Origin of the sequence: Spiroplasma phoeniceum P40, assembly GCF_003339775.1 — a bacterium.
Taxonomy (GTDB): domain Bacteria; phylum Bacillota_I; class Bacilli_A; order Mycoplasmatales; family Mycoplasmataceae; genus Spiroplasma; species Spiroplasma phoeniceum.
The window spans coordinates 1,672,471-1,730,141 of record NZ_CP031088.1; the positions used below are offsets into that span (position 1 = coordinate 1,672,471).

83 protein-coding genes, 1 tRNA gene, 1 other RNA gene, 2 pseudogenes and 1 riboswitch (2 of these 88 only partly in view) are annotated in these 57,671 nt (G+C 25.6%); of the genes and pseudogenes, 31 read left to right on the forward strand and 56 right to left on the reverse strand.

What is annotated here, in order from left to right; all coding sequences use genetic code 4:
- The 8 genes and pseudogenes from SDAV_RS10210 to SDAV_RS10225 all read right to left on the reverse strand — a co-directional run.
- Positions 1–208: the 5' portion of a hypothetical protein gene (locus SDAV_RS10210; RefSeq protein WP_114564607.1), read on the reverse strand. The gene continues 41 nt to the left of window position 1, outside the view; only the first 208 of its 249 coding nucleotides appear in the window; the start codon lies at positions 206–208; its stop codon lies off the left edge, out of view.
- Positions 208–516: a pentapeptide repeat-containing protein gene (locus tag SDAV_RS10215; protein ID WP_114565474.1), complete on the reverse strand. Its 309-nt coding sequence runs from the start codon at positions 514–516 to the stop codon at positions 208–210. The genes SDAV_RS10210 and SDAV_RS10215 overlap by 1 nt, the downstream gene beginning before the upstream one ends.
- Position 517: 1 nt before the next feature.
- Positions 518–655: a hypothetical protein gene (locus SDAV_RS12330; protein ID WP_157092848.1), complete on the reverse strand. Its 138-nt coding sequence runs from the start codon at positions 653–655 to the stop codon at positions 518–520.
- A gap of 1 nt (position 656) precedes the next feature.
- Complete coding sequence (locus SDAV_RS10220) at positions 657–992, reverse strand: hypothetical protein (protein ID WP_114564119.1); 336 nt, start codon at positions 990–992, stop codon at positions 657–659.
- A gap of 1 nt (position 993) precedes the next feature.
- Complete coding sequence (locus SDAV_RS12335; RefSeq protein ID WP_186823384.1) at positions 994–1,164, reverse strand: hypothetical protein; 171 nt, start codon at positions 1,162–1,164, stop codon at positions 994–996.
- A gap of 291 nt (positions 1,165–1,455) precedes the next feature.
- Positions 1,456–1,596, reverse strand: coding sequence for a hypothetical protein (locus SDAV_RS12340; RefSeq protein WP_162302559.1), 141 nt, complete (start codon positions 1,594–1,596; stop codon positions 1,456–1,458).
- 11 nt (positions 1,597–1,607) lie between these two features.
- Entirely contained in the window at positions 1,608–1,736 is a 129-nt protein-coding gene (locus SDAV_RS14190; protein WP_281268804.1) for a hypothetical protein, read from the reverse strand.
- Between the two features lie 1,017 nt (positions 1,737–2,753).
- Positions 2,754–3,735 (reverse strand): annotated as a pseudogene (locus SDAV_RS10225) (IS30 family transposase).
- A 495-nt stretch (positions 3,736–4,230) separates the two neighbouring features.
- On the opposite strand from SDAV_RS10225, the gene SDAV_RS12345 reads away from it, so the two are divergent.
- The 15 genes from SDAV_RS12345 to SDAV_RS12365 all read left to right on the forward strand — a co-directional run bounded on the left by SDAV_RS12345 (position 4,231) and on the right by SDAV_RS12365 (position 10,340).
- Entirely contained in the window at positions 4,231–4,380 is a 150-nt protein-coding gene (locus tag SDAV_RS12345) for a hypothetical protein (RefSeq protein ID WP_186823387.1), read from the forward strand.
- A 57-nt stretch (positions 4,381–4,437) separates the two neighbouring features.
- A complete protein-coding gene (locus SDAV_RS10230; protein ID WP_151202535.1) occupies positions 4,438–4,653 on the forward strand; it encodes a hypothetical protein in 216 nt (71 codons plus the stop codon).
- Entirely contained in the window at positions 4,619–4,945 is a 327-nt protein-coding gene (locus tag SDAV_RS10235) for a PBSX family phage terminase large subunit (RefSeq protein ID WP_114565483.1), read from the forward strand. The genes SDAV_RS10230 and SDAV_RS10235 overlap by 35 nt, the downstream gene beginning before the upstream one ends.
- A gap of 77 nt (positions 4,946–5,022) precedes the next feature.
- Positions 5,023–5,331 carry a hypothetical protein gene (locus SDAV_RS10240; protein ID WP_114565484.1) on the forward strand — a complete coding sequence of 103 codons (309 nt, stop codon included), beginning with the start codon at positions 5,023–5,025 and terminating at the stop codon, positions 5,329–5,331.
- Between the two features lie 44 nt (positions 5,332–5,375).
- Entirely contained in the window at positions 5,376–5,666 is a 291-nt protein-coding gene (locus SDAV_RS10245; RefSeq protein WP_114565485.1) for a hypothetical protein, read from the forward strand.
- A 414-nt stretch (positions 5,667–6,080) separates the two neighbouring features.
- A complete protein-coding gene (locus tag SDAV_RS10250; protein ID WP_151202536.1) occupies positions 6,081–6,491 on the forward strand; it encodes a hypothetical protein in 411 nt (136 codons plus the stop codon).
- Positions 6,470–6,967 (forward strand): hypothetical protein, encoded by a 498-nt coding sequence (locus SDAV_RS10255; RefSeq protein ID WP_114565487.1) that lies wholly within the window; start codon positions 6,470–6,472, stop codon positions 6,965–6,967. Before SDAV_RS10250 ends, SDAV_RS10255 begins: the two co-directional genes overlap by 22 nt.
- A gap of 19 nt (positions 6,968–6,986) precedes the next feature.
- Positions 6,987–7,373 carry a hypothetical protein gene (locus SDAV_RS10260; protein WP_114565488.1) on the forward strand — a complete coding sequence of 129 codons (387 nt, stop codon included), beginning with the start codon at positions 6,987–6,989 and terminating at the stop codon, positions 7,371–7,373.
- A complete protein-coding gene (locus tag SDAV_RS12350; protein WP_186823388.1) occupies positions 7,354–7,509 on the forward strand; it encodes a hypothetical protein in 156 nt (51 codons plus the stop codon). The genes SDAV_RS10260 and SDAV_RS12350 overlap by 20 nt, the downstream gene beginning before the upstream one ends.
- 204 nt (positions 7,510–7,713) lie before the next feature.
- Positions 7,714–7,887 (forward strand): hypothetical protein, encoded by a 174-nt coding sequence (locus SDAV_RS12355; protein ID WP_186823389.1) that lies wholly within the window; start codon positions 7,714–7,716, stop codon positions 7,885–7,887.
- A 301-nt stretch (positions 7,888–8,188) separates the two neighbouring features.
- Entirely contained in the window at positions 8,189–8,599 is a 411-nt protein-coding gene (locus SDAV_RS10265) for a hypothetical protein (RefSeq protein ID WP_151202537.1), read from the forward strand.
- Positions 8,547–8,924, forward strand: coding sequence for a hypothetical protein (locus SDAV_RS10270; RefSeq protein ID WP_114565490.1), 378 nt, complete (start codon positions 8,547–8,549; stop codon positions 8,922–8,924). The genes SDAV_RS10265 and SDAV_RS10270 overlap by 53 nt, the downstream gene beginning before the upstream one ends.
- A 113-nt stretch (positions 8,925–9,037) precedes the next feature.
- Complete coding sequence (locus SDAV_RS10275; protein ID WP_114565491.1) at positions 9,038–9,313, forward strand: hypothetical protein; 276 nt, start codon at positions 9,038–9,040, stop codon at positions 9,311–9,313.
- A gap of 97 nt (positions 9,314–9,410) precedes the next feature.
- On the forward strand, positions 9,411–9,569 hold the full coding sequence (locus tag SDAV_RS12360) for a hypothetical protein (RefSeq protein WP_186823390.1): 159 nt from the start codon (positions 9,411–9,413) through the stop codon (positions 9,567–9,569).
- Positions 9,570–10,184: 615 nt separating this feature from the next.
- The gene (locus tag SDAV_RS12365) at positions 10,185–10,340 is read left to right on the forward strand and encodes a hypothetical protein (protein ID WP_186823386.1); all 156 of its coding nucleotides are present in this window, start codon (positions 10,185–10,187) and stop codon (positions 10,338–10,340) included.
- 1,183 nt (positions 10,341–11,523) lie between these two features.
- On the opposite strand, the gene SDAV_RS10285 is transcribed toward SDAV_RS12365, so the two are convergent.
- Positions 11,524–11,614: transfer RNA gene (locus SDAV_RS10285), tRNA-Ser, on the reverse strand.
- 216 nt (positions 11,615–11,830) lie between these two features.
- Here SDAV_RS10285 and SDAV_RS10290 point away from each other — a divergent pair.
- The 11 genes from SDAV_RS10290 (at position 11,831) to SDAV_RS10340 (ending at position 17,856) form a co-directional block, all read left to right on the forward strand.
- The gene (locus tag SDAV_RS10290; RefSeq protein WP_114565493.1) at positions 11,831–12,085 is read left to right on the forward strand and encodes a hypothetical protein; all 255 of its coding nucleotides are present in this window, start codon (positions 11,831–11,833) and stop codon (positions 12,083–12,085) included.
- An 18-nt stretch (positions 12,086–12,103) separates the two neighbouring features.
- Complete coding sequence (locus SDAV_RS10295) at positions 12,104–12,316, forward strand: hypothetical protein (RefSeq protein ID WP_114565494.1); 213 nt, start codon at positions 12,104–12,106, stop codon at positions 12,314–12,316.
- A gap of 165 nt (positions 12,317–12,481) precedes the next feature.
- On the forward strand, positions 12,482–12,721 hold the full coding sequence (locus SDAV_RS10300) for a hypothetical protein (protein WP_151202538.1): 240 nt from the start codon (positions 12,482–12,484) through the stop codon (positions 12,719–12,721).
- Between the two features lie 16 nt (positions 12,722–12,737).
- On the forward strand, positions 12,738–13,007 hold the full coding sequence (locus SDAV_RS10305) for a hypothetical protein (RefSeq protein ID WP_114565496.1): 270 nt from the start codon (positions 12,738–12,740) through the stop codon (positions 13,005–13,007).
- Positions 12,979–13,659, forward strand: coding sequence for a hypothetical protein (locus SDAV_RS10310; protein WP_114565497.1), 681 nt, complete (start codon positions 12,979–12,981; stop codon positions 13,657–13,659). The genes SDAV_RS10305 and SDAV_RS10310 overlap by 29 nt, the downstream gene beginning before the upstream one ends.
- 428 nt (positions 13,660–14,087) lie before the next feature.
- A complete protein-coding gene (locus SDAV_RS10315; protein WP_114565479.1) occupies positions 14,088–14,312 on the forward strand; it encodes a hypothetical protein in 225 nt (74 codons plus the stop codon).
- Between the two features lie 15 nt (positions 14,313–14,327).
- Entirely contained in the window at positions 14,328–14,516 is a 189-nt protein-coding gene (locus tag SDAV_RS10320; protein ID WP_114565468.1) for a hypothetical protein, read from the forward strand.
- A 32-nt stretch (positions 14,517–14,548) separates the two neighbouring features.
- Positions 14,549–15,418 (forward strand): hypothetical protein, encoded by an 870-nt coding sequence (locus SDAV_RS10325; protein ID WP_114565480.1) that lies wholly within the window; start codon positions 14,549–14,551, stop codon positions 15,416–15,418.
- The gene (locus tag SDAV_RS10330; RefSeq protein WP_114565470.1) at positions 15,418–16,764 is read left to right on the forward strand and encodes a hypothetical protein; all 1,347 of its coding nucleotides are present in this window, start codon (positions 15,418–15,420) and stop codon (positions 16,762–16,764) included. Before SDAV_RS10325 ends, SDAV_RS10330 begins: the two co-directional genes overlap by 1 nt.
- A 2-nt stretch (positions 16,765–16,766) precedes the next feature.
- Entirely contained in the window at positions 16,767–17,369 is a 603-nt protein-coding gene (locus SDAV_RS10335; RefSeq protein WP_114565481.1) for a hypothetical protein, read from the forward strand.
- A 67-nt stretch (positions 17,370–17,436) separates the two neighbouring features.
- Positions 17,437–17,856, forward strand: a complete 420-nt coding sequence (locus SDAV_RS10340) for a hypothetical protein (protein ID WP_114565472.1) — start codon at positions 17,437–17,439, stop codon at positions 17,854–17,856.
- A gap of 17 nt (positions 17,857–17,873) precedes the next feature.
- On the opposite strand, the gene SDAV_RS10345 is transcribed toward SDAV_RS10340, so the two are convergent.
- From SDAV_RS10345 to SDAV_RS11550, 19 genes are all read right to left on the reverse strand, one after another.
- Positions 17,874–18,074: a hypothetical protein gene (locus SDAV_RS10345; protein WP_114565473.1), complete on the reverse strand. Its 201-nt coding sequence runs from the start codon at positions 18,072–18,074 to the stop codon at positions 17,874–17,876.
- Positions 18,075–18,078: 4 nt separating this feature from the next.
- The gene (locus SDAV_RS10350) at positions 18,079–18,576 is read right to left on the reverse strand and encodes a hypothetical protein (RefSeq protein WP_114565056.1); all 498 of its coding nucleotides are present in this window, start codon (positions 18,574–18,576) and stop codon (positions 18,079–18,081) included.
- Positions 18,576–19,247 carry an ERF family protein gene (locus SDAV_RS10355; RefSeq protein WP_114564604.1) on the reverse strand — a complete coding sequence of 224 codons (672 nt, stop codon included), beginning with the start codon at positions 19,245–19,247 and terminating at the stop codon, positions 18,576–18,578. Before SDAV_RS10355 ends, SDAV_RS10350 begins: the two co-directional genes overlap by 1 nt.
- Positions 19,231–19,884 (reverse strand): hypothetical protein, encoded by a 654-nt coding sequence (locus tag SDAV_RS10360; RefSeq protein ID WP_114564605.1) that lies wholly within the window; start codon positions 19,882–19,884, stop codon positions 19,231–19,233. The genes SDAV_RS10355 and SDAV_RS10360 overlap by 17 nt, the downstream gene beginning before the upstream one ends.
- Entirely contained in the window at positions 19,875–20,300 is a 426-nt protein-coding gene (locus SDAV_RS10365) for a single-stranded DNA-binding protein (RefSeq protein WP_114564606.1), read from the reverse strand. Before SDAV_RS10365 ends, SDAV_RS10360 begins: the two co-directional genes overlap by 10 nt.
- Complete coding sequence (locus tag SDAV_RS10370; RefSeq protein ID WP_114564607.1) at positions 20,300–20,548, reverse strand: hypothetical protein; 249 nt, start codon at positions 20,546–20,548, stop codon at positions 20,300–20,302. Before SDAV_RS10370 ends, SDAV_RS10365 begins: the two co-directional genes overlap by 1 nt.
- Positions 20,548–20,856, reverse strand: a complete 309-nt coding sequence (locus tag SDAV_RS10375; protein ID WP_114565474.1) for a pentapeptide repeat-containing protein — start codon at positions 20,854–20,856, stop codon at positions 20,548–20,550. Before SDAV_RS10375 ends, SDAV_RS10370 begins: the two co-directional genes overlap by 1 nt.
- Before the next feature lies 1 nt (position 20,857).
- The gene (locus tag SDAV_RS12370) at positions 20,858–20,995 is read right to left on the reverse strand and encodes a hypothetical protein (RefSeq protein WP_157092848.1); all 138 of its coding nucleotides are present in this window, start codon (positions 20,993–20,995) and stop codon (positions 20,858–20,860) included.
- 1 nt (position 20,996) lies between these two features.
- Positions 20,997–21,332, reverse strand: coding sequence for a hypothetical protein (locus SDAV_RS10380; RefSeq protein ID WP_114564119.1), 336 nt, complete (start codon positions 21,330–21,332; stop codon positions 20,997–20,999).
- A gap of 1 nt (position 21,333) precedes the next feature.
- A complete protein-coding gene (locus SDAV_RS12375) occupies positions 21,334–21,504 on the reverse strand; it encodes a hypothetical protein (protein ID WP_186823384.1) in 171 nt (56 codons plus the stop codon).
- A 154-nt stretch (positions 21,505–21,658) separates the two neighbouring features.
- On the reverse strand, positions 21,659–21,787 hold the full coding sequence (locus tag SDAV_RS14195) for a hypothetical protein (RefSeq protein WP_281268803.1): 129 nt from the start codon (positions 21,785–21,787) through the stop codon (positions 21,659–21,661).
- Positions 21,788–21,796: 9 nt separating this feature from the next.
- Positions 21,797–22,078, reverse strand: coding sequence for a hypothetical protein (locus SDAV_RS10385; protein ID WP_114564609.1), 282 nt, complete (start codon positions 22,076–22,078; stop codon positions 21,797–21,799).
- Positions 22,079–22,594: 516 nt separating this feature from the next.
- The gene (locus SDAV_RS10390) at positions 22,595–22,831 is read right to left on the reverse strand and encodes a hypothetical protein (protein WP_114565475.1); all 237 of its coding nucleotides are present in this window, start codon (positions 22,829–22,831) and stop codon (positions 22,595–22,597) included.
- Positions 22,832–22,954: 123 nt separating this feature from the next.
- Positions 22,955–23,164, reverse strand: a complete 210-nt coding sequence (locus SDAV_RS10395; RefSeq protein WP_114565498.1) for a hypothetical protein — start codon at positions 23,162–23,164, stop codon at positions 22,955–22,957.
- A 241-nt stretch (positions 23,165–23,405) separates the two neighbouring features.
- Positions 23,406–23,624, reverse strand: coding sequence for a hypothetical protein (locus SDAV_RS10400; protein WP_114565499.1), 219 nt, complete (start codon positions 23,622–23,624; stop codon positions 23,406–23,408).
- A 1-nt stretch (position 23,625) separates the two neighbouring features.
- Positions 23,626–23,763 (reverse strand): hypothetical protein, encoded by a 138-nt coding sequence (locus SDAV_RS12380; RefSeq protein ID WP_186823391.1) that lies wholly within the window; start codon positions 23,761–23,763, stop codon positions 23,626–23,628.
- A gap of 1 nt (position 23,764) precedes the next feature.
- Positions 23,765–23,935 (reverse strand): hypothetical protein, encoded by a 171-nt coding sequence (locus tag SDAV_RS12385; RefSeq protein ID WP_186823392.1) that lies wholly within the window; start codon positions 23,933–23,935, stop codon positions 23,765–23,767.
- 13 nt (positions 23,936–23,948) lie between these two features.
- A complete protein-coding gene (locus SDAV_RS12390; protein ID WP_186823393.1) occupies positions 23,949–24,092 on the reverse strand; it encodes a hypothetical protein in 144 nt (47 codons plus the stop codon).
- Positions 24,093–24,203: 111 nt separating this feature from the next.
- Positions 24,204–24,392: a hypothetical protein gene (locus SDAV_RS11550; RefSeq protein ID WP_151202539.1), complete on the reverse strand. Its 189-nt coding sequence runs from the start codon at positions 24,390–24,392 to the stop codon at positions 24,204–24,206.
- Positions 24,393–24,891: 499 nt separating this feature from the next.
- Here SDAV_RS11550 and SDAV_RS10405 point away from each other — a divergent pair, with 499 nt between their 5' ends.
- On the forward strand, positions 24,892–25,233 hold the full coding sequence (locus SDAV_RS10405; protein ID WP_245938405.1) for a hypothetical protein: 342 nt from the start codon (positions 24,892–24,894) through the stop codon (positions 25,231–25,233).
- A gap of 105 nt (positions 25,234–25,338) precedes the next feature.
- Here SDAV_RS10405 and SDAV_RS10410 read toward each other — a convergent pair whose 3' ends face one another.
- The 13 genes from SDAV_RS10410 to sufC form a co-directional block, all read right to left on the reverse strand.
- Positions 25,339–25,659 carry a hypothetical protein gene (locus SDAV_RS10410; RefSeq protein WP_245938406.1) on the reverse strand — a complete coding sequence of 107 codons (321 nt, stop codon included), beginning with the start codon at positions 25,657–25,659 and terminating at the stop codon, positions 25,339–25,341.
- Positions 25,660–25,735: 76 nt separating this feature from the next.
- Positions 25,736–26,026: a hypothetical protein gene (locus SDAV_RS13665; RefSeq protein ID WP_245938407.1), complete on the reverse strand. Its 291-nt coding sequence runs from the start codon at positions 26,024–26,026 to the stop codon at positions 25,736–25,738.
- Positions 26,027–26,052: 26 nt separating this feature from the next.
- Positions 26,053–26,310 carry a hypothetical protein gene (locus tag SDAV_RS13670; protein WP_245938408.1) on the reverse strand — a complete coding sequence of 86 codons (258 nt, stop codon included), beginning with the start codon at positions 26,308–26,310 and terminating at the stop codon, positions 26,053–26,055.
- Between the two features lie 13 nt (positions 26,311–26,323).
- Positions 26,324–26,476, reverse strand: coding sequence for a hypothetical protein (locus tag SDAV_RS13675; RefSeq protein WP_245938409.1), 153 nt, complete (start codon positions 26,474–26,476; stop codon positions 26,324–26,326).
- Between the two features lie 14 nt (positions 26,477–26,490).
- Positions 26,491–26,634 carry a hypothetical protein gene (locus tag SDAV_RS13680; RefSeq protein WP_245938410.1) on the reverse strand — a complete coding sequence of 48 codons (144 nt, stop codon included), beginning with the start codon at positions 26,632–26,634 and terminating at the stop codon, positions 26,491–26,493.
- A gap of 276 nt (positions 26,635–26,910) precedes the next feature.
- Positions 26,911–27,100, reverse strand: a riboswitch (cobalamin riboswitch).
- 4 nt (positions 27,101–27,104) lie between these two features.
- Positions 27,105–27,440 (reverse strand): hypothetical protein, encoded by a 336-nt coding sequence (locus tag SDAV_RS13685; RefSeq protein ID WP_245938411.1) that lies wholly within the window; start codon positions 27,438–27,440, stop codon positions 27,105–27,107.
- 273 nt (positions 27,441–27,713) lie between these two features.
- Entirely contained in the window at positions 27,714–27,914 is a 201-nt protein-coding gene (locus SDAV_RS13690) for a hypothetical protein (protein WP_245938412.1), read from the reverse strand.
- 16 nt (positions 27,915–27,930) lie between these two features.
- Entirely contained in the window at positions 27,931–28,482 is a 552-nt protein-coding gene (locus tag SDAV_RS10425; protein ID WP_114565501.1) for a 5-formyltetrahydrofolate cyclo-ligase, read from the reverse strand.
- Positions 28,482–29,894: a Fe-S cluster assembly protein SufB gene (gene sufB / locus SDAV_RS10430; RefSeq protein WP_114565502.1), complete on the reverse strand. Its 1,413-nt coding sequence runs from the start codon at positions 29,892–29,894 to the stop codon at positions 28,482–28,484. The genes SDAV_RS10425 and sufB overlap by 1 nt, the downstream gene beginning before the upstream one ends.
- Before the next feature lie 20 nt (positions 29,895–29,914).
- On the reverse strand, positions 29,915–30,367 hold the full coding sequence (sufU, locus tag SDAV_RS10435; protein ID WP_114565503.1) for a Fe-S cluster assembly sulfur transfer protein SufU: 453 nt from the start codon (positions 30,365–30,367) through the stop codon (positions 29,915–29,917).
- The gene (locus SDAV_RS10440; protein WP_114565504.1) at positions 30,368–31,597 is read right to left on the reverse strand and encodes an aminotransferase class V-fold PLP-dependent enzyme; all 1,230 of its coding nucleotides are present in this window, start codon (positions 31,595–31,597) and stop codon (positions 30,368–30,370) included.
- A 2-nt stretch (positions 31,598–31,599) separates the two neighbouring features.
- Positions 31,600–32,430: a SufB/SufD family protein gene (locus SDAV_RS10445; protein WP_114565505.1), complete on the reverse strand. Its 831-nt coding sequence runs from the start codon at positions 32,428–32,430 to the stop codon at positions 31,600–31,602.
- A gap of 2 nt (positions 32,431–32,432) precedes the next feature.
- Positions 32,433–33,248 carry a Fe-S cluster assembly ATPase SufC gene (sufC, locus tag SDAV_RS10450; protein ID WP_114565506.1) on the reverse strand — a complete coding sequence of 272 codons (816 nt, stop codon included), beginning with the start codon at positions 33,246–33,248 and terminating at the stop codon, positions 32,433–32,435.
- A gap of 189 nt (positions 33,249–33,437) precedes the next feature.
- Between sufC and SDAV_RS10455 the strand changes: the two genes are divergently transcribed.
- The 3 genes from SDAV_RS10455 to SDAV_RS10465 all read left to right on the forward strand — a co-directional run bounded on the left by SDAV_RS10455 (position 33,438) and on the right by SDAV_RS10465 (position 37,916).
- Positions 33,438–35,678 carry a hypothetical protein gene (locus SDAV_RS10455; RefSeq protein ID WP_114565507.1) on the forward strand — a complete coding sequence of 747 codons (2,241 nt, stop codon included), beginning with the start codon at positions 33,438–33,440 and terminating at the stop codon, positions 35,676–35,678.
- The gene (locus SDAV_RS10460; protein WP_114565508.1) at positions 35,678–37,393 is read left to right on the forward strand and encodes a lipoprotein; all 1,716 of its coding nucleotides are present in this window, start codon (positions 35,678–35,680) and stop codon (positions 37,391–37,393) included. The genes SDAV_RS10455 and SDAV_RS10460 overlap by 1 nt, the downstream gene beginning before the upstream one ends.
- A gap of 106 nt (positions 37,394–37,499) precedes the next feature.
- Positions 37,500–37,916 (forward strand): HIT family protein, encoded by a 417-nt coding sequence (locus SDAV_RS10465; protein ID WP_114565509.1) that lies wholly within the window; start codon positions 37,500–37,502, stop codon positions 37,914–37,916.
- Between the two features lie 29 nt (positions 37,917–37,945).
- Here the strand turns inward: SDAV_RS10465 and SDAV_RS10470 are convergent, their stop codons facing one another.
- From SDAV_RS10470 to SDAV_RS10515, 10 genes are all read right to left on the reverse strand, one after another.
- Complete coding sequence (locus tag SDAV_RS10470; RefSeq protein WP_114565510.1) at positions 37,946–39,052, reverse strand: 4Fe-4S cluster-binding domain-containing protein; 1,107 nt, start codon at positions 39,050–39,052, stop codon at positions 37,946–37,948.
- Between the two features lie 3 nt (positions 39,053–39,055).
- Positions 39,056–40,876, reverse strand: a complete 1,821-nt coding sequence (locus SDAV_RS10475; RefSeq protein WP_114565511.1) for an AAA family ATPase — start codon at positions 40,874–40,876, stop codon at positions 39,056–39,058.
- 58 nt (positions 40,877–40,934) lie between these two features.
- On the reverse strand, positions 40,935–42,032 hold the full coding sequence (locus tag SDAV_RS10480; protein ID WP_114565512.1) for a hypothetical protein: 1,098 nt from the start codon (positions 42,030–42,032) through the stop codon (positions 40,935–40,937).
- Positions 42,033–44,408 (reverse strand): hypothetical protein, encoded by a 2,376-nt coding sequence (locus SDAV_RS10485; RefSeq protein ID WP_114565513.1) that lies wholly within the window; start codon positions 44,406–44,408, stop codon positions 42,033–42,035.
- Between the two features lie 20 nt (positions 44,409–44,428).
- Positions 44,429–48,301: an AAA domain-containing protein gene (locus SDAV_RS10490; RefSeq protein ID WP_114565514.1), complete on the reverse strand. Its 3,873-nt coding sequence runs from the start codon at positions 48,299–48,301 to the stop codon at positions 44,429–44,431.
- A 97-nt stretch (positions 48,302–48,398) separates the two neighbouring features.
- Positions 48,399–48,800 (reverse strand): 30S ribosomal protein S9, encoded by a 402-nt coding sequence (gene rpsI / locus SDAV_RS10495; RefSeq protein WP_114565515.1) that lies wholly within the window; start codon positions 48,798–48,800, stop codon positions 48,399–48,401.
- Positions 48,801–48,811: 11 nt separating this feature from the next.
- Positions 48,812–49,252, reverse strand: a complete 441-nt coding sequence (gene rplM / locus SDAV_RS10500; RefSeq protein WP_114565516.1) for a 50S ribosomal protein L13 — start codon at positions 49,250–49,252, stop codon at positions 48,812–48,814.
- Between the two features lie 111 nt (positions 49,253–49,363).
- The gene (gene glyA, locus SDAV_RS10505; RefSeq protein WP_114565517.1) at positions 49,364–50,605 is read right to left on the reverse strand and encodes a serine hydroxymethyltransferase; all 1,242 of its coding nucleotides are present in this window, start codon (positions 50,603–50,605) and stop codon (positions 49,364–49,366) included.
- 81 nt (positions 50,606–50,686) lie between these two features.
- Entirely contained in the window at positions 50,687–51,643 is a 957-nt protein-coding gene (locus SDAV_RS10510) for a hypothetical protein (protein WP_114565518.1), read from the reverse strand.
- A 73-nt stretch (positions 51,644–51,716) separates the two neighbouring features.
- Positions 51,717–52,379 (reverse strand): uracil-DNA glycosylase, encoded by a 663-nt coding sequence (locus tag SDAV_RS10515; protein ID WP_114565519.1) that lies wholly within the window; start codon positions 52,377–52,379, stop codon positions 51,717–51,719.
- Positions 52,380–52,583: 204 nt separating this feature from the next.
- Between SDAV_RS10515 and SDAV_RS10520 the strand changes: the two are divergent.
- Positions 52,584–52,889 (forward strand): annotated as a pseudogene (locus tag SDAV_RS10520) (YigZ family protein).
- A gap of 54 nt (positions 52,890–52,943) precedes the next feature.
- Here SDAV_RS10520 and trmB read toward each other — a convergent pair.
- From trmB to SDAV_RS10545, 5 genes are all read right to left on the reverse strand, one after another.
- Positions 52,944–53,585 (reverse strand): tRNA (guanosine(46)-N7)-methyltransferase TrmB, encoded by a 642-nt coding sequence (gene trmB / locus SDAV_RS10525; protein WP_114565520.1) that lies wholly within the window; start codon positions 53,583–53,585, stop codon positions 52,944–52,946.
- The gene (locus tag SDAV_RS10530) at positions 53,569–55,608 is read right to left on the reverse strand and encodes an EAL domain-containing protein (RefSeq protein ID WP_114565521.1); all 2,040 of its coding nucleotides are present in this window, start codon (positions 55,606–55,608) and stop codon (positions 53,569–53,571) included. The genes trmB and SDAV_RS10530 overlap by 17 nt, the downstream gene beginning before the upstream one ends.
- Before the next feature lie 180 nt (positions 55,609–55,788).
- Positions 55,789–56,212, reverse strand: a transfer-messenger RNA (tmRNA) gene (gene ssrA, locus SDAV_RS10535).
- A 43-nt stretch (positions 56,213–56,255) separates the two neighbouring features.
- On the reverse strand, positions 56,256–57,260 hold the full coding sequence (locus SDAV_RS10540) for a hypothetical protein (protein ID WP_245938413.1): 1,005 nt from the start codon (positions 57,258–57,260) through the stop codon (positions 56,256–56,258).
- Positions 57,261–57,516: 256 nt separating this feature from the next.
- Positions 57,517–57,671, reverse strand: the 3' portion of a protein-coding gene (locus SDAV_RS10545; protein WP_245938414.1) for a hypothetical protein. 874 nt of this gene lie beyond the right edge of the window; the window shows 155 of its 1,029 coding nt (coding positions 875–1,029); its start codon lies off the right edge, out of view; its stop codon occupies positions 57,517–57,519.

The following is a 57,671-nucleotide window of genomic DNA, read 5'->3' on the forward strand; positions in this document are numbered from 1 at the left end:
TATCTTTAAGATAAAATGTTATTCCATTATCGCAGCAAATTGAACTATGTTCTCATAAACAAGTTACTTTTTGAAAATCTTCTTTATATAATATTTGTTGTTTTAATTCTGTAAGTTCTTCTTTAAGTACATCATTATCACAAAATAAACAATAATCAGAGTTAATTTGATTAACAGGGCATTGACATTTTTTACAATATTTTGCCATTATTCATCCTCCTTAATAACAGTTAATTGGTCTAATTGTTTTTTTGTAATTCTAACACCTCTTAAATTAGCACCTTGTAAATCAGCACCTCGTAAACTAGCGCCAGATAAATCAGCACGATATAAATCAGCTTCTATTAAAACAGCATCTCGTAAATCAGCCCAACATAAATCAGCACATTGTAAATCAGCTTCTAATAAATCAGCACCTCGTAAATCTAATGTTTTACTTTCTAAATATTTACTGATTTGATTTTGTTCAACATCAATTCCTGTTAAATCTTTAATTAAATCTTGTAATGTTTTCATTTTATAATTCCTCCAAATTCTTTTCTGCAATTAAAGTATCAATATAGTCATAAGCACTTTCTTCTGAATGACATTCTTCTAATGCTTCATTAAATAAATCTTCTTTTGTGTAAACTTTGCCATCTTCATCTTTTCACATATTATTTATTCTCCTTTAATATAAGTTCTAATAATTTAATAGTTTTTTTATGATTTTCAATGCTTTCAGTATATGGTTTACACATATTTAAACTTTTTTTAAGATATCCATTAAGATTTTCAATGCTTTTTTCCCTATTTTTTATTAATTCATTTATTGATACATAGTCGTCGCTACTTGATATTTCTAACAAGAAATTACCATCATTATCAATAATATTAATAGCGGTATCTTTATTTTGTTCTTGTGATGAAATTTTATAGCAGTACTCATCATCTAATTTATTAATAATTTCTTTTTGAAATTCTGATAATTGTAAATTTCTAATTTCTTTCATATTATTTATCTCCTTGTCATTTAATATTTTCGTTTTCTAAATCAATAATGGTTGTTAATCATTCATTTTCATTTTCAACACTAGCAGTAAGTTTTGCTTCTTTTAATGTATAAAACGATTTAGTTAGAACTTCATTTTCAAATTTCATTACTAATAAGTATCTTTTTTCCATAATTTTATTCCTTCCTACTTTTAATCTTTTTAATTATTTTTTTAGTTTTAATGACTTGGATTATTCCATATATTGTAAAAGGTAATGACACTAAGCATGAAATAATATTTATTATGATTATTATTAATGTTCATATACTCATATTTAATTCCTCCTAATTCTTTTTATTTAATGCTCAATGTTCATCAGTAATTTCATTGTGGGTAGGGATATATTATTTTGTTTATCACATTTAAAGCAATAACCTCAATATCTTTTTTTAAGACAATATTTCTTTTTCATCTTTACCTCCTAAATTATTCCTTTTATTTTTTTCTCAAATTGTAATATTTTTCATCCATCTGATGCTAAATCTAAAATATCGTTAATTTTGTAATGTTCCATATAAGACGCAATAACACCTCATTTATCTTTAAATAAATTTAAGTACATTTTTGCTCATTCTAAACATTGAAAATCATAATGTTTTTTATGATGTAAAAACGACAATCAATAGGTTGACAATTAACTCAATCAAAAGATGTTGTTATTTCATCTCAAGTTTTATTAATATATTTACTTTTATATTCCATCATTTTTTCTCCTATCTTTAACTCGCTGGCACTCACTCCCAAGTGAAAGTGCCGAAGCGATAATTAGTTATATAAGTATTTATCTATTTATTTACTACGCCATCCGCTTTACTGGGGTAAGCGGTGGCGGTGTTATGTTTTGTTTTAGCATCTATTAAAAATCTGCAACTATATTTTTAAATTAGACGCCAGACATATATATGTCTTCCTTCTCCGTTCCTTTTTCAAGGAGGCAACGCTCAGTTTTTGAAATTAAATTTACTCGCATCAATTTGAAGGACCTAATGCTAATCGCAAATTTAATTGTTTGTGTCACCATCTCTATTTTTATTGTGGTTTGATGTTAGCCTTGGACACATCACCACTATCGCAAGTTATTAAAAATAATAACCAACGCCGATTTACCTCTTTCCTCATACACTATTTCAGTACTTGCCTCGGACGGCTGTGGGAATGAGTTAATACTCATGTTCTTATGGAAGCACTTAGTTATTTAAAATAACCGTCCCACTCTGCATTAAGTTGTTTTATAAAATCAAATTTTTAATGAACCAGTTTCATAATCAAAGATAATTTTTGAATTTTCTAGTTTTTGATAAAATTGTTGTTGTGTTTTATCTTTTACCTTATTCAATAAATTTCTATGTTTTTCACAAGTTCATAAAACTTTATTTGATACAAATTCTTCGGTGATGAATGATGATAATTTATAACAATCATTAACATCACATATTTTTGTTGTTTAATTATCATTACCTCCTTTTAGGAGTTGTTTTATTTCAAATAAAAAAACAACCCTTTAACAAGAGTTGCTTTTTTGCCGCTTCATCGTACATTATACATTATGTATTATGTAAATTCAAGTAGCAAAATCTGTCTCTTGTTAATTTGATAATAACATCATTTTTAACAAATGCAACTCTTTTTTTAAAAAAATAAAATATTTTATAAATATAGCTTAATTTAACCATATTTAAGCACACTAAAAAAGCATTTATTAAATTTTAATTAATAAATTTACTTAATATTCTGTAAAAACATTTCTTTTGCACTTATTCAATTTAAACACGGTCGGAGTTTATCATTTATAACATTAACTACTCAATCAATTTGTTTTTGACTAACATTATTAAAATCAGTGTCCTTAGGAAAGCGTTTTCTAAATTCACGGTTAATTCTTTCAATTAAGGGTTTTTGTTTTGGTGAACCAGGGTCACAATAATAAACATTAGAACCAGTAATCTTTTCCATCTCTTCAAATTTACTAAATTCTTTACCTCTATCTGTTATTATTCCTTTAATTTTTCCAATTAAATTATTACTTATAACAATATCTTTAAACTTTTCTACAACTTCATTAGCAGTATGATTTTCTAATTTCATAGCAAAGTATTTTTTACTTGATTGTTCTACTAAAACTAAAACAGCAGATTTATGGTCTTTTCCAACAACTGTATCCGCTTCAAGTCATCCAACATTAGAAACTTTATTTTCAATATCTCAAATTGACTTAAATCTTTCATCTAATTTGCCACGATTATCAGGTCTTTTTTTGTTCTATTTCTTCTACCACCATTTAATAAATTTTTCTTTAACAAACCCAAAAGACCTAAATAAATTCATTTATACAATTTTTACACAAACGGGAAATTTAATCCCAAACTTTATTAAAAAACGCTGAATAATTTCTGCTGGTGAATCATGATAAGCATTAAATCTCAGATGAATGAAATTTAATTGCTCTTCTGTAAATTCAGGTAGTTTTTTAATACATTTTTTACGCTTTTTATAATAATCTTTTTGTGCTTCTATTGCTATATAATCTTCTATATTTTTTAAATCGCTTAATTTCTCTTTTAACAGTATTCACACTGCGATTTGTTTGTCTTGCAATTTCAGATAAATTAAGCGTACCATTTTTCTTTTTACAACTATCAGATAAAAATAAATCCTTAAATAAATTTCGTTCATCATATTTTAGATGTGTATAATCTTTCATATATTCTGTCTCCAATCTTTTTAAAATTATTTATACACTATTTTTAAAAAACTATTGACAATTATTTTTAAAGTTATACAATTAATTTATAACAAGTTGCGAATATCTGTCTCTATACTTGTTTTACAAAAAAAGACTTGAAAAAGTCTTTTTTTAATTGTAAAATAAACATAATAAAATAATATTAAGTTCTTTAATACATTTTGCTAAGTTTTTAGTTCTTGATAAGTTTGATAGGTTTTATACTCTTTTATTTAACCATATTGTTTAAATAATAGCAATTTTAATATGCAAAAAGGAGTAAAAAATGGTAACTTTTAAGACTATTTCAAGTAAAACTAAGGCATTTTGAAGAAAAAAGACACCAAATTAAGCAATAAAAGAGCATATTTATACTATTTAAAACTACCATTTGATAATTGACAAGATGAAGTTGATACAAAAACCGCTTTATTTTATTAAAATACAATAAATCAATTAGAAATAGAATTGGAATTGGCTTTATTAAATGACAAATATGGCGGGGGGAAGAAAATATATGTTGAGAAATATGTTAAAGATACAAATATAAATAATGCTAATATTGTTATTAATTTTGATAATGTTGATTTACCTAAAATAAATGAGGTGATTAAAGATGCTTAAACATTTTTTACATTTAGATGAAATTCCAAGATGATTTTTATCAACAACATGTTCCTAATGCCACCGTGAAAAGAAATATATAATCCTGCTGATGAATATAATGAAATAGGAAGTCGTTATAGTGCTAAAACTTTTATGATAAAAGATAATGTAGTTGGCAAATGCTGTGCTATATCATTATTGGTTGGTAAGCCAATATTTATTATTGCTGTTATGAAAATGAATAAAGATATTAGAAATGGAGTATTTAAAAAATATTCAAAATACTCTTAATGATATGAATATTAATTATAAAGTTAATTTATCTGAGAATTCTTTTACATTAGATAATGGTACTTATATTATTTGTAAAGGTTTACATTCACAAACTAAAAGAGAAAAATTAAAAGCATTTGCTGATTTAAATAATTATGAATTTGCTATTGAATGAAGAGAAGAAGCAGACCAATTAACAAAAGATGATATGAGTGAATTAAAATATGCTATTCGTGGTGCTAAAAGAAAATTTATTATTAATTCATCTAATCCTGAATCATTACACCGTTATATTATTAAATTATTGTAATGAAATAATGTTATTTAATGAACAAATATTATTATCTAAATATCCTGATCAAATAGGTAAATTTAAAATTAATTATTATGAAAAGAATAAAAAAACTTACTAAAACAGTAATAATACATTATTCTAGTTGAAGACTTAATCCTTATTTAGATGATAATGTAATTCTTGACCAATTAGAAACAGAAAAATTAGACCCAGTTAGAGCAAGAGTATGAAGTTGAGGATTACCTGGGCAAGTACAAGGTGCTGTTTTTGCTAGATATCTTAAATTTACTAAATTAACTTGAAATTTTGACAAAATATTAGGTGGTGTTGATTTTGCCCAAGCAGATAGTCCTAATGACATAAAACAAGTGCTAGTTTATGAGTATATAATTCAACTTTAAAAAAAGTACATAAAATAGGTAAATATACACATTCTAATGCAACAATGGAATATAAAGATACATTTGAACAAGCAAATGATATTATTCAATTTTATTTATCTAGTTTAAAAAATAGTACTATTTTTATTGAAAGTGGTTTAACTATTAATGTTGATTATGGTGCTGGTGGTAGAGCATTTATTGATGTTCTTAATAAAGAAAAAATAAAATATAGATATGGTAAATTATTAAGATTTGAAGAAGTTGATAAAAGTATCTGGTCAGTTACTAATAGAGTTAATTCATTTATTGCAGCAATGATTAGTGATAAAAATGACCCATGATTTAATACTTAGAAGAAAGTAATACTGAATATCCAATGATTCAATGAAAAGAAAAAACCTAATGGTGGAAAAGAAGAAATAGTTGATTTATATGATGATGAATTTGATGCTGATTATTATGCATTATCAGAATATATAAGAGAGATTGTTCAATCATCAACTAATAGATTAATAAGGGAGTATATTTAAAATGTATATATATTTAATTGATATGGATAAAATTATTGGAAAATATAAAAAGAATGTCCTAAAAATAATATTTTTGTTTATAAATATAAAAATGATTATAAAGTTTTAAAAGTAGATAAAGTAGAAAAAGACAGTAAGATATTAATTTGTCATCTTGCTAGATTAGGAGTAAATAAAAATGAAATAATAATATAAAATAATTGATTATCATTTAATAATCGTGATTGAAAAATAAATGTGCCTTTAATTGTTGCACAAAGAAAAGTAAGAATGGAAATTGGGCGTGGTTTACTTTGTGATAGTGAAAATGAACAAGCATTAATACATTGACAAAATTGATATCATAAAAGAAAAATTTATGAAAAATTAATTAAAATGTCATGAACTAAATCATTATTAGGTGTTGCTGTTATGTTTATATATGAAACACATGATGGTGATTTAGATGTTATGTTAGGAACAGCATTATTTACTAATTTTGTATCAAAAATTAATGAAGAAGAGCAAGCAGCAGATATTTGAATATTACCAAATCAAGATGATACTGGTTATATCTTTCATGTTGTTATTAATGATAAATATATTCAAATTGATTCATATCCTAATGATTGAAAATACTCAAGCAGGTGCAAACTACTGGAAAAATAGATAAAAGTTTAAGAATTGAAAAAAAGAACTATATTAATAAATTAGGTCGTTTTCCATTAATTCAAATTCCTAATTTTATTCGTGCTAATCAACAAGGTCAAGCATCAAGTACAATGTTAAATGCTTATCCCGATATTTACCCTACTATGTGATTAATTGAAGATTTACAAGATAATTTATTTATTAAAAAGAAAACAAGAAGATTTTCACGAGCAAGAGGTTATATTCAAGCAACAAGTGAAGAAATAGATAATGTAAAAAAGAATAAAAAATCTTGAAATGATTATGAAAGTGATTTTGTTATTCAAAATGTATTAAATAACTATGATGAAAAAGGTGGTGGATCAACTGTTAATTATACTCAAGGACAATATAACTCAAATGATTATAATTTAGATACTGATCATATTTTTAAAAAATGTTTTTCGTGGTATTGGTTTAAGTTGACAAGCAGATGAACAAGGAACTTATACTAATCAAAATCAAACATTAATTATGCAAGCAGAAGATATTGAATCACAAGCAGTATGACAAGATTTTTTATTAGATTATTTATATCGTTTATTTGATTGTTGATGAATATTTCATAAATATTGAATTGCTGAAAATAGTAATTGAGATAAAATTGAACGCCCCTATTCATTAAAATTTAAACCAGCAGGAATTATTGACCAAATGCGTTTAGTTGATGTAAATAATACAAGAATAGAAAATGGTACTATGTCTCGTGCAAAATATATTCATATTGTTGATAGTATTCCTATGACATTTGCAATAAAAGAAGTTGAAAAAATTGATAAAGCACAATTAGAAACTAATTCTAAATTTGATTTAGAAAATGATAATACAGGTGGTATAAAAGATGAATTTAAACAAAAATAATAGTAAAGAATTAATACAAATTAATAATCAAGTATTATATACTGCAATGAGAATGGCATCTACTGATAGTAAAGTTATTAAGCGTAAAATCCAAGAATTAGATAAATGATTTATTTTTTCCTTTTGTAATTACTAATGGGTTATTCCATTAACTACAAGTGGATATAAACCAATTAATAGTATTCCGCAAGATTATTCAGATTTTACTTTAGCAATTACTGGTAATGCTACTATTATTGCTCAATGAAAAAATGCTTTTAAATTAAAACAAGTTAATAAAGGAACAGAAGAAAAAAACTTTAAAGATGCTGATAATTTTTATACTAAAATTATTAATCCAATGCATTATCCTACTAATCGTGGTGATATGTATGAAGCATATTTACAAAATAGTACAAGTGGTGCATATTTTTCATCGCAAGGAACGCCTGACCCTATTTTTCAAGGTATTTCAACTCAAAGACAATATACTTTATTATCAACAGATAAACAATTTGGTCAAAATGATGAATAAACCTTTATGTTGTTTTAAATAAAAATAATGAAAATATTGGTGGAGAAACTATTAATACTTATGAATATAATCAATCTATTCAATGATTATATATTTCTAATATTACAGATTACTATGATCCTTTTGATAATAAAAAGTTTTTATTTCAAGAAATTACATTTAGTAGTGTTAATGACCATTTATCTAAATCAGGTATGGCAATATGACAAAAAATACAACATGGTGCTATTGGTGAAGGTTATTTTTCCCAAGAATTATTAATGGAATTGTTGATTATGACCCATTTTAGCCGAAGATGTTGGTGTTAAAATGAATTGATTTAAAAGTATTAGGTTTAACTGCTTTTAGTTCTTTAACTGTTATTGGTCGCCCTATTAAATCAGGACAAATTAATAAAAGAGTATATCAACCACGAGATTTATTATTTTTCAGATGAATTAAGTGGAATGCCAATACTTTATTAACTAATTCTAATCCTGCTAATGTTTTATATAATTTACAAGGATTAAAACCATCTAATCAAACTACTTATGGAGAATGAACTAATATTTTTAATGCATTAGCAGATCCATTAGCAAAGAAAAATGCTGAAGGTGTATTAGGAAGTGATTTAATTGCTACTAGAGCAACAAATCCTAATAAAACACCTTTTTGAGATAGTGGATTACAATTTAAACCTAAAAGGTGCTTATGATACGAAACAAATTCGTAAATTTATTTATCAAGACCCAGAATATAAAAAAGTCTCTTTTGGTGTTGCATCATTTGATTATTCACAATTAAAATCTTCATCATTTCATGATATATTAAATGCTAATCGTTATACACATTCATCAATTTCATTATTACCTTGAGATGTTAATGAATTTACTAAATTTAGTCTTAATAATTTACCTATTGTTGGTAAAATAATTTCATTTTTTGATTTAGGTTTACCAGTTAAATTAATGAGTCAAAAAAAATACGCAATTAATACCAAAAATAGCACAATTAAATGCTTTTATTGATTATTTAAGTTATGAAATTATTCAAAATAGTTTATGAAAAGATAATAGTGCTGGAAAAGGTAATATTCCTTATGATATGTTCGTAATGAAACAGAAGACCAAGTTGGTGTTTAATTGGAAGTAATTCATTAACATTTGGTTGTATGCTTAAATTAACTGATAAAATCAAAACACATTATTATTCTGCAACTGGTCAAGATTTAGGTACAAAAGTTTATTCTACTATTGATTTAGGACAAAATAGAATTAATGTTAATGGTGGTACTGATGAAATTGTAATATTATCACAAGATTTTCAAGCATTAGATAAAGATACACCATTAACTAATTTAGATAATAAATTAGATTTTAATCCAACTACTGATGGAACATTAGAAAGTTATGTAATTGATTTAATTAATTTACAAACTATTGGTTAAAACTAATTTTTAAAATTACAACATATTCAGGAAAATCCATTTACTTTAAATGATAATATTACTGCATTTCAAAATTTTCAAGGTGAATGACAAAACAATGGCAAAATTTATTAAACCAAATGGGAATGTACAAGCATGAAATAGTGTTATTAAAACAAGTGCATTAGATTATGATTTATTAGAAGAAACAACATTTTTTTTACCCTTCAAGCAGTATTGCCACCAGACCCATTTACATATAAACCATATACTGTAAATATATTAGATGCTAATAGAAATTATCCATTAAAAACTAATATTACTGTAAATTCACACTGTATTAATCGTGGTAATTATTTTTAGATAATTTATATACTTCTTATTATGAATTAGAAGTTGATTTAAAAACAAATTAACCCAACAATTACTACTTTAGAACAATTTTTAAATGCTTATTCATCAATTCAATTTAATAATCTTAATAATTTATATGTTTGTGTATTTGAACCAGATATAAAATATTTTATTTCTAATAGAAATGTTAATTTATTAGCTGGGAAAAATAGTTGCAGCAATAATTTAGGTTTATTATCTAACGTAACTTTAAAAAAAGAAGGTTTATCACAACTTGACAATGTTAATTTTAATGGTAGTTTAATTTATGACCTTGCTAATATAAAAAGAAAATAAGATGAAAAACATTATTTACTGGTGAAACTACTAATACACCAAGTGAAGATTATAAAAGTATTTATTGGACTGAAAAAAATAGTGGTGTTTTTCAGTTTTTATTGAAAATTTCTGATATTTCTGATAATAAAGTTAAAGAAATATATTTACAAGCATATTATACAAATGATATGAAATTAAAAATTAGATTTTCAAAAAAAAATTGAAACCAGAATTAATATTTTTAGGTGGTGCTGGATATTGACCTTATTTTGGTAATGATAAAGATTTAACAATAGATATTAATAATCACCTTGTTTTAGGTATTAGAAATAAAAGTATTAACCCTATTAGTATTACAGTTATTCCCAAAAGTTAGGTTTTGATACTTGAATATATATATATATATATATATAATTGTGATTGTAAAAGGATTTAATGAAAGGAATTATAATAATGAAAAAGATATTAAGTCTTTTTAGGTACAATCACTTTAATTGGAACAAGTACAACAAGTTTAGTTGCTTGTAATAAAACACAAGAATACACACCCGAAGAATTAAAAGAACTAAAAGAAAAGAATAAAATAGATACTACTAACCAAGAAATTAAAGATAATTTAGAATGAATAGCAGCACAAGAAAAACCATTTAATTCTCAGGGAGATTATAAATATTATATAATTGTATGAAAAGGTGCAAAAAACGATAATTGAACAATTAAAAAATATAAAAATATAGGTTATACTGAAAATAATACAATAAATGGTATTATTAGTTATACTAAAATTGACAAGTCATATAGTGGCGCATTTTTATATAGAAATGAATTTGATTTAGCTGCAAATAAAACAAGAGAACATGCGACTTGAATTGAAGATGATGGAACTTTTTTAAATCAGTTTATTGCTGAAATGGTGAAGAACAAAAATTACCTAATTTAGTTATTGATGATAATGGTAATGTAAAAGTTAAGGGTGAATAAGATGGCAGTTATTAAAAAAATCGTTAGATTGTGAGATGCCTGATTGTAAAGATAAGTATTAGCAAAATTTAAAAAAGATGAAAATGATAATTTAGTTAGACAAATGCAGGGTGATTGACCTGTGCAGTTGTGTATTAATCATTTTAAAGAATTTCAACTAAAACTTAAAGAAACAATGGTATATATGAAAAGCAAGATAAAGGAATATAAAGATATGCTTAATACTATGATTGTTAAAAAGAATTAAAAAAGAGATTTAATATCTCTTTTTTGTCGGGCAGCTTGCCTGCTCTCTAAGAACACACCAGCAATTTTGTTTCTAGAAGTATTTACCGACTAGACTCTGACCGACAACAACGATAATCTTGTATATCATCATTATAAATAATTTTTGGAAATTGCAAGAATATATTTTAATTTCATGATTATTTAATAAGTCTAAATATTTATATATAAATATATTTGTTTGTAAATACCTTTATTACGTGTTTTAAGGGGTATATTAGCAATAAAATATATTAAGTTTAGATTTATATTTATGGAGAATTATGAAATTAAGTAAAAAAACTCTAGTTAAATGGCGGAACAGGAGAGATTTGAACTCTCACATCGGTTACCCGACCTAACATCTTAGCAGGATGTCCTCTTGTCCAATTTGAGTACTGTTCCATATGGAAATACTAAAAATGTCGTATTTTACAGCATTTCAATTTTATTATAACACTTTTATGTTATTTGTTTAGTATTTATATATATAAAAAGTATTGTATTGGTAAAATAATAGTGTAAAATAAAGTTAATGGTTTAATCTTTTTCCATAAAAAGAGTCTTAACTATAATTTGTTAAAAGTGTTAATCCAACACTTAAATAAGGAGTGCAAAATAATGGCAAATGTAGAAAAAATTAAAGAGATTTTAAATATTGATGATGAAAAAGCACAAGCAGTTAATGAATTATTAGATGCTCAAGCAAAACAAATTCGTGAATCAATTAAAAATCGTGAAGATGTAGTTGAAAAAACAGATTGAGAAACTGTTAATGCTCAATTACAAGAATTAAAAAATAAAAGTAATTTATTAGAAAATGAATTATATTTACAAAATTTTACAGATAAAGATAAAAAATTATTAGTTCATTAATTGATAATGAAAAATATAATGATTTTATCTAAACAAGAAAGAATAAATAAAATAGCAGAAGAATATAATCTAAATCAAGTTGATGGCACTGTTGATGGTGGATCAGTTATTGACCAAATGTTAAAAAGACAAGAAGAAATTAAATCTAATCGTTTAGAAGAAATTAAAAAAAATGGTGCTAAAACTGATGAAGATATTATTGAAATTGCTAAAAATTTACAATGACAATAAGGAGGATTAACCTATGGCAAAAATAGGTGAAAATCAAGTATTGCATTACCTACTCTTTTTCAAATTGGTGGAAATAGTCCAACAGAAAAAGCAATTGGTGATGTTGCAGTTTTACAAATTAAAAAAATTTTAGAAGCAGATAGTCAATATATTGACGCAACAGAAATGATGATGATGTCTGCTAAACAAATTTCAATGGCAGGTCCTTTTGAACAAGGGCAATATGTATTTCCTGAAAGAATGGTTTGAGGAAATGATTATGATACATCTGATGGTGCTGAACAACAATCAGTAGGAGTACGAAGAGCAGTCGTTATGATGGATCAAATGCTAACTTTTAAGTATGATGTTCCTTCATTTGATACTGTTCGTTTTATGGAATCACCTGTTGAAGTAAGAAACTAATACAATTGGAGAATGAATGCGTACTATTACTCGTAATTGATATTCAAATATGAATGCAATTTATTTACAAGGAGTTATTGATAGTTGTATTGCAACTGGTCAATATATTATATTACCAATTCCAACAGATGCAGATTCAGCACAACAAACATTTTATAAAATTAATGATATTGCTATTAATTTAGTACAAAAAATAAATGCATTAATGTTTGGTACTTCAAAAGATGATTTAGTAGTACATGTAGCTATGCCAGCATTTGCTCAATTTACAAAAAGCATATACTAAAATCTTAGACCAAATTGCAGCAGATACATTAGCAACTGGTCAATTATGAAGAAAAATGATTGTTGGTGTTGATGTATTTGAAAGTTGATATTTAGGTCGCCAATTTAATAAAGGTAAAGAAACTGGAATTAATAAAGACTTAGATTTTAATTTAAACTTTTCACAAACAGTTGGAGCATGAGGATTTATTGGACATAAAGAAGATTGTGCTATGCCACAAGGTTGAAAAAGTATTCAACAAGTAATTAATCAAAATACAGGTAATCTTCGTTATATGGGGCGTGGAATTTTTTCATTACCAACATTTATGCGACAAATGCATTGATTATTTGTAACTGGAACTCCAACAAATAATGATATTACTAATGCTCAAAATAAAAAAGGTTATACATTTGAGTTAGCACCTTGAATAAATTTAGTACCGCCAACACTACCTGCTTTATCAACAGTTATTACAACACCTAATTTAGGTCAAATTACAATGGTTGGTGATACACCAACAACAGCAGAATTAGAAACTGCTATTAAGACAAAAAATACTAATTATCAAACTGGAGATGCAACATTCTCTAATATTACATCTACTGGCACATTAGCAACTGGAAATCCAAATAAATATAGTGGAACAGTTTCTTTAATTTATTCAAAGTAAGTAGTGCCGTAGATATTCACGATAAAATTAAAAATGTTGATAGTTTAACAAATGATGAAATAATTAAAGGAATTATTGTACCTCAAAAAGTATCAAGTGAAGATTTAAGACCGCTTTTAAATGATAAAGTTTTAAAAGCAGTTAAAGCGGTTGATGCAAGTTTAACAGCAGATGATTATGATTGATGACCGTTATATTATCAAGGTGAACCATCAAGTTATGATATTACTACAACAGATATTTATGTTGATATTTATATTGCTGGTAAAAATAATGCAACTGGTGTATCACAAGTTCAGTATTATAAAGTACAAAAAGTAAATCAAATAAGTATTAAACAATTTAATAAAGATAATATTGGAACTTTAAAAACACCTTGATATAGTGATGTTCCTGATTTAACTAAAAAAGCAGATGTAATTACTGAAATGAATACTGGTTTTATTAAAGCAATTCAAAAACTTAATGCTGGTTTAACAACTTCAGATTATATTGTTAATATTTTAGATTATGATCATTCAATATTTAATGATAGAGATGAGGGTAATTTTAGCAATAATGTTTCGGTACCATATAGTTTAATTGGTACAAATTGATTAACTGGTGAAACAACAGGAATGGAAATTACAGTTCCTGCTGCTACTAAAAAATAAAAAGGAGTGAAAATTATGGCAAATACAATTAAACCAACTTTATTTGGAAATAATCAAATAAAATCAATTAATAATTCAAATCAAGAATGGAGTTTGCAAAAAGTAAATAAATCAATTAAAGAACAAATGGAATTAACTTTAACAGTTGATAATGGTTCAAATAGTGGTTCTATTTCATCTAAAAAACCAACAAAAATTGACTAGGAGGTAGGTAGGAAACTACCTTTTATTGTTTAATGTTAAAATTAATTAGATTATTAACTGCTGCTTTACAAGATACTAAAATTGGTGAATTATTAAAAGATGGTTTAAAAAAGTATGGCATTATTAAAAAAGAAACTTCTCAATTTAAAAAATTATATAATTGAACAGACCCAAGGAACGTTTTACAATATTTAAAAAAGGCAACAAAACAAGAAATTAATTCTTTATTAGATAAAATAGAAAAAAGAAGTTTAGAACAAGGGAAAAATTTATTTAATGAGCAATATCAAGATTCAAAAGAATGAGTTAATATTCAATCTAGTTGAATTAAATATGGTAAGTTTGAAATGACAAATAAAATTACTAATACGGGTAATGCTACGTTTTTATTTCAACCAAAGGTAAAAGTATATGGACCTTATACTTATCCTTCAATGCCGGCTGATGTTTGATTAGCAATAAAAAATGCTAATGCTAATGCTGGGACTTTATTTTGAAGAATTTGATTAAGAGTATGATTACCAAGTATGATTCGTAAACATGTTAAAGAAGGTTTAAAAAATAAAGGTATTTATTATGGCAAAATATCAAAAAACTTTATAAATGCAAAAGATATTAATGATTTAAGAAAATACATTAGAAAACTTGAACAAGGTTTTTATCGTAATATTGGTCATGATAAACGAAGAACTGTTAATCAAATTGGTACTTATAAGTGAAAACAAAATCAAGCACAACAATTTAGAAAAAAAAGAAGAGAATATTTATCACAATTTTCTAAAATAAATAAACCAATACAATTTGTTAATTTTACTAAAAAAACACAAAAAGTATTAAGAAATATTAAAATTGAAGGTAAAAAAATACAAAAAAATATTAAATATGTAAGGAGGGCTACATAATGGCAATACAATTAAAAGATATTGTTAATAAGTGAATGTATATATCAATTCAAGAATTAAAAGAATCTGGTTTTTGAACAAATGATTTTGAAGATAATAAACAAACTTATAGTGATGAATGAATTAAAAAAGCAATTAATTTAAGTTCAGTTAAAATTAATGATTGGACTGGTGGTTATATTGGATATGCCGATAATATTAATAATTTAACAGAAGAACAACAAATTGCTGTTAAATGAGCAACTGCTATTTATACTTTACATTGATTATCAAAAGGAACTGAATATCTTTTACAAGCAACAACTTTTTCACAAGGTAGTCAATCATACAATATTGATGTACCACAAGATATGCAATTTGTACCTGATGAAGTACAAAAAATATTAATTAATGCTGGTTTATATGAAAATATTCGATTTGCTAATTTAAAAGAAAAAGATAATTCTTGATTTGGTAATGATTGAAGATATGAATTTGATGAAGGAAGTGGATATGCTAGTTATGATTGAGTAAAAAATAATTATATTTCCAACAATAATATTACTTCAAGTGATAATTCAATTTTAATTAATTTTATAAATAAAATTGATTCTGTTCCTAAAAAATTAGATTTAAAAGTTAATAATATTTCCGTTAAACTGGATAATAAAAGTATTATATATAATTCTAATAATGAATTATCAGTGCCTTTTGATAATGATACGATTTATTATGAAAATAATGTATGAAAAGCAAAACAAGGTGGTGATATACCATCTGATGTTATTAAAGATAGTGATTTAAATAAAGATTATATTGATAAAGAAGATGGAAAATATATTGTTAAAAAAGCACAAAGTGGTAGTTCAATAACAGTTAATGCCCCATTACATCAAAAAGATGATAGTAGTTTAGAATTATTATTATCAGATGAATTTGGTGTTAAAAATAATAAATTATCTTTAAATCAAAGTTTTAAAGATACTTTTGAACAAGTAATAAAATGAATATTTGATATAGGTAAAAAAATAAAATGAGAAAAAGTAAGTATATCTTATACACCTGATAGTGCTAAGTATATTGATATTCCTGAATTTTCAGAAGAATATCGTTATCAAGTTTGATTATCACCAACTAATCGTAAAGGTGCTGAAGGTATGTTATGACTTGAACCACCTTATTTTACAGAAACAAAAGAAAATAAAACTTTATCTAAACATCAAGCAACTTGTTTTATTGATGATTTCGATAAAACCCCTTATAGTATTGCTTTATATAGTGCTAGTGGTCGGATTTATTTAACTAATGGTTCAGAGGGTTCTAATATACCAATTAATAGTGTTCGTATTTTTCGACAAGAGGTGTAAATATGATAGATAAAGAAAATATTATTATTAAAAATGAAAATGGTACTTATTGACAAAGATTAGGTTTTGAACAAAGAAATCCAAGTCAAAGTTTTAAAGCATGAAAAAATCGTAAGTTTTTAAAATATGATAAATATCCATTTCATATTAAAAAAGCATATATTATGCGATATAATGCACTGTCAATTTTATATCATACTCCATTTTTAAGTTTATATGGATTATTTTTTACTAGTTTACATTTTAATTGAATACCAACATTAGAACCAATTAAAGAGTTTATGTTTGGTCAACACAATATAACTGATGGTGGTTTTTTTGGATATACTGGGATTATTATATCTTATCCAATATTACATGGTACTGCTTGATTAACAACAAAAATACCTAAAATACCAGCAATTAAATTACCGATTGGTAAATGTTTAGAGCAAGTTTATAAAATACCAAGTTATATCTTATATTTAATATTATTTGGTTGATTAATATTTCGTAAATATCTTAAAAAACATAATGTTAATATTTGTCATAATTGTAAAAAAACAATAGAACAAGTTAAAAGTTGAAATCAATATTGTCTTAAAAAAAGATGAATAAAAGAATAAGATTTGTTATAATTAAATTGTACGTACGGCAAAATATATAGATTATAAAATAGAAAGGTGGCAATTTATGCTTACATCAACAATTGGAATTATTGTAATTGTTGCTTCTGTTGTAGGTGGGGTTGTTGCTAGTTTATTAATTGGTTATATTAGTAAATTAATTAAAAATAAAGCAATCTCAGTAAAAGCAGAACGCATTACAGATGATTTTAGAGAAAATGCTGAAGAAAAAATCTTTAATAAAATTGAAGATGCATTTGAAAATATTGTGTTAGTTATGAATGATATTAAAAATCATTTTGGTGGTGTTGGTACTCAAAATATTGCTCGTGTTGAAGAAGATATTAATGATTTAAAATTAGCAATTTCTGATTTAGAAAAATATGATAATGAAGAATTAATTGAAGCTACTTTACAACATAAAGCAACAAAACGAGACATTACTCATAAAGCACATAAAGTCGCAGGACTTAAATTAAAAAAATAACCAATTAAGGTTATTTTTTATTTGTTATTTACAATATAATAATTAATAAAATATTCTACTTTTTCTGAAAAAGTATAGTTTTGTGGTAAATTATTTCATATTTTTTCTTGTTCGGTATTTAAGTAAAGATTAACAGTTTTACGAACCATACTAGAATAATATATTTTTCTTCTTTGATTATATTTTTCTTTTCGTTTTTTATTATATGTTTTCTTCATAATATTACCTCTCATAATTAGCAATTATAATTGCATCGCGGAGATGATTACTTATTTTTTCATTATTATAAAATCAACCTTTACCATATTGATAAGTTAAATTAGGATCTTTATCATATTTTCATAAACAACTATTATTATATTTACTTAAATTTTCCATATTTTTAACAACTGATTTAGTATATTTTGGTGATATAAAATTAAAAGTAAATAAAGTATTTTCAATCGCACCCAGTAATCTTAATAAATCATCACGGTCTTTTGAACCATTAGCATTTGTATATAAGCAATCTTCAATATTTCGTATGTCTGATAAAATTTTACCTTTATTTTTTACATAATAATCTGAATATAAATATTCAAGTATAAATCCATCTATAAACTCAAAATGTTCTTTTCAATCTTTATTTTTAAATTCATGCTGTTTAACTAATTTATTATCTTCATAAATAACAATACCAGTAGTACCAGTACCTGATGGGTCAATACCTATTTTTATCATTATTTTAAAAACCTTTCTTTAAATTGATAATAAAAATCTTCACTTTGTTTTTTAATAATAACTGGTTCTAATTTTGTTGCACTTGTAGTTTCTTTAATAAATTTTTTTGCTTCTTCTTTAATATTTATATCTATTTTTGTATTTGTAATAAAATTTTTAATATTATTAAAATGTTCTAAACTCATTGAATTTGGATTATTATTTTCTTTAATAACTTGATTACTATTTTCTTTACTTATTTCAGTACTATCAGGATCTAATTCATCTGTTGCTATACCAAAAGTTTTACATAATCAATAACGAGCTCCATAAGTTAAAGCACTACCAATTGCTTTTGCAATATCTGAATTTTGTGCTGATAAAATAATTCCTAATTCTATTTTTTCACTACCTTTATAAAGTGTTAATAATCCTTTTGAATAATAATTTATTAATTTTCCACCTTTACTACTTTGTGTTTCTGTAAAACTTGGTTCTCCAACTGCTTGAATAGTATAAGTTATACCTTGTTTACGTAATTGTGGTTTTAAGGTTTGATAGAGGTCACTTTCTGTAAAATAATTATAATTATTATGGTCATTTCTGGCATTTTTACCAACAAAAAGATTTATATCAGATTGAATTTCTCCAATACTTTCAATTAAGGTTTTTGTTTTAGTTTCTTGTGGCATTTTCTCACTCCTCTCTTTCTTGTCATATTAAAATGGCTTCTTTAATTTGTTCTAAATCTTGTTTAGTAATATTAACTTTTTCTTTAATTACTATTTTTAATTTTGGATTTATAATTATCATTAATATTTTTTTATTATCTATACAAAAGTTTTTTTCTAATAAATAATAAAGTTTTAATTGTCAAATATAGCGTTCAATATCCGCTTTTTCATTAGAACTTGTAATTTTTCAATCACACATTATATATTCATTATCTGTTGTTATACCAATAAAATCAGTTGTACCACACATTAAAGGACTATAAAGTGTTTTTTCAGTTTCATAATGTCTAAATTTAATATCTTTAAAAGTTTCTTGATATAGTTTTATAAAATTTTTAAATAATTCACGATGTGATTTTATTTCACAATCAATAAATTCAATTAATTCATCATCAAAATTATTTTTTATTCAAACATCAATCATATTATGTATACATATTCCACGATTTTGTGCTAATTTTAAAATATTATCATCAATTTGCGAATAGTCTTTTGGTAATAAAATATTAACAATTTGACTAACACTAGGAATTAAAATGCTATACTTATGTAATTCATCATTATAAATATATAAAGGTTTTAAATCTAATCTCATAAAATTGCTTCATCATTACCAATATTTTGATTATCATTATTAAATAATTCTTTTGTATCAGATGAATTAAATTCTATTTTTTCTTGTGGTTTTTCAGATAAAGTATCTTTTTTTAAATTATTATTAGTTTGTAAAAATTCACAACTATAAACTCTTACCATTCATTGTATTTTATTATCTTTATCTTTATAAGATTGTAAAATACCTGTAATTGCAATTTGACTACCTTTTTGACAATATTGTTGTAATAAATTTGCTTGTTTATTTCAAACTTGACAAGGAATAAAATCAGTTTCTTTTTGGGTTGAATGTGGTCTTGCTACTGCTAATTGAAACATAGCATATTCTTTCCCATTTTGAGTTTTCTTAATTTCAATATCTTTTGTTGTTCTTCCAATTCCAATAAATTTATTCATTATTCATCCTCCTTACTAGGTAATTTGTCATATTTAGAATTATCTTTAAGATAAAATGTTATTCCATTATCGCAGCAAATTGAACTATGTTCTCATAAACAAGTTACTTTTTGAAAATCTTCTTTATATAATATTTGTTGTTTTAATTCTGTAAGTTCTTCTTTAAGTACATCATTATCACAAAATAAACAATAATCAGAGTTAATTTGATTAACAGGGCATTGACATTTTTTACAATATTTTGCCATTATTCATCCTCCTTAATAACAGTTAATTGGTCTAATTGTTTTTTTGTAATTCTAACACCTCTTAAATTAGCACCTTGTAAATCAGCACCTCGTAAACTAGCGCCAGATAAATCAGCACGATATAAATCAGCTTCTATTAAAACAGCATCTCGTAAATCAGCCCAACATAAATCAGCACATTGTAAATCAGCTTCTAATAAATCAGCACCTCGTAAATCTAATGTTTTACTTTCTAAATATTTACTGATTTGATTTTGTTCAACATCAATTCCTGTTAAATCTTTAATTAAATCTTGTAATGTTTTCATTTTATAATTCCTCCAAATTCTTTTCTGCAATTAAAGTATCAATATAGTCATAAGCACTTTCTTCTGAATGACATTCTTCTAATGCTTCATTAAATAAATCTTCTTTTGTGTAAACTTTGCCATCTTCATCTTTTCACATATTATTTATTCTCCTTTAATATAAGTTCTAATAATTTAATAGTTTTTTTATGATTTTCAATGCTTTCAGTATATGGTTTACACATATTTAAACTTTTTTTAAGATATCCATTAAGATTTTCAATGCTTTTTTCCCTATTTTTTATTAATTCATTTATTGATACATAGTCGTCGCTACTTGATATTTCTAACAAGAAATTACCATCATTATCAATAATATTAATAGCGGTATCTTTATTTTGTTCTTGTGATGAAATTTTATAGCAGTACTCATCATCTAATTTATTAATAATTTCTTTTTGAAATTCTGATAATTGTAAATTTCTAATTTCTTTCATATTATTTATCTCCTTGTCATTTAATATTTTCGTTTTCTAAATCAATAATGGTTGTTAATCATTCATTTTCATTTTCAACACTAGCAGTAAGTTTTGCTTCTTTTAATGTATAAAACGATTTAGTTAGAACTTCATTTTCAAATTTCATTACTAATAAGTATCTTTTTTCCATAATTTTATTCCTTCCTACTTTTAATCTTTTTAATTATTTTTTTAGTTTTAATGACTTGGATTATTCCATATATTGTAAAAGGTAATGACACTAAGCATGAAATAATATTTATTATGATTATTATTAATGTTCATATACTCATATTTAATTCCTCCTAATTCTTTTTATTTAATGCTCAATGTTCATCAGTAATTTCATTGTGGGTAGGGATATATTTATTTTGTTTATCACATTTAAAGCAATAACCTCAATATCTTTTTTTAAGACAATATTTCTTTTTCATCTTTACCTCCTAAATTATTCCTTTTATTTTTTTCTCAAATTGTAATATTTTTCATCCATCTGATGCTAAATCTAAAATATCGTTAATTTTGTAATGTTCCATATAAGACGCAATAACACCTCATTTATCTTTAAATAAATTTAAGTACATTTTTGCTCATTCTAAACATTGAAAATCATAATGTTTTTTATGATGTAAAATACGACAATCAATAGGTTGACAATTAACTCAATCAAAAGATGTTGTTATTTCATCTCAAGTTTTATTAATATATTTACTTTTATATTCCATCATTTTTTCTCCTATCTTTAACTCGCTGGCACTCACTCCCAAGTGAAAGTGCCGAAGCGATAATTAGTTATATAAGTATTTATCTATTTATTTACTACGCCATCCGCTTTACTGGGGTAAGCGGTGGCGGTGTTATGTTTGTTTTAGCATCTATTAAAAATCTGCAACTATATTTTTAAATTAGACGCCAGACATATATATGTCTTCCTTCTCCGTTCCTTTTTCAAGGAGGCAACGCTCAGTTTTTGAAATTAAATTTACTCGCATCAATTTGAAGGACCTAATGCTAATCGCAAATTTAATTGTTTGTGTCACCATCTCTATTTTTATTGTGGTTTGATGTTAGCCTTGGACACATCACCACTATCGCAAGTTATTAAAAATAATAACCAACGCCGATTTACCTCTTTCCTCATACACTATTTCAGTACTTGCCTCGGACGGCTGTGGGAATGAGTTAATACTCATGTTCTTATGGAAGCACTTAGTTATTTAAAATAACCGTCCCACTCTGCATTAAGTTGTTTTATAAAATCAAATTTTTAATGAACCAGTTTCATAATCAAAGATAATTTTTGAATTTTCTAGTTTTTGATAAAATTGTTGTTGTGTTTTATCTTTTACCTTATTCAATAAATTTCTATGTTTTTCACAAGTTCATAAAACTTTATTTGATACAAATTCTTCGGTGATGAATGATGATAATTTATAACAATCATTAACATCACATATTTTTTGTTGTTTAATTATCATTACCTCCTTTTAGGAGTTGTTTTATTTCAAATAAAAAAACAACCCTTTAACAAGAGTTGCTTTTTTGCCGCTTCATCGTACATTATACATTATTTAATTAATAAAGATTTGTTGAACTTCATTTTACATAATTAATTGTTCATATTGATTAGCATTTTCTAAAAAATCATCATCAATCCCTAATACTTCAATATCTTTTATTAATAATTTTTCTTTAATTAAATTAATACCAACTTTTTTTAATTGTATTGGTTCTAATGATTTATCAATTTGCTCAATTTGTTCCATTACACGAACTTGCTCATCTTGAATTTGGTCTATATCAAGACCCATATCTGGTGTTAAACTATTTGCTTTTTCAAGTAATTCTTGTTTTTTTAATTCTTGTTATTTAAATAATTCATTTTGTTTTTTAATTAGTACTTGATTAATATTATTTTTAATTTCAATTTTATGATTTTCAATATATTTTTCAAAATGAATAATATTAGTACGAATTCGATTTAAATCATCTTTAAATACTTTAATTAATTCTAATGGTTTTTTAAAAACAATATCAATTTTACTTACAAGACTAGGAATATCTTTTAAATGTACATCTTGGATAACCAGTAGTATTATAATAATTACGATGACGATAAATAAATTCTGCTAATTCTTGCCAATTTTCATCAATTCATTTTTTAATATTTAATGCTTTTAAATTTAATTCTTTAAAATCATTACTTTTAATTAAAAATGGGAAATTAACATTTTGAACTATATCTTTTACAATATTATCATTATTATTCATTTTAAATTTCCTCCAAATTCTTTTCCATAATTAATTTTTCAATATAGTCATAAGCACTCTCTTCTGAATAACATTCTTCTAATGCTTCATTAAATAAATCTTCTTCGGTATAAGTATTTCCATTTTCATCTTTTCACATATTATTCACATCCTTGTCATTTAATATTTTCGTTTTCCAAATCAATAATGGTTGTTAATAATTCATTTTCATTTTCAACACTAGCATTAAGTTTTGCTTCTTTTAATGTATAAAACGATTTAGTTAGAACTTCATTTTCAAATTTCATTACTAATAAGTATCTTTTTTCCATAATTTAATTCCCCCTAATTTTGTTTTCCTAATGCTCAATGTTCATCAGTAATTTCATCTTGTGAAACCAGGTAACTTTTACGCATTAATTCATTTAATTTATTTTCTTGATTACATTTAAAGCAATATCCTCAATATTTTTTTAAGACAATTTTCATTAATATATTTACTTTTATATTCTGTCATTATAATTCCTCCTAGTTTTAACTCGCTGGCACTCACTCCCAAGTGAAAGTGCCGAAGCGAGAATTAGTTATATAAGTATTTATCTATTTATTTACTACGCCATCCGCTTCACTGGAGGTGAGCGGTGGCGGTATGTTAATTGTTCTATATTTTGTATTTTGTAAATATACAACTATTTTTATTTGTTTTCCACCAGACATATATTGTCTTCCTTCTTCCGTTCCCTTTTCAGGGATGCAACGCTCAGTTTTTGAAATTAAATTTACTTGCATCCATATGAAGGACCGAATGCTATCTTTTTTTAAACTCCAACCAACCACGCATTTCACAAATTCAATTATTTAAGTCACTATCTCAATATTTATTGTCGTTCGATATTAGCCTTGGACTTATCACGACTATGGCTTAGTTATTAACCAGCCCCGATTTGCCTTTTTTCTCATACACTATTTCAGTACTTGCCTCGGACGGCTTCTTGTGGGAATGAGCATAAACTCATGTTCTTATGGAAGCACTTAGTTATTTAAAATAACCGTCCCACACTGCTATTAAGTTGTTTTTCAAAAGTTGTTTTTCAAATAAAAAACAACTCTAACAAGAGTTGCTTTTTTACGGGTTCATCGTACAGGATGCCAATCTAATAAGGAAATTTTAATATGGAATTTACATAAGAAATGAAAAACCATCTAAAAAAAATATATAAATCATTTAAAAAAGGTCTTAATTCTTTTTTTTACAACACTTGGCTTTAATAAAAAAGAATCTGAAAAAATGGAAAGTTCTACTTGCAAAAATGTAACAAAAAATTGAAAACAAATGGGAATTAATGAAAATGTAATAAATGAATGAAGTTCAATTGCTACAGATGCTTCAAGAGAAGGGAAAAAAAATCAAATTTCTTTACCCCAAACAGGACAAGCAGAATTACAAAAGATGATTGATAAAAATGGTAGACTTGTGCCAATCCAATCACACATATCAACAAATAACATTAACAGTCCTGCGACAAAAATTAATCCAATTCCTAAACCACAAAGAATAAAAGATATTCAAAAAATTTATACAGAATTTAATCAAACCGAACAAAATCAAGAACTTGAACAAGAAAAATAGAACAATTATTTTGTTCTTTTTGTCTTATTACTATAAAGTTTATTTATAAATAAAAAAAATGATATTAAAATTATTTTAATATCATTTCTTAATAGCATTAAATTTTTACTCGTGAACAAAAATCCATCCTAATGCTCCAACTCCAATAAAAAGATTAGGAATGGCCCCTAAATACGTTCAGGGTGATTGATAATCTGCTTTTACAAAAAATCCAACTAAGAAAATTACTGCTAAACCAGTAATTGCAAGTGCTCATAATAATGATCAAAAGCCTGGTTTAACTGATAGCGGAACTAAAATATACAAAATTCCTAAAAGCAATAAAACTGGTCAACTTGTGTCTCATCCGTAAATTGAAGTTTTTGTTGGAACGCCAGCAGCGAATAAAATGCCAATAATAATAATTCAAGCTGCGCCAATAAACATTAAAATTTTTGGTCATGTTAATGTCTTAATAATTTCATCTCCTTCCAAGATAATTATAAATAATTATACAATAAAATTATGAAATTATTTTGGCATTTTTATAACCTTTATTTTTATAACCTTTATTATTAAAAGAATTTCAATTTCGCGATGTTAAATATGTCAAAACATCAGTCACACGAAAAGTATTATTAATTGCAGGAATTAGTTGTGGTGAAATATATTGGGCCTTATTTTCACCAATGATTTTAAAATAAAAACCTCAGTGGGGTAATCGGTATTTTATTTTATTAAAACTATTATTTATTCAATCTTCTTGATAATTTAGATCTATTCGAAATACACTTTGAGCCTTAGTTTTTGACACTCTAATTGAACCTTTACTAACAAGGCTTAATGGGGAATATTCATTCCCACTTGAATTTTATTTTTAGTGCTACTTCAAACTCCATATATTGCCTTCTGGATTTCCGTCTGCAATAAAACATCCCAACGGTTAGAATTTCATCAAACAAATTGTTTTCCATCCACTTCTTGCACTGGATGAGAATCACGAATTGTTCCTCATTGTTCAAACTCTTTTTGAAATCGGTCATTTAGTTGCTTCATATTTTTACTATTTTTAAGATCTTTTCATTTTTCTTGTGCCATTATTCTTGTGCCATTATATTGTATAAAAATTAACAGGGGGTTTTTGCGTCAAAAAGGAATTAGAAATATAAACATTATCATCATCAGTTTTTGTAAATGTTATTGGCTCATAAAGATGCTTTACATCTTGCATATGAGCAGTATCACCAAACTGTAATTTTTGCATTACTTCATCAAGACTTACAACATTTTTATAAAATAAAGATAAATATGTGCTTCTTGATTAAGATCTAACCAATCTTTTTGTTGGAAGGTACTTGATGCAGTTGGTAAATAATAATTATTATAACCAACTGCAAATTCTTCATTTTCCTCTGTCTTCATTTGATAAATTCAATTTGGATAACAATAGGAAAGCTATTCATCAACATTTTTACAAGAAATTGTTGTTAATGTTGGTGAAAAAATAAATATAGAACTTAGGAATAGTAATAATATTTTCTTTTCATTTTATTATTTTTTTTAGCAAATTAACAATGGACAATTTAATTCTAGTTGCAGTAAATTAAAAAGCATTCCCCAACATGCTTTTTATATAAAAATCACTAAATTATTTATTTACAAAATAATTACATGACTCACACCCAGGAGTTATATAATAATACTAATTAAATTTAGAAAGGTCTACTGGCTTAATTTCATCCCACTAACCGCCTTCCCAAAAGTTTTCCTTTCAGTGGCTAATGTGGCTTTCGTCAATATCACAGTTGCTGGGACAGCTCAAGATTCGCACTCAATTCCCTAACTCTAAATAACTATTTATTAAATTGTCTAAAACTATCATACCACATTTTTTAGTTATATTTATAATAATTAATAACAAAAATAAAAATAAAAAAAGTAAAACTTCAACTTAAACTAACTATCGAAGGTATTCAAATATTATGTAAATCAGAAAAATATTTTAAATTAGAATATAAATTAGAGTCTAAAATTCACGCAGGAACATTTCAAAAACAAGCACTATCCATAATTGATGATGGATAACTTAACGGCAACAAGTAACCAATAATATTTAAAAATTTGTCACTACGCACAACACCAATTGGAAAAAATAATCCCGATAAAAAAGCAAATAATAAAAAAATAAAATTGCTATCACTAAAATAACCTTCAAATCATTTGAACAAAGCGCAATTAAAATACCAATTAAAGATGCTAAAAAAGAACTTAATATAATAGCTCAACATAATGCAAGTCAATTAATTCATTCAATATGAATTCCTTCACCATAACTAAAAAAGCAATTAAAAATAACCAAAGTTAACCAATTAAACTAGTAATTAAATTAATGGCAATTAAAATAATGGCAATTAAAACTAAAATTAATTGATAAATTGAAGCTTTTAATAAATGCAATTGGCGTGCAAAAGTAGTTTTTCGAAATTCATAAAAAGCAATTGCTAAATCAAGAATACCACTAAGAACCCCCCCACTAATAAAATTGACCCTGGTAACGATAAATAACTAGCATTACTATTAAACATATTAGTCACACGAATGCTAATAAAATATAAAATAACTTGTAAAACAAATGTTACTAAATAAGTATGTCATGATGTAAATCAATATTTACTAACAACACGTAATAATGGTAAGTTCATTCTGGCTCCTTAATTTTTAAGCACTAATAATAATTTCTATTTTAACATCGTGTTCTTCAACTGGCAAAGGGGTTGGCACTAACTGTTCAATAAATGCTAGTCCAATCACAAGATGATAATAATTTTTTAAAAACCGATCATAATAGCCTTTCCCATATCCTAACCGAAAATTGTTTTGATCAAAAGCAACGATTGGAACAACAATAACATCAATTTTTTTTGCATCAATTATTGGCAATGAATTTAATGGTTCATAAAGAGCAAAACGTGAATTAAATTCTAAATCAGTTGTTAAATTGGTAATATGATAAAATTTTAAATTATTACCATCCATTCGTGGTAATAAAACATTAATTTTTAATGCAAATAATTGCTTAATAATAAAAATAGTATTAACTTCATTTTTGATTGAATAATAAAGAGCAATTGTTTTACTATTTTGTACACCCCGATGTTGAAAAAAAGTATTAAAAATCTGAGTTTCTTTTTGCTGTCGTAACTCAGATGAAATCTTGCTTCTTACAAGCAATTTTTCTTGTCGAATTTCTTGTTTAGCACAAGTTATCATTAACCAACACTACCTTCCATATCCATTTTAATTAACTGATTTAATTCAACTGCATATTCCATCGGTAATTCTCTTGTAAATGGTTCTAAAAATCCCATAATAATCATTTCCAAAGCTTCTTGTTCTGATAAACCACGACTTTGTAAATAAAATAATTGTTCCTCAGAAACTTTACTTACTGTTGCTTCATGCTCAATTTGTGATTCATTATTATAAACTTTATTCTGAGGAATTGTATCGGAATGTGATTTTCCATCTAGAATTAGAGTATCACATTCAACCCTAGCTTTTGAATACTGTGCTTTTGGTCCAATATGAACTAACCCACGATAGTTTGCTGTCCCACCATTAAAAGTCATTGATTTAGAAATAATTTTAGAAGAAGTATTTTTTCCCAAATGAATCATTTTTGAACCAGCATCTTGAATAACATTTTCCTTTGCTACCGCAATTGAAATACATTTTCCTTTACTATTATTTCCTTTTAAAATAACACTCGGATACTTCATATTAATTTTTGATCCAATATTACCATCAATTCATTCCATTTGACCATTTTCATCAACAATGCTACGTTTTGTTACTAAATTTAAAACATTATCACTCCAGTTTTGAACAGTTGTATAACGCATTTTTGCATTTTTTCCCACAAAAATTTCAACAATAGCAGCATGTAAAGAATCACGAGAATAAATTGGTGCTGTGCATCCTTCAATATAGTGTAATTCTGCATCATCATCAACAATAATTAATGTGCGTTCAAACTGACCACTATTCTGATAATTAATCCGGAAATAAGCCTGCAATGGTTTTTCTAATTTAACTCCCTTTGGAACATAAATAAATGATCCACCTGATCAAACAGCTCCATTTAAAGCAGCATATTTATTATCTGTATTTGGTACTAATGTTCCAAAATATTTTTTAAATAACGCTGGATGTTGACGTAATGCGGTATCACAATCTAAAAAAATAATTCCTTTTTTTTCAACTTCTTTTAACATACTTCCATAAACTGGCTCACTATCATATTGAGCTTTAATTCCAGCTAAATATTCACGTTCGGCTTCTGGTAAACCTAACCGGTCAAAGGTTTTTTTAATTTTTTCAGGAACCTCATCTCATTTTGATGCAATATGTTCTGTTGGTTTAATATAATAAATATACTCATCAAAATCTATAAATTCTAAGTTTGGTCCTCAACTTGGATTTTTTATTTTTAAAAAATTATGATATGACTGTAACCGATATTCTCGCATTCAATCTGGTTCATTTTTATGATCTGAAATTTCATTAATAATTGTTTCATTAAGACCTTTCCCAGTATTATAGTAAGAAATATCTCCATCATTAAAACCATATTTATAACTAGAAATTTCTTTAATTTCTTTTTCTTGCTTTAATTTTGGCATTAATAAGACCTCCTTTGGCATTAATCATTATCTGTTTTTAATAAATCTAATAATAATGTTTGAAAACCAGTAACACCAATTGTCGCACATTTAATTCGATTAGGTTGTTTTGCAATATTAATAAAAGCAATTAAATCGTTTAACTTGTTCTCATCATATTGTTTGTCAAAAACCATTGCTAAATAATTTTCAATAATTGCTAAACCATCCTTCATTGTTTTTCCTTCTAGCTCTTGCGCCATAATGTCACTTGATGCTGTTGAAATTGCACAACCAACACCGTCAAACCGAGCACTTATAATTTTATTCCCTTCAATCATTAATTCTAAATAAATATCATCAATACATGATTCAGAAGCTTGATGAATTGAATAAACTGTTGGTTTCTTTGTTAAACCTTTGTATTGTGGTTCTGAATAATGGTCCATAATAATTTGTCGTAAAAACATTGGGTCATTTTTATTAAATTCCATTTAAACCAACCTTCCTAAAAAATCTTTATCATTTGCAAGTGCCGATACTAACAAATCAATATCTTCATAACTATTATAAATTGAAAAACTAGCTCTAATTGTATTTTTCTCTGGAATAACAGTACCAATTAACCGCGCACAATGATCACCACTCCGAACAGTAATCTTATTGCAGCTTCCTAAATGCATTGTAACATCCTGACAAAAAACATTTTTAATATTAAAAACTAATGTTGGTCCCTTGCTATCAGGATTATAAATTATTGCTTTATCTTTTAATTTTTTATTAAACTGTTGAATTGCATATTGTTTTAACTGATTATTATATTTAATAATTTCTGTTAAAGTAAGGCTATTAACAAAATCAATTGCTGCTCCAAAACCAAAAATATCAGCAATATTAGCTGAACCCGCTTCTAACCGGTCTGGTAATTTTTTTAAACTATAATCTAAACCATTATTATCAATTCGAGTATTCATACCACCGCCAACAATTAACGGCTGTAATTGTAGCAATAATTCTTCTTTTCCTCATAAAATCCCAATTCCAGTTGGGCCAAAAATTTTATGGGCTGAAAAAGTAATAAAATCAGCATTTCACTTTTGAACATCAGTTGGCATATGAATAACACCCTGTGCACAATCAATCACAACAATTATTTCCGGATTAATTTTTTTAATCATTGTAACAATTGATGTTGGATCATTTTCATATCCTAAAATATTTGGCACATTAGCAAAAGAAACAATCTTTGTTTTAGCAGTAATAACTCTTGCTAATTGTTTTAAATCAATTTGAAAATTTATTTCTGGTAAAAACTTAACAACTGCTTTTTTTTCTTGTGCCATCCGATATCACGGTAAAATATTTGCACCATGTTCTTGTTTTGTAATTAGAATCTCATCACCCGCTGTAATCTTTGAACTTAAACCATATGCAATTTGGTTTAATCCATAAGTTGCTCCAGGGACAAAAATAACTTCTGAAACCTTTTTAGCATTAATAAAATGCTGAAGTTTCTGACGAACAAGTTTATATTGAACATTTGTTTTATATCCTAAATCACTATCAGTATTATGCGGATTAGTTCCATAATTTGTATAATAATCATTAATAGCATCAATAACAACTTGTGGTTTTAAGCTAGTAGCAGCACTATCAAGATAAATTTGCTCAGAATTATTTTTAAAAAAAGGAAATTGTTTTTTAATTTCTCTATAATCAATCATCATTATTCTCCAATTTCTGTATCAATTTCATCAATAATATTTTTTTGTAATTCCTCATCCTCAATTGCATCAATCACATTTTTAAAATAACCCATACAAATTAATTTTCGAGCCTGCGTTATTGTCAAACCTCTTGTTTGTAAATAAAATATTTGCTCTGGGTCTAGCATCCCAACCGCATTAGCATGACTTGCTTTAATATCATTTTCATCAATTAACAAAATCGGATCAGAAATTGCTTTTGAAGTTTTATCAAAAACTAGTAATCGTAATTCTTGATGAGCTTCTGATTTACCCATTGTTTTTTCAATATGACTAGTACATTTAACAGTTTGTAATGAATTATCTTTTGCAATTGAGTAAGTTTTAATTTCACTTTCGGTTGCTGGGGCTAAATGATGAGCATAAATAATCGCATTTTTATGATATTCATGTGTTGACAGACTTGCCAAATAATATTTAATAGCACTACGTTTACCCCGCAAATTAAGGGTGATGTTCTCAGTAATACTACTATTAACAATATTTAAGTGATAAATATTAACTTGTGCTTTTTCTAATAAGTTATAAAAAAGATTAGCTATTTGTTCACATTCACGATTTTTGTAAATATTAATAATATTAATTTGACTATTAGCAGGAATATTGTAGTTAATTGTTACTTCTGAAGTTAAATTTAAAAAAAACAAAAAAGTTTCATTAACAAGATTAGTAGCAAAATTAATATTAATAACTTCACCAGCTTTATTATTCGTAAATGTTAATTTGGGTGTTGTTGCATCAATAGTAAAATTGTCACCAATAATTTTTTGTTCATTCATTAAAACTTGCATTTTTACTTACCTTTTTGAGCAGCACACCCAATTCCCGCTAAAGTATTAACACCCCTTTGTTTATTTTCTACTGTTAAATCTAATTCTTGTAATAATCATTCGTATCCCTCTTCGTTAATTTTTTTAACTAAATTATAATCTCCACTTTTAACAATTTTACCCTTAACAATAACATGAGCATGTGTTGGTTGCACTAAATTAAAAAAGCGATCATAATGGGACACAATAATTGCAGCAAAATGCTTATTTCGCATTTTATTTAACTCAGTACTAACAACATTTAAAGCATCAACATCTAAACCTGAATCAATTTCATCAATTAAAGCTAAAGATGGGCTTAATAAATTTAACTGTAAAATCTCATTTTTTTTCTTTTCTCCCCCTGAAAAACCAGTATTTAAATAACGACGAATCATACTATCATCAATTTTTAAATTTTTAATATTACGGTTAATATCTTGGTATAATTCTGGTAATTTAATTGGTGAATCACGATGAGCATTAATAATTGCTTTTAAAAAATCTAAATTTAAAACTCCAGAAATTTCAACTGGTGATTGCATTGCAAAAAATATTCCCATTTTACTTCGTTCATCAACCGTTTTGTTTAAAATACTTTCCCCATCAATTAAAATATCCCCACTTTCAACAGTATAACTAGGATGCCCCATAATTGTTGATAATAAAGTTGATTTTCCATTTCCATTAGGTCCCATTAAAGCATGAATTTCATTAACATTAACAGTTAAATTTAAACCATTTAAAATAATATCATTATCAGCAGAAACAAATAAATCTTTGATTTCAATTTTTTTCACTTTAGCCCCTCCTTTGAAAATATGTATTATATTAATCCCGAAGTGAAATTATCTTTATTTTTTAATTAATAAAGTCTACTTTTATTGTACAATAAAAGTAGACTTTATTATATTTTTTTAATAGAATGTAGTTAGTATTTTTTATCAAAAAGTACAAAAATAAAAAGTCAAGAGGAAGGATGAACTAAAATGAAAAAACTTTTATCATCACTAAGCAGTATGATATTAGTGGGAGTAACCGCATTTGGAACGGCGGCTTGTAGTACTAAAGAAAAAAATAATCAACATAAAAATGAAAATGGTGATAGCATTTGAGCATGAATTCCAGGAATTTTTGGTGGTAAAAAAATCACTTCTCCTGATATTTGAAGTGTATTAGAAAATCCATTTGTAGATGCCGGAAATGGAAAATGAACAAATGATCCAACCCAATGAGATGGCGCAACAAGAATCAAAATGTCAGTTCAATTAATGCAAATTTTAAGCGTTGCAATTTTAGCGAACCCTGATAAATTTTTTGTATCAAAAGAAACTACAATCGGTGATATTGCTGATTATAAAAATTTAAAAGAGATTTTAAAAACACAATGACAATTACTAATCACAAATACAAATAATACTGTTGAGAGAAAGAAACAAAGTTTTAAAGACAGTGATAAAAAAAATTGAGAAAAAAAATATAATGATTTTTTAGATTCAAATTATAAAGATATCAGCGGTGCTAGTGGCAACAAAAAATATGAAATTGAAGAACAAAATTATAAAGCTGCCATTATGACAACTGGTGCTGATGGCGGAATTAGTGCAACACAAATGTTAACTAATGTTTTATTAAATAACAATATGCGTGTATACAGACAAAATAACACTGAAAGCGCAGTTATAATTTTAAGGGATTTTGCTAGTTTCCTTAAAAACGGAAATAAAGCAGACGATTGAAATGCTGACAATCAAAATTTACGTACTCAATTGGCATTAGCTTTTAGTTGAAATGAAGATGAAAAAAAATTTATTGATAATCTATCAAACTTAACAATCGCTGAAATTAATACTCGTATTAATACAATTGCAACAGATTTAGGAACTTTTAATTATAAAATTACTGAATATTTGAGTAACCATCCACCAGTTGCAACACCTATTTTTAAAAATTCATCTAAAACATCAGTTGGTACTCCTGAATTAAGTGAAACATATGATGTTGGGCAACTATCATTATTTCAAAAATATATAATTGAAAAATGATTCCAAAATGAAAAACCTTTAGCAATTTCAAAAATAACATATGCTTTTAAATCCGGAGCAACACCAACTAATACTGGTTTTACAGCAGATATTTTTGATGAAACAACAAAAACACAAATTAATAAAGATTTAGGAACTTTATCCTCAGCTAAAAGTTGAGAAGACTTTACTACTAACAGTGAAGGTACAGTTACTCCATCATCAGATTTATTAACTTTAAGTACACAAGCTGATGCTGTTAAATCAAATATTTTAAAATCAAGTGTATATAATAGCATTAATGCACCTGGTGAAACTGCGCCTGGTGATATAAATGGTGCGGTAAGTAAAATTAATCGTAAAAATCCAACCGATCCAATTAGTGCTGCCTGAAAAATTGGTACTACTAATGATATTGTTATTAGTTTCTTTGATGCAAATGCTTTAAACTTAGTTCATATTGATGGCCAAGAATATCTAAAGGATGATGACCCAACATCATACGACGCTTATGATAGCAATTGACAATTTAAAAGTTTAAATTATTCAAGTAATTTTTATAGTTCATTAACAGATAAATCAAAAATCATGACAGTTGACAAAACAAAACAAAAGATGAATACACAATTTAGTAATGCTCAATACTTATGATATTTAGTAAATCGTAGTTTAGTAAATAGCAATAATAACAGTAAACTAAAATTTAATGTTTTAAATGAAGTTAAAAAATATGCTACATTAAGTTCTGGTTCAACTGATGATAAAACATGATGATTTTGAATTTATGACTTTTTCAATAATTTTAATAATAAAATCTTAACAAATGGTGCTGGTCCACAAGAATGATTGAAAAACTTTCTTACTTTTAAAGATTCAGAAAAACATGAGACAAATCATGATTGATTTATTTCAATTATTAATGCAATGTCAACTAATTTATCAGGAGGTGCTGTTCAACGTTTATACAGTAGTTTCGAAGCAGAAAATAAAACAATTGAAGGATATAAAATGGGAGGACCCGCTGCTAAGATTGATCCAAAAACTATTGTTGAAAAAATTAGTAACGCAAAAGTATGAAATGAAGAAATTGGTTTAAATTACACAAAATCAACTGTTTTGGCAGAAACTCCATTATGAGTGTATCAATTCCCTCCTGTAATAACAAATCCAATAAAGTTTTTTTATAAAATAGGAGGTAGACGATAATGAAAAAACTACTAAGTATTTTAGGAGCAATGTCTATTCTTTCTTCTACTGGCACAAGTCTTTATGCATGTGCAAAAAAAGATTTTGAAAGATTTACCGACCTCGCAATTTCTGATGAAGTTAAACGTTGAATTATTGCACAAATTAATTCAGAAAATGAATCAAATGTTGTCAAATATTCATTTAATGACATTTTCACTAAAGCAGCCCTAAAAGAAATGGCTGTAAGATTATTAGATACTAATATTTCAAAATTTTTCTATGCTTCAGAAGAAGCAACAAGAGCACGTTATACCGGAGTAACAATTGACGTTAACCAACCTGATTCATTATTAATAAAACAATTTATTAACTTTGTTGAGCAAGTTGCACTTGATAATTTAAGTACAAAATACTTTAATGGAATTTCTAATTCAACACCTTTAGAAACAACAATTGCAGGACAAGGATATGCACCTGATTATCAATCAGAAGGTTGATATGTTGGCGGTACTCAATCATATTTCTGAAAAGGAACAGATAAACCAAATTATATGAAATCAAGAAAAGAGCAAGGAGAAGCTAATTTCGAAATTAAAAGTAAAAGTGCTGGAGCTAATTATACTGACTTTAATACAATGTCAGAAAATGAAAAAAAAGTTGCATTAAAAGTTCGGTTTAAAGATTATTATACACATGTTGAAGTACCAGCAGTTATTGATAAAATTATTACTGCAACATACTTACACCAAAACGAGATTAAGCGCTATGGTAGCGGAGATAATAGTTCAATTTATCTAAATCGAAATAGTGCATTATTTAATGCTATTCAATCATGAGATACCATTAGTGTAGCACGATGAAAATCATATGTTAAAATGGTGTGAGAATTAAAACTAGATAAAGAAGAATTAGACAAATTATTTAATAATAAAGATACAGATAAAGAACCATTAGCAAATGTTGAACAATTAAATTCTGATTTAACTAATAATCAGGATATTTTAATAAAAAAACTTAAAGACATGTTTAATGAGAAAAACCAAAGTAAAATCTTTAATAATATGATTAAAGATGGGATTGATCCAATTTTTGGGATTAGTGGTTTTAAAGGATTTGTTGGAATTGATAAAAATAAAAACCCAAATAATATTTTTACAACTTTAAACAATGCTGATGCATATAAACAAAAAATTATTGATACAGAAACACCAGGTATTATAAAATCAGGTGAAGGAACAGACCCTTCAAGTTACCAATTCTTAGATACAAATAAAAGATACGGGTCAGTTGTTTTGGTATTACCAATTTATGCTGTTGATTTAATGAAAAATATGAATATTAATTATAAAAATGATAATAAAAACAATAAAGAATTATCATTAACTTGATACGGATCAGGAGGAACACCAACTGATTTAGATCAAGCTTGATTAGCACAACAAGGTGGTATTAAGCGTTCATTATCATGATTATATAATGAAAAAGGTTATTTAGGAACATACAATGAAAATGGTGAAGCTCTTTATAATGAAGATGGAACACCAGTTGACATTACAAAAAATATTAAAGGTCAAATCCTAAAATGAATTGAATATACTTTTGCACAACAACAAAATTTACAAACAGCAGCAAAGACAAGATTATATTCCTTAGCCTTTGCCAATAATCCAGAAAATGTTTATTCACAAACTTTGTATGATGCAATCGGATCGTATATTATTAAAGAAGATTAAAAAAAATCTTCTTTTTTTATATTAAAAATAACTTAATTAATCAACGATAGTAGTTATTTGCTATAATTATTTGCTATAATTAATTACATAAGGAGTTGAAATTAACATGAATGAAAACAATTGTATTTTTTGTGAAATTATTGCTCAAAAAATACCAAGTAAAAAAATTTATGAAAATAACTTAGTTTATGCTTTTTTAGATGCATTCCCCAATAGTGATGGTCATACCTTAGTTATTCCAAAAAAGCACTTTGAATATTATAGTGTTACTGATGATGAGTACTTAACAGAAGTTGCTAAAATTGGAAAAATAATTGCCCAGAAAATGTATCAAACATTAAAACCTGTTGGAATTAATTATGTTAGCAATGAAAAAAATGAAGCTTTTCAAAAGGTTTTTCATTATCATCTTCATATTATTCCAAAATATCAAAAAGATGAAGGATATAACTTTAAGATTAACGTTGATAAAGAAAAACTACGTGATTTGGCAGAAATTCAACAAATGTTAATTTTAAAATAAAAAAAGTATTTATAAGCAAAATACTTTTTTTATTTTCTACTATCTAAAAAATCATAAATAGCTTGATAATTTGGTTCATTTCCAATTGGATTAACAATTTCAAGATATTCTACAATATTATCTTGGTTTAAGATAAGAACTGCTCGTGGCAAAATTTGCAAAGCAGTAAAAACTAATCCTGTCTTTGTCCCAAAATCACGATAATTATAATCTGACACTAAAAAATGTGCTTCATCTCTAAAAGATTCACAACATCTTTCTTGCGTAAATGGTAAATCACGTGAGACTGTGATTAATCGTGCATTAGGATAATCTTTCATATTTTTGTTAAATTTAACAGTTTGAGTATAACAAACACTTGCATCAATACTTGGAATTACCGATATAACTTTATATTGTGTTTTAACATCACTAAGGTGAAAATCACTCATATCAGCATTAGTTCCTTTAAATTCTAACTTATCACCAACTTTAATAATATCTTGGGTAAAATGTGAAAATACATACCCGTCTAATTTAAATGCTCCCATTTTTATGGCCTCCTCTTTTCTTATTTTTTCTTCATTATTAATTAAATGAGCTCCATCTCCATTAATAATCATACTATTATTTTTAGTTACAGTAAATTCTGCTTCAATAACATTTTGTTCAAAATAATCATTATTTTGATAAACATTGCTTAGTTTAATCACACGCTGGTTTGTAGAGCCAATTAATCGTCGTTTTTTATCTAACTTTTCAATAATAAATGGTCCATCAATTAATATATCAATTTTAGATAAAATTGCTGGATGCTTTTCTAGCAATAGTTCATATAAAAAACCAGAAAAAACAATTACTGTTAAATTATTTGTTTGACATAAAGTGACTAGTTCTAAGAGCGCTCGTGGTTGAATAAATGGTTCTCCCCCTAAAATGGTAATCCCCTCAATTTTAAAGCGCTCTTTAGCGTCTCTAATCGCCTTAAAAAGGTCAATGACTTCCATTACATTCCGATTAATGAGAGGAATCATTTCCTGATTACTACATCCTTTGCAATTAATAATACATCCTTGCATTCATAATGCGAATCGTTTTCCAGGCCCTTCAATGGTTGTAAAAGAAACAAAACGATTAAAATTAATTAAATTACTCATTTTTTATTTAAAACAATATTCAATTTGATGACCATTTGCTTGTGCTAATATTGTTTCTCCAGCTTTAAATTTAGTTTGATTTGCAAAAATAAATGAACTCAAGCCATCAACGACATGCTTTTCAATACTATTTAACAAATCACGACCACCCTTTTTATCATCAGCATCATGAATAATAATTGGTAAAATTTGTGGTAATTCCAAAAATTCTAATTTAATCTTATATTTTTCTCAAACAGCTGTTTGAATGGGCTGTAATTTTTGTGTAATTAATTTTGCTTTAAAATTAATATCCTTAATAAAATTAAACGGAATAATATTATTTCCAATTCGCCCTAATAATTCTGGTCGTTTTAATTCAGTTCGAAAATGATCAGATACTTTTTGAATAAATTGCTTTTCAATTTCTAAAAATGATAAATTATCATCAACTTCACTTGCACCAATATTTGAAGTAAAAATAATAAACGAATCAGAAAAAGTAACAGTTTGACCTTTATTATCAGTTAAACGACCATCTTCTAAAATTTGTAAGAATTTATCTAAAATTCGCGGATGAGATTTTTCAATTTCATCAAATAAAAGTACACTAAATGGCTTTTCTTTAATTGCATTTGTTAATTGTCCTCCTTCTTCATAACCAACATAACCAGGTGGTGCACCAATTAATTTTTGATCACTTGCTTCTTGGTTATATTCCGACATATCAAACCGAATACAATTTTTTTCATCACCAAATAAAAATTTGGCCAATGCTTTTGCTAATTCAGTTTTTCCTACTCCAGTTGGTCCAACAAAAAACAATGTACCTTTTGGTTTTGTTCGTTTTGATGAATATTGAACACCTGATAATCCAGTAAAAGCTTTATAAACAACATTCTTCACTTTTTCAATGGCATGATCTTGCCCAATAACTCGTTTTTTTAATTCTTTTTCAATAGTTGCTAATTTTTCATAATTCATTTCTTCTCATGGTGAAACTTTATCACCGTATTGATAAGAATTTAATAATTTTTCAAATGGTAAGCGTTCTGAAATATTGTTTGAAAACTTAATTAATTGATAAACTTCTTTCAAAGTTCATCCTTCCATCGTATCATAAATATCTTGTAATTTTAAAATATCAGTATTTAAATCTTCGGTAATTTTAAAAAAATTCTTATTAGTTAAAATGAACTTTTCTCGTTCTTCACGATTTGGTTTTGTTAAAGTAATTGTTGTTACATCTGGATTATGCAAATAAAATGACGTTGGCAATTTTCCAACACTATTAGTGATAAAAATAATAGCTGTATCAAAATCAATTATTTCTGATTGATCAAATTTTTTATCTCGAAAAGCTTTACTTAATGAAATTAAATTAACACGTTCTTCTTCGCTTAAGGTCTGTTCATTAGAAAATAAATAATCAGAAAAGTCAGCAATAAAAGCGGCTTTTTTAGAACTTGCAACTAACATATTACGACGAACAATAGTAAAAAATTCTGCTAAAGTTGGAAATTTTCCCGTTGGACCATTTTTTTCTTCATTTGCATTTTTAATTACTTCTTGACCAAAATCATATGCTTCACCTTCTTTACTCTTTTGTTGTGTTTCTACTGTTAATGTTAAATTTTTCAGATTTCCTCCGCTTAGACCATCAATCCGGTCTCACATAAAAATATCATTAAAGCCTTTTTCTCTTAATAATCCAAATAATCGATCTTTTAAACCAACATAACCACTATTTGTTTGATAAATATCATTAACATTGCCTTCAAGAATAACACATCGTTTAATTCCAATTTGATTTTTTAACTTATCTAAATTACTTTTTACACTCATTTATAGTCACCTCTAACTATTTCTTTAATTATAATGTTTTTTAACCTAAAAATGTTAATTATTTCTTTTTTGATTTACTATCAATTTGAATCTTTGCTTGATTTATAATTTTATCAGGATTTAAATAAGATTTTTTTATTTCTTTTGATAAAGAAACATCATACATTGATAAATCGTTAATAAACGGTTGTTCATCTATATCATGTGCATGACCTTCATAACCTTCGAATTTATATGTAAAGCGCCCATCTAAATATACTTTAAAAATTGCCTCTTCTCCGGTTACTTTTTTTGCATAAACAATAACTAAACTATCTTCATTTTCTTTCGTAATACGAATATCATTACTTTCAACAATAAAACCACGTTTTTGAATTGCTTGTAAAATTGATGTAATACCATGTTTCCGCGCTGATTCATCTAATTGTTTATTAATAATTTGATTTTGTAATGCTAAAGCTTTTGCGTTTAAAACAGTAGTATCAGCTGCTGGCATTTGGGCAAATTCTTCTAATGCTGGAGCTAATTCTGTATTAACAAATTTATCATCACTAATTTGTTTTTTAAAACTACTAAGATATTGTTTTTTCAAAAAATCAGTTGAAGTATGATAATTTTTAACTTCTGTTTGAACAAGGTCAGAAATAGCCTCTGGGTTTAAATTACTGAAATGATTCTTATTTGTTTTAAAAAAATTCATAATAAAAGCTTTTGATTCATTATCATCAAACATTGCTATTAATTCATGTTCTAATTGTTGATAATTTAAATTAACTCGGTTTTTTAAATTAGATAACCGTTGTTTTGTTTCATCTTCAATTACTTTTATTTTCAAAACTTCAATTTTTTGTTGAATTTCTGCTAAACGAAGGGTTTTTTGTTCCAAGAAAAAATTAACTCTTTTTGCCAATTCTAATTCAACATGTTCAACTTTACTAAATTCTTTAACTAACGGGTTATCCTCTAAATCAGTTAAAATTTGATCTAACTCAACTAAATATTGTTCAATTTGTTGACAATTTAACCCACTAGCATCAATTTCTTGTAATTGTTGTAATAATAATTTTAAATTATCTTTAACAAAATTAATATTTAAATTTAATCGTTCAATCTTTTTTTGGTAATTATACATTACTTGTTCAACACTCATACTCATTTATATTAACACCTCTTCTAATTTAAGTTTTATTTTTTTAAAAGCATCTCGATTTTTATTATCATTGTGTTCATTTCTTGCTTTCTCACAATATAAATATAATTTTAATTCTTGATAAAGTTGCATAATTTGTTTGTATTTATTTTTATCAAACACATCTTTTAAAACAAATAATTTTTCATTAATATGTTGTACAAATTGATGTTTTGTTTTTAAAAGTGGAGTAATTTTTTCTTCCATTAAATTCATTAAATATAATGCTGCCTTATCAAAAGAACATAAATTAAGATATTCCTGAAATTTGCTTTCAGAATTAAACATATTTTTAAATTTAATTGCCTTATATTTTATTTCTAATTGTGACAAAGAATAAAGTAATTGATTTATTAATTCATTACCATTGTTAATATTCTTGCAACGCTCTTTAATAATCTCAACTTTATCTCATATTTCTTGTCAATGCCGTTGTAATCCACTTGTTTCTCGCTTTTTCATTTCTTTACAATACTTAATATATTCTTGAGCATAACTATATAAATTAATTAATAAAGTACTATTTTTTTTTAAAGTTGTAGTTGTTATTGCATCAAATAATTCACGATGTAAATCATTATTATTGATTGCAAAAAGAAATTTATCCAAGATTGCAAAAAGATTTTGATTTCAAATTTTTTCAATAATTGATGAATCTGCAATATTAGTTAATGCTAATAATTCGTTTAAAGAAACATCGTTTTTGTCATAAAGTTCTTGCAACATATTTAAAACTTCTTTATTTGATAATAAAGTATTATTAGTTAACACTTGATAAGCTTTAATAATATTTTTTTGCAATTTTGCTTGTTGTTTCATAAGGGCAATTAAAGTTTTATGCATTTTATTAAAATAATTTGGTTTTAAATTTAAATTACTTAAAATTTGTTCAGATTGATATAAAACATTAATTTTATTATTAAAATCATTTATGGTCATACTTTTCAATATATTATCAAAATTTTCTTCATTATTATTTAAAATATCAATTAAATAACAGTAAATAAAAACATTTTCAATTTGATTATTATGAATTATTTCATAAATATTTGCCTGTTGACGATTTATTAAATTTTTTAATTCCTCTAAAATTTTATTAAATAACATCTGACTATACTTCGGAAGAAATTTTTGTGCTGTTATAATATTACGGTTTAGCATAATAAGTTCTGTTGGTTGTAATATGTAAAGTTCAGTCTCATTTTTATCATTGATGAATAAAGTTAAAAAATTATCATTAATTGTTAAAATCGCACTAGTTAAATAAAAAATTGGAATTGAACCAGTTAAATCATGCATTGTAGTTGTCTTCTCAGCATTAACAAAAATAATACAACTAATATTATTATCATAATAATATTTATTATCTAAGACTGCTTTTGGTTTAACACTTGCTGCATTAATAATTATAATTCTCGGATTTATTAATGTAGAAGTAATATAACGCGGATCTTGCTGATAATCACTTTCTAATATATTTGTTGCTACTTTTTGAAGATTTAAATTAAAATTATCCCTTAAAGTTTTAGCCATTTCGGTTAAAAAATAATCAACAATTTTTGTTTTTAAATTAACATTATCTTCAATAATTTGTTGCAATTGGTGGTCATTAATAATTTGAATTTTAATATCTTTAAAAGTGGTTAGGGACAATATAACTTCTTTTTCTTCATAAGCCTCAATCAATAAATTGTTAATTTGATTAATACTATAGTAGATTTCTTGCCCCTTATTAGTGCGAATTGAAGTAAATGTGGTATCAGCATTAAAAATATTATTTTTATTAATATTTAACTTGTACTTTTCTAACAAATGAAATAAATATTCGCCATTAATAATTGGTTCTTGTTCTGGAACAATAATTAAATCATTGCTATTTTTTTCTAATAAAGATAATTGTTCATTATTTATATATTTTTCGCCCGAAAAAATATTAAAATCAAAATTAATAACTGCCTCACGATTACTATTTTTACTTAATAAATAGCCCTGTTCTAATGCCGTTAACGCTTCTTTTGAAATGTAAAAAATTCCAATTGGTCGATCAATTCAATCATGTTCAGCAGAACTATTTGCTAAATAATTTAATGATGTTTGCTTATTAATTTCAATAATATTTTCTTTTTCAATTAAGTCCTTTAGACATTCTGCATAAATTTTAAAATTAAAAATTTGTAATTCATTCTGTAAAATATCAGCTAATGTTTTTTCTTTATTAGGGTAATTAGTAATAGCATTTAAAATTACATACTGAAAAAAAGCTAGTTTTTTTGGTGTTTGATAGCTAACTATTGTTTTTAATTTTTTCCAATTTTTATAAACTTTTACCATTCCTAATTTCATGTTTTTACCTCGAATTCTTATTATAATAAATCTTTTGCACTTCAAACAAGACCATAACTATCAATAATTCGTAAAATTTCATAATATGCTTTAATTGTTTTTGTAATATTTGGATTAGCAATTGTTGGAATTTCAACATCAATATTAGTAAAAAAACTAACTGCTCCAATAATAATTAACATATTTTTTGCTCTTGAAAATGCAACATTTAACCGTTCGTATTTCTTAATAAATTCTTTATTAGAATTTAATTGCTTACGAGGATTGCGAACTGTATTAACAATAACAATTTCGGTTTCTCGTCCTTGATAATCATCAACTGTTGAAACTTCTACTTTAATATTTTTAAATTTTAAACTTTTAATAGCTCTTCGTAATTTTTTAACATGTAGACTATAAAAACTAATAACTGCAACTTTAGGTTGTTTTTTTAATTTAACTTTTAAATTATTATATCCTGCTTCAATTAATTCTAATGTTTTTATTGTTAAATCAACTTCTAATCAATTAAAAAGACTCGTACTACCACTTTCACCTTGTTCATAAACAAAATTCATATTAGTTTTATCTTTTGATGAATCAATTCAATAAATTGCTTTATTACTATCAAAAATTTTTATACCATCTTTATTTTCAACAGTAATATAATGTTGTTTTTCATTATTTTGATTAGTTTTATCACCTAACTGCAACTGATTTTCATAAAAAACATTTACAATTCGCATAATATCTTCATGACTACGATATTGATTAATTAGAATTTCTTTTACTGAATCATCACATTTTGAGATAATTTTTTTAAATAATGAATTAGTTACTAATTCTAAAAAATCATTATAACTATAATTTTGGTCATAAATTTCATTAATTAACGCAACATCTTCTTCTTGATATGGCATAAGTGGTGGCAATTGCCGATAATCACCAACTAAAATAACAGTTTTACCATATACTAATGGCATAAAAATTTCCATTGGTGTTAACTTACTTACTTCATCAATAATAACAACATCAAAAGCAAATTTTTTAATATCAATATCAGAAATATTATAATCCCGTAAAACTTTATTTTTACTTTGTGCATATGATTGGTTTGAAGTCGCAGTCATTGCAACAACATTGACACTTTCTTGTAAAAATTGATTAGCATAATTAATTGTATCTCGTTCCATCGCCGCTGTGAAATGATTATTTTCAATATTCTCTTGTGTTAAAAAATCTGATATCTGATAATTTTTATTTAAAAAGGTAATCATATTATTTACAAAATTAAACTTTGTTGCTTTTTCTTGTAGAACAAAATTAAGGTCCTGTTCAATTTTATTAATTTCTTTATCAATTTCATTAATTGTTCCACTAATATCTTTTACTACTAAATTTAAATTAAAAATTGTATTAATACTATTAACAATGTTTTCAACTTCAACTTTTAGAACATTAATTTTATGATTTAATGTTCCAATTTCAATTTCTAAACAAGAAATTTCTTGCTCATATTTATCTTCATTAATTTCACTAATTTTGTTTTGATTAATAACACTTTGTTCTTCATATTGATGTAATAATTGTTCAAGGTCATTTTTAAATGCTTCTTGTTCCTTTTGAAACACAATATTTTCTTGTTTTAATGTAACTTGATTCTTTAATTCTAAAATTTCATTTTGAACAGCAGTTAATTGTTCCATTCAATCATCATCACGTAAGTCTTGACTAACTTGTTTTAATGTTGCTAATTCTATCTCCTTATCCCTTAACAACCTATTATCAGTAGTAATTGTTAATAGTTTTTTGTATGTTTCTGTTAATGAATATGAATCATCAATTTGAAATCCATTTTTTTTTTGCAACAACTCCCCAAAATGTTTATTAAATAATCGGACAAGATCCGGAGTTGAAGTAACTATTCCAGCTCAATTAATATTAACTAAGAAATCTAATAGATTACGAATATTATTAATATCAATTGTTAATTTTCGATTATAATCTAAATATTGCAATTTTTGATTAATGATTGTTTCTCGCTCAGTAACTAATGTATTTAACTTTTGAGTATAATGATTGTAATCATTAATTTCTTTTTCTAACATTTTAGCATTTGCTTTTAATTTTTGTAGTTCATATTTTTGATTTTCATAATCACTTCCAATTCCATCTCATTTTGTTAAATATTGTCGTGATAAATGAGCATAAATAAAACGATAATTATTAAAAATTAATTTATCTGGATTAAAATCATTAAAACGATTTTTTTTACGAACTTCATCACTTGTTAAGCGTAAAGGAATCAATAAAGGTGTTTTAAATAATCTTGTTAAAACATTGTCAATTGCAGTATGATTTTGTGAAGAAATTAAAACTTTCTTTCCTAATTTAGCATATTGATAAACTAATTCAGCAATAAATTCAGTTTTCCCTGTCCCTGGTGGACCTTGCAGTAAAAAAATATCTTGTGAGTTTAAGGCTTTTGTTATTGCTTTCTGCTGATTTCCATTTAAATTATTTGAAGCAAAAATTAATTGTTCTTCCATAATTAAGTTAGATTGTGTCTTTAATTTAATATCTTCAATATTAAATATATAATTAATTAAATAAGGATTTGCAACATCATTTTTGCTAATTTTATCTAAAATAACATTACTACGTCGAAGTAAAGTTGAGTCCCCTTTTCCAATATAAGTTAAATAACCATAAGAAGGTATCATTTTATTTAATTCATTAAATGATATTTCATCCTCATTTTTTATTTCATAAAAGCAATTAACAATTTGATACTGCTCTAATTGATTAATAGTTACTTTAATTGTTTCATGGTCAATATCACTTTCTTGCATAATATTATTTTCAAGCATATATATTTTGATTAATTCTTTTTTAAAATCATAGATATCTTTTTGCTGCATTTTTGTTTCAGAAATATTAATCCCTAAATCATAAATATCTGCTCCATCTTGAACATAACTTTCACTAAAATTAAAAGAAAATAGTGTTAATGGAGCATCTTTTTGATATGTACGATTAATTTGTAAATTAGCAAGACTTAAATTGTTTAATTTCTTTAATATTGAATATTTATCTAAATTATCCAACAATAGTTCTAATTCTACAATAATTATTTCTTCAAATAAATGACTAATTGTTAAATTTTTATTAGTAAAAAATTTTTTATCAACATATCAAAAATTATGTGATAAAAATCTTACATCATGAAATTTTTCACCAATTGGAACTGTTTTTGGAATTTTAATATATTCTGTTAATTTCCTGTTTAAATATAAACAAGAATTATGACGCTTATATTCTAAGTTTTGTTCTTGAAAGCGTAAATATTGTAACCATCGTTCTTTTTCTTTAGCAAAAGATGAAGTCAAAAATTTCATATTTGCCATAACATTTGAATCAAAAATAGTTCGTAATTTTGCTTCATCAATCCGAAAATTATCAGCAATTTCAAGCACTACTCCAGTAGCTAACGTTTCAAATTCTTGTTTTCTCTTTTCCATTGCTGTTAAAAAAATATTTTTAACATTAACAATGCCAATTTCCGGATCAATATCGCCTAAGATTGTTAATGATAAGTTTGAATCGAACATTTGATCTAGCAAAGTAATTGATTTAAAACGAATTAAAATATCATAAAGCTTCTTTTCTGATCCTTTTTTATCTTTTTTAATTTTTGCCTGATCATTAATTAAACAAACAAAAAAATCAGCAATACAAATATTATGCTTTAAAAAAGTATCTAGGCCTTGAACTGTTGTAATATTTTTTAACCGAAGGTTTTTAACATCATCATCAGTAAATTTACTTTTTGGATTTGTTAAAAAATACAAATTTAACAATAAATTCTTATTATTATATTTATCACCCTGAATTGTAAATTCTATCAATGTCATTTGTTCACCCTCTTATCTACATAATAATTATACTAAACTTATATTAGATAACAAATTAAAAAAGTACATTGCAAAGCAAAATGTACTTTTTTGAAATCTATCTTTTTGAATATTGCGGTGCTCTTCTAGCCCCATGTAACCCATATTTTTTTCGTTCTTTAATACGAGCATCACGAGTTAGCATGCCAGCATGTCTCAATAAAGTTTTATAATCTTGTGACGCTTCAACTAGGGCTCTTGCAATTCCTAATCTTGTTGCGCCAGCTTGTCCGGTAAAACCACCACCAGATACTTTAACACAAATATCAAATTCTGATTTTGAACCAGTAATCTCTAAAGGTTGTTCCAAATCTTGCACTAATGTTGCATATGGGAAAAACTCTAATGCTGGTTTCCCATTCACAACAACATTCCCTTTACCAGGAGTCAATACAACTTGGGCAATAGAAGATTTTCTTCTTCCTGTACCACGATATATAACTTCTTGTTTTTTTGCCATATTTTCTCCTTTTATTTATTAGTTAATTCTAATTTAATTGGTTGTTGTGCTTCATGTGGATGTTCATTACCAGCATAAACAAATAAATTACGGAATAATTTACTTCCTAATTTATTTTTTGGTAACATTCCTTTAATTGCGTGTTCAACAGGAAAAATTGGTTTTTTTACTAACATATCCTTTGCTGTTGTTCGTTTTAATCCCCCGGGATGTTGTGAATGATGATAATACATTTTACCCTTTAATTTATTTCCTGATAAATTAATTTTATCAGCATTAAGAATAATAACATTATCACCACAATCAACATGTGGAGTATAAGATGGTTTATTTTTTCCTCTTAAGATCATTGCAACTTTACTTGCTAAACGTCCTAAAACTAGACCTTGAGCATCAATCACATATCATTTTTTTTCAACTTTAGTTGAATTTAAGATAGTTGTTTGTTTCATGTCACTGCCTCCTCACATCATTCCGTACCAGGGTCTAATGTATAAAGCAATAATATTATAACTAAAAATAATAGGATAATCAATATTTTAACTTGTTATTTCTAAATTTAATTACTCTTGTAATTTTCAAGTTAAGTAAATTGGAAAATCACTTAATAAGTTTTTTACTTCTTCTTGATATTTAACAATATTATTTTCAGTTGGTTCTTTTAAAACATTATAAATTATTTCTCCAATTTGTTTAAATTCTTTGCTCCCAAAACCACGTGTTGTCATAGCTGCTGTTCCTAACCGAATCCCACTAGTAACCATCGATGATTCTTTATCAAATGGAATCATATTTTTGTTGCAAATAATACCAATTTTTTGTAGAATTTCTTCCGCCATTTGCCCCGAAATTCCTAAACTACTTTTAACATCAACCATTAATAAGTGGTTGTCTGTTCCATCAGCTACTAAACGCAGATTATTTGATTTTAATGTTTCTGCTAGGACTTTTGCATTATTAATAATTTCTGCTTGATATGTTTTAAAATCTGGTTGCAATGCCTCTAAAAAACATTGTGCCTTTGCGGCAATAACATGTTCTAATGGTCCACCTTGATTACCTGGGAAAACAGCACTATTAATTTTTTTTGCTCATTTTTGCTTTGATAAAATTAAACCCCCACGAGGTCCACGCAATGTTTTATGTGTTGTCGAAGTAACAACATCAGCATATGGAATTGGGGATTGATGTAAACCAGCGGCAATTAATCCTGCAATATGAGCCATATCTACTATTAATAAGGCTCCAACTTTATCAGCAATTGCACGGAACTTTTTAAAATCAATCTCACGTGAATAGGCACTGGCTCCAGCAACAATTAATTTTGGTTTTACTTCAATTGCAATTTTTTCAATTGCATTATAATCTAACATTTCGGTTGTATTATCAACTTGATAACTACGAAAATCATATAATCGACCAGAAAAATTAACATTATGACCATGGGTTAAGTGACCACCTGCTGCTAAATCCATTGCTAAAATAGTATCACGTGGTTGTAGCAAAGCATAATAAGCAGCAGCATTTGCTTGACTACCTGAATGTGGTTGAACATTAGCATGTTCAGCTTGAAATAACTCCTTAACCTTATCAATTGCTAATTGTTCAACTTGATCAACATATTCACATCCTCCATAATATCGGTGAAATGGATATCCTTCAGCATACTTATTAGTTAAAATTGAGCCTGTAATAGCTAAAATTGCCTCACTAACATAATTTTCTGACGCAATCAATTCAACATGATTTTGTTGACGTTTTAATTCCAAATCAATCAATTTTTTAATTTGTGAATTCACTTTCATTATTTTCATCTCCATTCTATAACTTCTAATATTATTATATATAGATAAATAAAAATAACTTCAATAAAAGTTATTTTTATTTTAATATTGTAAATTTGCATTAGTATCTTTATGAATTAATGGGGAAACAGCCCGATATGTAATATAAATAATTGCCGAATTAAATAATACTTTCATTGGTGCCATTGCTAATCGCGTAATCATAGTTACCCCATAACCATCCGTTCCACCATTTTTATTCTGTGACACCGTTAAAAAGGCGATATCCCCCCAGGCGGATATCAAGGTGGTGACTCAATATTCATTAACAACAGCAAGCATAATAATAGCAACTAAATCTCAATAACGTTTTTTTGTTTTATCAAAATGACGATAAACAAACATAATAATTCATATAATGATAATAGTTCCCCCTGTTCCAAAACCAATAATATAACTTAAAACAATTTTGCTAACTTCCAATCCAGCAAATAATGTAATGGTTTCAAATGGTGAATATCATGTCATTACTCCAGCAAAAGTTCCAAAAATTAAAATAAAAATATTTGTTAACATAAATAAAACTCATTTATGCTTACCAACGGCACGATTAATTGAAGATACACAACCTGATAAAAATCCATATGAAGCAATTACAATAATATAAGCAACATGGAAATAAGAAGGAACAAATAACATAACAATTAAATCAGTAACAACACCCGATAAAAGTCCAACAATTGGTCCAAAAATAAATCCACTAATTTTAACCATTAAACCTTCAAAAGCAATCCGCACAGGAGGAAAAACCGTAATTGGTAATGTTATTGAAATAATAATAGTAACTGTTGCTGAAACTGCTGATAACATTGTAATATACGCAATATTTTTCGTTGTAAAACGAATACCATGATAACGTTTAGGATTAATTAAATAATATAAACCATTATAAATACAATAAATAATAAAAAGAGCACCAATAACACCACTAGCAATATATGCCATTTTATTACTATATAAGATTTTTGATATATCACTAAATGATGTTAGTAGACCCATAATATCCCCACAATCTATATTAATAAAATAAATTCTCTTGTCCTGTCAATATTTTACATATATCAATTATACATTACATTTTTCAATCAATTATGTTTTTTTTATTTTTTAAAAGTAAATCGTTAATTTTTACAAAAAATTGTTGATCCTTAAATAAATTGTAACTAAAAGGTGATGGGTGTGCCCCCTTAATAATATTAATTTTATTCAAAATATATTTACCATACTGTTTTGCATAATTGCCTCATAAAACATATACAATATCATTACGAATCTCATTTAAATAAATAATCAAATTTTGACTAAAATTAGTTCAACCAATATCCTTATGACTTAAAGGCGTTTTGGCAACAACACTTCCAATTGTATTATATAGAAAAACACCTTTTTTAGCTCAATGGTCTAAATTACCACTAGCATAATGATCAACACCTAAGTCTTTTTTTAATTCATGAAAAATATTGACTAAACTTGGCGGAGTTTTAATACCATCATTAACACTAAAAGCTAAACCATTTGCTTGGCCTGGACCATGATATGGATCTTGTCCAATAATAACAACTTTAATATCATTAGGCTCAATTAATGTAAACAAACGAAAAATATCTGTTTTTGCAGGGTAACAAAGTTTATTTTGATATTCACTATCAATGTTCTTTAACAATTGTTTAAAATAAGGTTTTTTAATCTCATTATCAAAGAACTCTCCTCAACCAACTGCATATTTTATTCACATTCCCTTTTCTCCTATTGCCTCTTATTATAGTAAATTATTAATTTTGGTTTTTTGTAAAATAATTATAACAAAAAAAGGGGGGGAAGATAATATAATGAAGATAAAATAAAGATAAAAAGGAAGGTGAAAAACTTGCAAGAACTAAAATAAACTAAATTAATTATTAATGAAATAAATATTAAAAAATCACGCTTCCTTTGTTTATTGCAAAAAGTTACTTCCGAACATGATGCACTTCAATTTATTAAAACAAATCAACAGCCAAACGCTGCTCATAACTGTTACGCCTACATTATTTGGGAAAAATCAAAATATTATTCGAAAAAGTGATGATGGCGAACCAACTAATACTTCTGGCAAACTAATGTTGTGTGTTTAGTTATTCGTTATTTTGGGGGAATTAAATTAGGAGCTGGCGGATTAATTCGCGCTTATGCTAATAGTGTTAAAACAAACCTAAAAAAAAGCGGAATTAATTCCTTATTTTGAAACAAAAGATATTATTATTAAATTCCCAATTAATAAAATTAAATTAGTTGATAAATATTTAACATATCATTATAATTATTTCCGAGCATATAAATAATTAATATTTTTTCCAAACTTAACAAAGCGTCGTTCATATTCAGTTGGAACATTATTTTCCGCATACTGACTCTGATATAAATTTGTTGTATAATCAACAATTTTTCAATTATTTTCTTTAAATGATTCTAATGAATAAGTAAATAATTGATCATTATCCGTTTTAAAATGAATTTCACCATTATCTTGTAAAATAATTTGATAAAAATCTAAATATATTTTATTTGTTAGCCGACGTTTTTCATGACGCACTTTTGGTCAAGGATCAGAGAAATTTAAATATATTTTATTAATTTCTTTAGGTGCAAAAATTTCTAGTAAAAAAATAGCATCAAAAACAATTATTTTTAAATTAGATAAATTTTCAGCAATTATTTTTTTTAAAGCTAAAACTAAAACTGATGGATAACGTTCGATTGCTAAAAAATTTTGATTTGGATATTTTTTTGCTAATGATATAATAAAATCCCCTTTCCCAGAACCAATTTCAATATTTAAGGGATTATTATTTTTAAAAATCATTTTTCCCCATTGCCCCTTATAATATTCTGGATTTTGAATTGCAAAGGTAAGATTCTCCATAATATATTCTGTTGCTCAAGGTTTATTTCTTAGTCTCATCTTTAAATCCTTTCCGACTGTTTTTTAATAAAGCTATTTTTATCTCATTACCAATTTCATTTTGTGGTTCATCATAAGTTCCAAATAATGAACCAAACATATAATTAATTTTTAGTTCTTTTAATTTACTATATCCTAAATAACTATTAACTTGTGGTGCAATTAAAATAATATCAAGTTTTTCTGCTAAAATAATATATTCTTTAATTAAATTTTGATAATGCAAATGAATAAACATTTCACGAATAATTGTTGGAGAAAAAACAGCATAATTAGGTTCATAATAGTACAAACTATTTAATTCCGTATCAATTGCTCCAAAATTTTTAACAGCAACTTCAATACCAATATTTTTAATTGTATTTAAATTTTTTTTAAACTTTTCAGGATCAAAGCCAGTTTCCATTAAATCAAAAGTTAAAATTAAATTACCAGGTTTTACTTTTAATTCAATTAATTTTGTTGCAAATTTTTTTAAATTAAACTGATCACTACTAATAAAACTAGATGGATAAGTAATGAATAATTTTTGTTCTAAATAATTATCTAATTTATGAAAATTTTTAATATTTAATGCCGCATTAAAACGAGCTAGCATTGTTTCATTTACAATTCCCCAAAAAGTATTACTATCTTTTCCAAATATTAAATCACTATTAACCCCATCAACTAAATTACTACTATAATGATATGCTAATGTAAGGCCATCATTTACATTTATAATTGGAGAATATAAACTAACAATTTTTTCTAACTGAATATGTTCATTTAAAGCTAAAATACTACGTTTTTGGTTTGACAATTTTTTAATATTTTCTGGATCAATAAAAAAAATTTGATTTGAATATTCAAGATTTAACCGATTATCTGCTGTTGCAATATTATATTCTTTTAACTTATTTAAATTATTTGATTGTAATCCATATAATGAAGCATATCCTTGTAATTTAACAATTATTTTATAATTTTTTAAAATAAAAGTCGTATTAACTTGTCGCAATAAAATTTCAAATTGTTTTAACAAATCAGTTTCTGGTCGTAACTTACTTTTATTATGTAATAAGATACTACTAATATCAGGTTTTTCAATTTGATCAAGGGGAAGAAAAATTCCAAAATGATTTAAACTTGCTTTAAAAAATAAAACATTTTGTTCTTTTCATAGTGTAAAAACTTGATGAGAAATAAGATCAATAATTTTATTTTTAACATTACTATTTAGAAATTTATCTAGTTTTTCAATATTATTAATCATAAAAGTAAAATAAATTCCACGACGAATCTTATTCTTATGAATTAAATTATAAATAGCATCATGTGCTAAAGCCTCACGAACATAACTATTGCGGTCATATTCAATAATATTTTGTAATTTTATTGCATGAACATAAATTAATTCAATAATACCACAAATACTATAAGCAAAATAAGTCATTGCAATTCACACTAAAACATATAATTCACTTACAAAGTTTTCTGAAATAGCCATTCTTTTTGATTGTGCTAAAACAATAATTGAAGTCGTAATGAATCCTGTTAATGTCAATAAAGACCATCTAGTTCATTTTGTTCATTTAAAATACCAACTCACAAAAACAATTAGAAGGGTTAAAACATAAAGTACTGAAATCATAATAATATTAGGAGTACCTGTCAAAGGTAAAAAATAATTATTATTTAAAAATGGTAAAAGAGCAAAAAGAAAAGTAAAAATAATAATCGTATATAAAATTGTGGCAAAGCAAGAAATAAAAACACCTATCATTCAACAAACTATTATTGGCAAAAAAATATTAATAGCAATCATTGTATTGGTTTCGCCAGTTTTTGGTGGCACAAAAAATGGGATTAATCCTTGGGCAATAATAACCAAAATTGCAAAAACACCACCAATAACAACTTGATAATAAATTGAAAAACGAGCAAAAGAATTACGCACTAAACCTCATGTAAAAATATAAATGATAGAAAAAATAATTATAAATAATAAATATACAAAAATAATATTTAAAATATTACTCACTTACTTCCACCTCTTTTAACAAACCTTGTACTTTTTTTATTATATCATTCCTTTTAAAAATATTTTTGAACTTAAAAAAGAAACTAAAATTCTCATAAATAATTTCTTGAATCTAATAATTTATTTATGACAAAACAAGTTTCTTTTAATTTCTACCTTATTTTTAATAAAAATAAAAAATGGTGGAGATGGCGGGAATTGAACCCGCGTCCACAAATAACATTCTAATATCTTCTACAGTTTAGTCTAATCATCTTTTTTTCATTATTTAATAATAGGATTAGACAACTAATTAAATAACTAGATAATAAGAATTTCAAAATTCTAACATTATCAATTAGAATTTCTATTAGATTAAGACTTGAGATACGATAATAGTTAATAATCTACAATTAAATACTATTACGGCTAGCAATCCTCTAACAGCGAGGAATTAAGCTGCTAACATTGATCCTGCTAATTGATTGTTCATCATAAAAGCTTGCATTTCAATTTTGTCTTCTTTTTGTTTTTTGTTTGCGTTTCTTCAAACCTAGTAGCATTATAGTCTGCGAAACTACTGCCAATATTAGTAGATCATTCCTGTCGAAACCGGAACATCCCCATATAGTAATTATACTCTTAAATTATTAAATAGTAAATAATAACTATTTAGTACATTTTTTTTGAAATAATTGCTGAAAATGATATTCATGGCTAATTTCTTTTCCAATTTTTGTACCTAAAGTAATTCGAATTAAAGTATAGTAATCCATGATTAAACTAAAACTACTAAAAAATAAGGTAAATAATAAGAAAAGTCCCATACCTAGAATATAATCTTTTTGTAATCAAAATAATAATCGCTCAACAATTAACATAGGATTTGTAATTAAATTATTATTTTTTAAATTTAAATATTGAACATAATAATTTAAACTACTAAAAAAATAACTAAATAACCCAAGACTAGTAATTAACATGATAAGTTTTAAAAAATTAACTGTAATTGCACTATCATTTTTATTAATCCAATTTATTAAGCAAATAACACTTTCCAGCAAAAACTCAATTATAAAGCAAACAATAGTAAGGATACTCAAAATATAAATAATGTTATTCGGGTTTAATGAATAATTTGTTCTATTATAATTATAAACAATCAATTCTTTGATTTTTCATTGAAAAATACCAGATAAAAAAATATGAAAAGTCAAAAGAATTTGAACGGTTTTAACAACAATTAAAGTAATCTTAAGATTCTTTTCAAACACTAACCACGTTCAGAACTTTTGAAAATCTAATTTTTTTGTTAAGAAAAAACTAATTTTTTTGGGTGAATAATATTTCAATAGTAATATTCTCATTTGTAAAATTTGTAAATTATCATTATTTTCTTGAATTTTACAATTAAAAAAAGTTGTAATTTTATTATAAAATTTACTATTTGTTTTACAAATTAAATATTTATCTAGAAACTGAAACAAACTAATATTGTTAAAAATAGACACTTTAACTTGGTTATCATTCAAGTCATATTCACTAAAAATACTTTTTAATGTTTGGCGATTAAAATAAATAATTTTTTTTCATTGATATAAATAAGTTATTATAAAGAATAAAATAAAAATACTAATAGCTGTTGTGATAGCATAAAAAATCTTTCGTGACAATAATCTTTATTCTGCAAATAATTATTACTAAAAGTAAAATATGATGTTAAAAATAATAAAAACAATTGCAATACATTTATAATTAAACCAATATTAATAACAACTAATAAAAAATAAAATAATTTACTAGCGATTCAACTTTCACTATTTTTTTATTTTTAAAATGTTTTAATAAATAAATTCCTTCTCAACTACTACCAAAAAGAAGAAATAAAATATTTTAAAGATACTAAATCTGTCATACTTTTCTCCTTCCTTAAGTAATGTTAAAAGAAGCATGTATCCCAACAGTTCCGGCTGCAGGATTAATTTTAAGATAATTTTTATTGATACTTTTAAATCAGGCAAAAACATATGGTAATCCCCCATGGTCAGCACTCTTTCATAAATTTTTTAGTTGAGTTGTTGGTG